We start from the raw sequence: 57,671 nt of genomic DNA, 5'->3' as shown, positions 1-57,671 counted from the left end.
TGTGACAATAAGTCTTGTTGATAGCGCTCGGCTTGAACCCTCGATGTGCAGCTATATACTTCCACTACCGATTTAAATTCAGCGCTATTGTTGGAGATGTTGTTAAGCTTGCCGATACTTGGTCGCAAGTCATATTCGTTGCCAATCAACACACTATCGCCAATACCATCCACAACAATTCGAGGTTCTAAAATAAACATTCGTACTGTGCGGCGCTTAGTGTTGGTATTACTTCTAAACAGCGCGCCTAAATATGGGATGTCTCCTAGCAATGGCACTTTACGTAACTGATGGCTCACTTCATCTCGGTACACACCACCGATAAGTAAGCTTTGCCCTTGTTTAACCGTCGCTAAGGTGCTGATTTCAGTTTTACGAACGGAAGGAAGATCATCGACGCCACCATCAGCGATCTTTGCACCGTCTTCAAGATGAAGGCTCAGGTTAATTTCAGGTCGTGCAGCAAATCTATCACCAACGATACGTGGGACAATTCTCAGTAACGTGCCATACGTGACCTCTTCCAGCGCTGCGGTTTCTTTACCAACCAGCTTGACGTAAAACGTGCTGCTGTTGTTCAGTACCGCTTCGACATTTTCCTGAGTTAACAATGTTGGTCTTGAAACCACTTGAGCACTGCCTTTGGATTCCAATAAACGAATTTGAGCCAGCAAGTAATTGAGGTTGGTTGAATCAAGCAAGGACTTAAAGTTCTGTCCACTGCCGAGCGTCACATCCCCCGAATTCACATCACCGGTTGTTTTGATATCGACAATGCGGTTGTTTCCGACAGACACTCCCGCTCGCCAATCCACGCCTAACTGACTTAAATCGTTGGCACTGATATCGACAATCGATAGCGCGACTTCAATTCTTGATTGCGGCTGGTCTAATTGCGCGACCAGTTTACGATAGAGCGGTAATCGTGCTTGAGTATCACGAACGATAATCGCATTAAGGCCCGGCTCTGCTTCAACTGTTGCGCCACCATGAACTGAGGCGGTTTTATTACTTTTTACAGGCTTATCTGAACTGGTAACTTCTTTGCTAGACGCACTCGTCACTTGAGTTTGAACACCAGACACGACCCGTTTTAACACCGATGCGATGCCAGGGACCGTAATTGTCTGATCTCGATATGCAATTTCTCTATCCGTTGCAGAAGCGTACTTCAAAGGAATTATCTCAACGAATAATTCGTCGGTTGAATTCGATTTCTGCAGCAAGCGCGTTTCCAATGCCTCCGCCGTTTGTACCACTAAGTCGACATAACGTGGAGGACCCGCAAGATAGACTAACCCTTTGCTCTCAGCCGCTCTCCAACCATAACGAGAATCCCAAACGCCGGTGGAAATTAACGTACTGCGTAGCTCTCTAGCCGTAAGTAATTCCAATTGAAGTAAACGTGAGCGAGTTTCTGTCGCCTTATAGACATGTAAGACGGCACCATCGAAATACCACATCAAGTTGTACACTTGCGATAAGTAATCGAGGAATTCCGCCGGATCTTCAGGGGTAAAACGCCCATTCACTCGATCGTTGACTTTGTCACTAACAGAAACCGAGACACGATAATTTGCACCGAAGTTATTCAACAACTCTTTTAATGAGTCGTTATCTGCATAGTAGCGGAACGGTTGTTCGGGCCAGTGTAAGTCTGTTGCTTGCGCATATCCCAAAGGAACAACACTCACTGCGCATAACAATGCCTTTGTTGCAGCACGTCTAATGTTGGGAAAGATTTTTAGCATCATGGTAACCACACTGTATGGTTGATTGTGTGGTTCACACGTTCTTGTTCCAATAATGCAATGTAACGCTCACAGAGATTGACGTGCTTAGAAAGCAAAGCAGAGAACCGTTCCACCGAACAGTCCTCAACCCGTACTTTACTTTGCAAAATCAATTGCTGATCATCATTGGTTGTCAGTACGCCGCCATCCTCACGAATGGTTTTTAATGAGAGCTGCATGCAACGTTGTAACGCTTGTTCTTGTTGATAATCTAGATGCTCTTTAAACTGGAAGGGTAACGTCGCTTCCCATAAAATCCATGACGCATGTTGCTTGATGGTCAGTGATAACTGGTCAACCTCGATGTTGTAAGAACCATTTTCTGAGGCAATAAAATCCCCTACCTTTAGCGCTTCCGCTAAAGATTTCATCATCTTATCTAACATTTAACGCCCTATTTAGATCTGGCTGAGGTGATTGCAAGCCTGGCCGCACTGACCACTTTGAGTATCAAAATAGTAGTGATCGATATCACCAACAGTTTGCATGTTCTTGAACCATTGCCATACTTTCGCAACCGCATTTTGGTCGTTGTAAACCACATCGCATGCATCCCAAACTTCGTTCAGCTCGGGGGCCTCAAGTCGCACTTCCGAACACCAATTTTTCCACTCAGAAATAAATTGTTCGGTTGTAGAGGTGTACTCCGCGAACCCTTTCAGCTCGTCTAAAGACGGTTGCCACTTCTCAATTAACGAACGATGACATTCAATCACTTGCAACTGTTGTTCGCTTAACGTCCCAAGTTGCTTTTTAAGTTGATGCTGCTGGCTCTTAATGAGATCGAGTTGCTGTTGAACAAAGACGGCACTGGTGTCTTCCCCTGATAGCTTCGACCAATATTCCTTCTGAATATCGAGTTGATTGATAAGTTGTTCAACTTTAATCGAAGCATGAAGAGCACTTTGATCGACTTGTCGGTTAATCCACTCGTTGAGTGATAAATGGAAACAAAGCATCAACGTTTTTGGGACAGCCAAATTAAAGCGAAAGCCCAGACGAGAGTTGATGTAGTCCAGCCTTTGTTCGAACGTTGTGATTGTGCTGCTATCACTGAGCTGCGATCCAATTTCCAAAAATAAACGCATGGCAAACCGGTCTATCGAAGCACCAAGTTTTTGATACGTTTTTACTAACTGGCTAGCGCACAGGCTATCGACGACATTTCTATCCAACAAGCGTTGAAGTAAAGATAACTGCTCATAATTTATGACGCCTTCACTCAACAATTGTCGGTGATTGACGTGCACAACATTGAGATCCTGCGTAGGTTTCGAGGCGCTTTCATAACGAGCTCCTCTTTGTAAAACAGTCACTTTCCGCTGTGTCACTATGCTGTCTGGAAAAAGCGAACGGCGTCGCCAATGCTGCTTTTTCATTTATGTTCGTCTCCGCACCCCTTTCGAACAATCCAGAAAGAAAGAGATGTAATAATTTTTAATCGTTCGTTGTTACACGATACATAATAGAATTTACACTGGTGAGTGACTTTCAAAATTAGTCAGAAAATTTTAGTCCCAAGTCATTTCATTTCGCGATAGCCACTTGATCGTCTCCCGAACGTACGCGGCTTGGGGTCGTTCCAAAACGACGACGGTAACTCTGCGTAAAGTAAGACTGGCTGGAAAACCCTGCCTCCATCGCCACATCTACAATGCTCATCTTGCTCGTCAACAGCAGTTTATGAGCATGCAGTAGTCGACGCTCACTGATCCAAGCTCTTGGAGAAATGCCATAGTGCTCATTAAAAAGCTCTTTAAAAGTGGTTAAGCTGGCACCAAACTCCTGCGCGTAGTCTGTCAACTTCCATTCTTTTAAGTAATGCTGTTCCATAAATCGACGTAACCGTTCCGACGTACGGTTTGTTTGTTGTGACAGCAACGCATACAGTGATTCTCCTCCTTTGCTGTGTAGCAAGAGAATGAGTAGTTCTTCGTATTTTAGGCACATAATGGCATCAGGGTACGCTTGTTGCTCAAGCGTCTGCATGCTGGAAAGCACTTGTTCAACGAGTATGTTCAAACCAAAAGTAAACAAACCAGAACAAACTTTGTCTACCTTAGGCAGCATCATCAAGAGATCACTGTGTTTTTGCAGCAACTGACTAACGAGTTCATTGTCGTAGGCAATAATCGACGCTTTGTATGCCCCATCTAGCGGAGAGTACTCTAACAAGTAATCTCCTTGGGATAGAAATACCCCATTTTCTGCAGCAACATCGATTGTGCAATCACCTGTTTGAACTCGAAGCTGACCATTGTGAACGACAACAATGTGAGACTGGTCTGAGTGAAATACTTCGTCAGATTTTTCATAGCAGGAAAAACTACGAATTTTTCGTGAACTCGAGTCGACCCTTTCTGAGTTTAGTTGGCCTGACACATCCATTTTCTACCCTTCATTATTTTGAGTTTCTCAGTGCAAATGTTGAGAAACTTTCAAAGCACTACTTTGATTGTTGTTATTTCTAAGTACTGCTGTATGAATTAAAGAAGCAAAGAAAAGAGCATAGAAGTTCTATCACTTACCATACCCCCCGAATAATTAGCGAATAACCCAAGCATTACCTTTACCTAAAGGTAAAAGTTTGACTTAGTAAATTTCTGCTGTCCGTCTTTATTATTTTTATCAGATAGCGTTTATCATTAGCCAAAACTTAAATATCATTTCGTTATTTAAGTTTGGTTGTTTTGTTATACATTAGAATACAATTAAATAGATTTCGGCATCGTTTCGAGAACAAAATTAAATTTCCAAAATCATAAAAATGTATGTTTTATAGCCTAAAACGCCAAGCCAACGTGTTCAAGGAGCGAGATATAATCATAAAAAATACTGTTTTTGCAACAAGTATGAGTCTAAAAAACAACTGACCCGATGACTTCAAAGTCATGTAATTAATGTTTATAAAAGACAACAAATCTTTCACAAAAGGAAAGATATAGTCTTTATTTTTATAAATTAGAAAATTCTAATAAAAATGTAGTACTTAAAATTTTATCTGTTTATTTTTGGAACAAGAATCAAGTTTTCTTGTTTATTTCCCTCTAAAAATAAATAGTTCTTTTCTTTTTCCGCAACGAGCTCACCGTTTGAATAAAGCTTTCCAATAATCTTCATTTTTCCTTCACCAGCTTGAATTGGTGCAATTAAAAACGAATACTGCACAGGCAACTGAACGCCTTGGTAGCTCTGAGATGCCGATTTAAAACATTGATTATCAATAATTTTACATATTTCCACTTCAAGAGAAGTAATCGAAGGTGGAAAGTAGCCGTCGACAGAAACCCAACCATAGACTGATGCCTGACTCTGTGTATCAAAGCCATCCACCCCATTAACGGACACAGTCTGACTGCACCCACTCAGTATGAATAACCCAATAAAACCAGCCCATATAGAATTGTTCATTATGACCCCATAAACTTATTTTATATAATCTAGCTCATTTGAAATTCACACAATTCTTTATGTAAAAATATAAAAGATCAACTTATATTTATACTACAAGCGGACAATAAATCGCATTTTTCAACAACACGTAGTTAACATGGACTGTAATTTCAAAAGCAGTTTCTGCTCACTTTCATTCCTTCCTTAATTGAAGTTTATTAGAGAAAAATGATATTCATATATCTCATTGCCATTGAGATATGCATCTGAACACATTTACTTTTGCCTTTCTATTTCTCTCAACACATTTAAAAGCCAAAATATAATAACAACCGACTAATATTGATAAACATGAAGAGATACATCTAATATTTTCCTTGATAAAATTTCAAAAGGGACTATTCCTATGTCAGCACGCCAAACTATCGATGAGATTTTGCTAAAGTTTGCTCATCAAATAGGCTTGCCTGCACTGCATCTAACGGAAAATGAAGTAAGCTTAGCCTTTGATGATAATCTAAGGGTGCATATCATCTTTCATCCTGAATCGACAACTCTGCAGCTCGAAGCTGAGATTGTTGGCCTTCAAATTGTAAATTCCGATCTTTATCGTTCTTTTTTGGCCTTTAATTATCACTGGCCTGAGCACCAGTTATTTTTTAGTTTAGATAACCACCGACACGTCCTATGTTTAAACCGACTCATTAACATTAGGCGACTGGATTACGAATATTTTGAAACAGCTTTAGCAGAATTGCTGACGCACAGCGAGTCGTGGGAAGCGTTATTGTCTTCTCATGTAACTATTGATGAGGCACCACCGATGCCACAAACTTTAGACTTGAGAGTTTAGGTGTCTTTATGTCCAATGACATCCAATCCACATACACCAATTCATCGGTTCATGACGTTCAACAAGCGCAGCAAAGTGATGCAGTGCCGCAAGGAACGTTTCATGGCCGTAAAGTCACCCTACTCTCCTCATCAGAAAGCAGTCTGATGCGAACAAGCTCTAAAAGAGAGCTTGGTGAATGTTTAAATCAATTTGCCAGTCTCGAATCTTGCAATCGCGTTTTGGACTTTGATCCGCAACTCAACATTGACAAGCAAAACGCCGCCGTAGAAAAGCTTATGGAACGAAAAGTGGCGATAATTCAACGTTCCTGATATCACAATATAAGCAGGTTAAACATCTAAGTTAACCTTCAGCCGACAAGCTCACGCTAATAAAAAACCCCGAAGATTCGGGGTTTTGATTCATACTGCTTTTTCTTTATTAATTACTTAGTTTCACTAGAAGAAGCCTAACGGGTCGATGCTGTAGCTAATCAGCAAGTTCTTCGTGTTCTGGTAGTGATCCAGCATCATCTTGTGCGTTTCGCGCCCGATACCCGATTTTTTGTAACCACCGAACGCTGCGTGTGCAGGGTAAGCGTGGTAACAGTTAATCCAGATCCGGCCAGCTTCAATATTACGGCCCATACGATATGCAACGTTCGCATCACGTGTCCAAACACCTGCGCCTAAGCCATATTCAGTGTCGTTTGCGATTTCCAACGCTTCAGCCTCATCTTTGAATTTGGTGATAGCGATCACTGGGCCAAAGATTTCTTCTTGGAAGATTCGCATCTTGTTGTGGCCTTCCAACATGGTTGGCTGAATGTAGTACCCCTGGTTGATAGACTCTGGCTGTTCTGACACTCCACCACCAAAGACCACTTTTGCGCCTTCTTCACGGCCGATTTCCAGGTAACTTAAAATCTTATCAAACTGTTCTTGAGAAGCCTGAGCACCAACTTGAGTATCGGTATCGAGCGGATTACCTTGTTTAATCAGCTGTGCACGTTCCGTCAGTTTCTCTACAAACTTGTCATAAATCGCTTCATGAACCAGTACGCGAGATGGACAAGTACAAACTTCACCTTGGTTGAAGAAACCAAGTAACGTACCTTCGATACACTTATCAAGATACTCATCTTCGTAATCGAAGATATCTGAGAAGTAGATGTTTGGAGATTTACCACCTAACTCAACTGTCGATGGGATCAAGTTGTCTGCTGCACATTTCAGAATGTGGTTGCCAACTTGCGTAGACCCGGTAAACGCGAGTTTCGCAATGCGGTTGCTGGTTGCTAATGCTTGACCCGCTTCAGAACCATATCCGTTTACAACGTTGATGACACCAGGAGGAAGAAGGTCACCGATTTTTTCCATCAGAACCAGAATGGATGTTGGGGTTTGCTCTGCTGGCTTCAATACCACACAGCAACCCGCCGCTAGTGCCGGTGCTAGTTTCCAAGCCGCCATCAACATTGGGAAGTTCCACGGAATAATTTGACCAACCACACCAATCGGTTCTGGGAAGTGGTAGCTTGCGGTGTGCTCATCCAGTTCTGCCGCACTGCCTTCTTGTGCGCGAATACAGCCAGCGAAGTAACGGAAGTGATCCACTACTAAAGGTAAATCTGCCGCCAAGGTTTCGCGAACTGGTTTGCCGTTTTCCCAAGTTTCTGCAACAGCAAGCTCTTCTAGATGCTGCTCAATACGGTCAGCAATTTTCAGCAAGATGTTCGAACGTTCTGTCACGCTGGTTTTGGCCCATTTTGCTCTGATGTTGTGCGCGGCATCCAGTGCTAAATTAATATCTTCCTCGCCAGAGCGAGCAACTTTACAATACGCTTGTCCGTTGATTGGTGAGATATTGTCAAAGTACTCACCACCCGTTGGTTTTACCCATTCCCCACCGATAAAGTTATCGTAATGCGATTTAAAGTTAACAATGGCATTTTCACTACCTGGCTGTGCATAGATCATAACTCTTCCTTTTGTTTCTCGTTCAATGTGTTATTGCAGTGTCGTATCGCACTGTTCACAAAGAGCATTACGCAAGTCACACGCCAACTACGCCATACTTGTTGTTAATTAAATGTAAAACTATGATTACCAAGCGATAACAAACCAAGTGAGCGATGTTTGAGCGGATGTATGGTGTGAACACCAATGTTCAAGTGTTCCAAAATGGCACACCCTCACTGTGACAAAATGGTACAGTCATGGAACTTCAACATATTAGCGATAACAATTGGCTTTCAACTTCATGGGTCAGAAGTGAACAAGCGGGTTTAAAACAGCGTCGACGCCCTGAAGATATTCGAGTAACGCCAGCGACGCTCCAAGATAGGCGTCACCAACTCAATTTTTTGCTAGAGGCAGTCACTCAATTTGCGCTCCCTTTGTTTAATCAGCTATTTGCTCATAGCGACAGTCGCTTAATTTTGACGGATTCAGATGGTGTCATCATCGGCAGTTGGGGACAGCCTAGATTTCGTGAAAAGTTAACGGAAATCTCGCTAAGCTCTGGTGCATGCTGGCAAGAAAAGGTCAAAGGCACCAACGCGATTGGTACAGCCTTGGTTGAAGCAAAGCCCGTTTCTGTTATTGGTGATCAGCACTTTATCCAACACCATCGTTTTATTAGCTGTTCGGCTAATCCTATTTTCGATCATCTTGGTAACCTCATTGGCGTATTAGATATTACGAGCGAGCAAAAGAGACATGACTTCTCAACGCAAGTACTAGTACAAAACATGGTCCAGCAAGTGGAGAATCAACTACTTAACTTGATTCCACAAGGGCATATTCGTGTGGATTTAGCGTGCGAAAAAGGTTTACTGAATAGTGGTTGGCAAGGAATTATCATTGCAAATGAAGACGGACAAGTTTTGGCTCACAATCAAGTAGCCTCTCAACTTTTTGCGCAAAAAAGTATCATTGGGCAATCCTTAGACGACATTCTATCCACTCGGGGAAATGAGCACCCTTTCGTTTTCAAAACAAAACCGCTTACCGATAAAGATAGCAAGGTCAAGTCTCGTGCTGTAGCGGCGTCCAATGATCTTCATTATGGCGACTCCGCTGTTGAGCACTGTTGGCAGCAAGCTAATCGCGTCATCGATAAAGACATCAGTTTGTTGATTCTCGGAGAGACTGGTGTTGGCAAAAACGAGTTTGTAAAAGCACTCCATAAAAACAGCCAGAGAAAAACGGGACCGTTAGTTTCCGTCAACTGCGGAGCGCTACCAAAAGATCTGGTTGAATCTGAATTATTTGGCTACGTAGCCGGTGCCTTTACTGGCGCAAACAGCAAAGGCTATCAGGGAAAAATTCGCCAAGCACACAAAGGGATTTTGTTTCTAGATGAAATCGCGGATTTACCCTTGGAAGCTCAAAGCCGATTGCTCCATGTATTGCAAGATAAAACCGTGCTTCCCGTGGGTTCCAACCAAAGCATTCAAGTCGATACGCAAATCATTGCAGCCACGCATAAAGATCTGGAACATTTGGTCAGCGAAGGATTGTTCCGCCAAGATTTGTATTATCGCCTTAATGGCTTGATCATTGAGCTACCTCGCTTTGAGGAGCGTGAAGATAAACGACAACTGATTGAGAACATTCATCGGCGTCACGCCGAATCTGAACAACAGCTTTGCCCTCACCTACTTTCTCTGATGCTGTCTTACTCATGGCCAGGAAATTTGCGTGAACTCGATAGTTTAATCAAAGTATCCGCCTTAATGGCGCAAGGTGAAGAAATATTGGAACTCACACACGTCCCAGCCCACCTAAGTAAGAAACTCAGCCAAGCTCAAGAAGGGGCAGCATCCGCTGAACCAACTTCAGAACTGCGTGCAGCCGTCGAAGATAAGTTGCTCAAAACATATCAAGCCAATCAGGGGAACATTAGCAAAACGTCTCGTATGCTTGGTGTGAGCCGAAATACCATTTACAGAAAGTTGAAAAGCCTTGGCATATTAAGTTAATTCTACGACCTCAGATACAAAAAGAGCACCGTTGCGGTGCTCTTTCTCTTTGAAACCTAGCTTACAGGCCGCCTTGTTGTTGCGCCTGTTTTACTAATGCCTGACGTTGAGTTTCCTTCTCAGAGATCACTTGATTGTCCTTGTGCATTTCCTGTTCCAATTCTGCTGGAATGAAAACAAAGTACTTGTTAAGAGTCATCTTAGAACCTCAATTTGCTGTGTTAATTACCTTCTTGGTCGACGTAAACAAAACCAGAAAAACATGTTTTACTGGATCCTTGTTGCTAGTTTCAAAAAATAAAGGATGTTCATATAATAAACATCCTCCATGTGGGCGATAATTATAGGCGTAGTTTAAAGGCTTACCTAGCACTCTTTTTCACCTTTTGTGCAATCTGAGTTTCGATCGAAAAACGGATTTAGTTGCCCGTAATTACTAAGGTATTGTTAAAAAGAGAAAAAAGCTTTTACTGTAACTGACGACAGGGATGAGCTTACGAGTGTAGGTTCACTTGCAATTGTGTATCGTAGAGTTCGAATACGATAATAATAACGCTACATGCCCTTAATCTGCGTAGTTAAAAACTTTGAAGTGATAGACAACCGAAGTCATATCTATGCAACTCAGTTTAACGATTTGTCTACCAGTTCAATATTTCACCTTTTTTGAGAAATCTTTAGCCACTTTTTTGTGTGAAACGCCCCAAAAGAGCAGACAATTAAAAGTGTGGCATATGACCACAATTGTCTATTCCCACTTAGCTTCGGGAGGCGTTTATGAAAAGTAACAAACTTGGCCATGTGATGTCTTTCAGCAGGATGTTTTCCTTCATTGCATTCTTGACGGCCACATTCGCATGGATTCTCAGCATGTACGCCCTATTTACTGTTTCTTTAGTGGCTCTTGTGGTCAGTGCAATTCTCTACCTAAAAGACAGGTTTTATCAAAACAAGAAAACGACCACTGAAAAGAGCGCCTAGGCGCTCTTTTCTATTGGATGTCATTTCCGTGTGACTTGATATAGTTATCAACCCGTTCGAGTTCGTGAAAATAACCATACATACCAATACGATTAATTTCTGGTTCTATACAGTATTTTTCTTCTTTTACCATAGCTTCTACAAACACTCCGCTTGATGCAATTGTGAAAGGTGGACACGCTGAGTAACCATTACTTTCTGCAATATATTTCAATCGCCCAAATTCAAAAATTTGACCTGGAATAGCAACGATAAGGGACAAGACAATTGTTATAGTTATCACTTTAATCGGCACTTTGACTAACTGAGTCATTCGATCAAATAAAATATAGACCAATAATGTAGGGCATAAGAGTAAGCTTGCGATACTTAAAACATATGACGCATCAATGTAGAGCACTTGAAAACCACTACTGAGCTGAAGCGGTAGAGATTCGAAAACGAAATGATGATAAAGGCGATAGATAGAGTAAGTAATCAGTAATATGAACATAAGCAACACGAAAGCTGTGTGAAATGGATGCTTCTGTTGTGTCATTTCTATTACCTTATAGTTGAGGAGACGGCAGAGAGCGGCTTAGCTTCACTCTTCGAAGAGAAATATTAAACTGCTAGCAAATGCATGCTCTCCCATTTCTGAGAAGTGCGTGACGAATCAACGTTTAATGTAACTTTTAAATCTACCAATATCTTACAGACACAAAAAAGGATGCCACTTGGGCACCCTTTTGCTTTGATCAGCTTACTGACCGCGGATTAAACGTCGTAAGTTGTAGACGCTGTGTCGCCGCCTGTACCAGTCCAGTTAGTGTGGAAGAATTCACCACGTGGACGGTCAATACGCTCATAAGTGTGAGCACCGAAGTAGTCACGTTGAGCTTGAAGCAGGTTCGCTGGTAGACGAGCTGTTGTGTAACCGTCTAGGAAAGATAGCGCAGAAATCGTACATGGCATTGGGATACCAGATTCTAGAGATTTCGCTGCTACTTTACGCCATGCTGCTAGGCTGCCTTGTAGGATGTTTTTGAAGTACTCATCAGAACCTAGGAATGCGATGTCTGGGTTCGCTTCGTACGCATCACGGATGTTGCCTAGGAACGCAGAGCGGATGATACAACCACCACGCCACATTAGGGCTACGTTACCGTAGTTTAGGTCCCAACCGTTCTCGTTCGATGCTTCGCGCATTAGCATGAAGCCTTGAGCGTAAGAGATGATCTTAGAAGCTAGTAGCGCTTGACGTAGTGCATCAACCCACTCTTGCTTGTCGCCTTCAACAGGAGTGATTGTCTTACCGAATAGAGATTCAGCTTCAACACGTTGGTCTTTCAGTGCAGATAGACAACGAGAGAATACAGACTCAGAGATAAGTGTTAGTGGAATACCTAGGTCTAGTGCGTTAATACCAGTCCATTTACCAGTACCTTTTTGGCCTGCTGTGTCTAGGATCTTCTCAACGAGAGGCTCACCGTCTTCATCTTTGTAGCCAAGGATGTCAGCCGTGATTTCAACAAGGTAGCTGTCTAGTTCAGTCTTGTTCCAATCAGCGAATACTGCTTGCATCTCGTCAGCAGACATACCAAGACCGTCTTTCATGAACTGGTAAGCTTCTGTGATAAGCTGCATGTCACCGTATTCGATACCGTTGTGTACCATCTTAACGAAGTGACCAGCACCGTCGTTACCAACCCAGTCACAACATGGCTCACCAGCGTCAGTTTTCGCAGCGATACCTTGGAAGATAGGCTTAACCGCTTCCCATGCTTCAGCAGCACCGCCAGGCATGATAGATGGACCGAAGCGCGCACCTTCTTCACCACCAGATACACCAGTACCGATGAAGTGGATACCTTTTTCACGTAGTGCAGCAACACGACGGTTTGTATCTGGGTAGTTAGTGTTACCACCGTCAATAATGATGTCGCCTTTGTCTAGCAGAGGTACTAGCGCTTCGATGAACTTGTCTACAACGTCACCAGCGCGAACCATCAACATTACTTTACGCGGCGTTTCTAGCTTCTCTACTAGTTCTTCTAGAGAGTATGCACCGATGATGTTCGTGCCTTTTGCTGGACCTTCCAGGAACTCGTCTACTTTAGCAGCAGTACGGTTGTGAGCAACCACTTTAAAGCCGTGATCGTTCATGTTTAGGATAAGGTTTTGACCCATTACTGCTAGGCCAATTACACCGATATCACCTTTCATTGTTTCTCTCCAATTTTATTTCATCGACGAGCAGCGTCTTAAGCAATTTTTGCTGCCGCGTCTAAATCTAAATACCATTCCGTTAGGCCCGATTTCGCTTGAATCTTAGCCGCTGGGTATGGCAGTGCGTGTGCTGGTGAACTGTTAATTTCTTCAACAATGTCCGCTTTTCCTGCACCAAGCACTAAGTAACTAATGCGTTTCGCTGCTTCTAATACGCGTGCGGTTTTCGACACACGAAGTTGGCCCGATTCAGGATGCGACGCCACAAGAGATAGGTTCGCATCATCATAATTCGTTTGGCCAGGGAACAGAGAAGCTGTATGACCATCTGCACCAACGCCTAATAAGATCCAGTCAAACACAGGTGTGCCGTTTTCATTCGGGATTACCTCTGCCATCTCTTTTGCAAAGCGCTCGGCTTCTGCTTTAGGCTCATCTTCGCCACGGATGCGGTGAATGTTTTCTGCAGGAATATTTACTTGGCTAAACAACAACGTGTTCGCTTCACCGTAGTTGCTTTCTGCATCGTCAGGGGCAACACAACGTTCGTCACCCCACCAAAAGTGGAGGTTTTCCCATTGAATGGAGGTTGCGTAAGCCTCTGAAGCCAGTAGTTTAAACAGCATTTTAGGAGTGCTGCCGCCAGAAAGAGAGATGTGAACAGGTCTGCCCATTTCGCTAAACGCTTTCATATCGTTAGCTAGGCTTTCAACTACCTGTTCTGCTGTTTGGTAGATCTTATGGTTGATCATAGTTCACAGTAATCCGTATCTGTTAAGTTTTTACATGGGAAACGCCAAGCGCGGCCATCACGCTGTAACAAGTCATCTGACTCTTTAGGTCCCCAAGTGCCGCATGCGTACCCGAAGAGGGATTGTGGATCTTGCTTAAAATCTAAGATTGGCTGTACGTATTGCCAGCACGCTTCCACCGCATCACTACGTGCAAATAGCGTAGCATCACCATTCAAAGCATCAAGTAGAAGACGCTCGTATGCCGTTAGCATTTGCGTTTCTTGCAGGTCAGCGTAATGGAAGTTCATTTTCACTTCCTTCGCTTCAAAGCCTGCGCCTGGCTCTTTCAAGCCAAAGCTCATTTGAATGCCTTCGTCTGGTTGAATACGAATGATCAGCTTGTTTTCTGGTGCGTTTTGACCAAACACAGGATGCGGTGTTTGTTTAAAGTGGATAACCACCTCAGTAACGCGTGTTGGAAGACGCTTACCAGTACGCACGTAAAATGGCACGCCATTCCAACGCCAGTTGTTGATGTACGCTTTCAAACCGATGTAAGTCTCTGTACGAGAATCGTCTGCAACTCCCGGCTCTTCACGGTAGCCGCGTAGGCTTTGCCCACGAACTTCAGACGCCGTGTATTGGCCTAATACTAGGTCATTGCGCAGAGCGTTTTCGTCTAATGGCTTTAGGCATTGAAGCACTTTTACCACTTCATCACGCATCGAGTCTGCATTGATTTGCGCTGGTGGTTCCATACCTACCATTGCTAATACTTGTAGCAAGTGGTTTTGGAACATGTCGCGCACAGCGCCAGAGTTGTCGTAGTAACCACCACGCTCCTCTACGCCAAGGAATTCTGCGCCTGTGATTTCAACGTAATCAATGAAGTTACGGTTCCAAAGCGGCTCAAACATCGCATTAGAGAAACGAAGCACAAGTAGGTTTTGTACCGTTTCTTTACCTAAGTAATGGTCAATTCGGTAGATTTGATGCTCTTGGAAGTGCTCGTGAATTTCTTTGTCCAGAATACGCGCCGATTCAAGATCATAGCCGAATGGTTTCTCAATGATCAGGCGTTTCCAGCCATCCTCTTCACTGTTAAGACCATGTGCTGCAAGACTTGCAGGGATCACACTGTATAAACTTGGTGGGGTTGCTAAGTAAAAAAGCGTATTGCGTTGCTCGAATTGATATTCGTCCGCAAGTTGGTCTAAGCGAGAAGATAGCTTACCGTAATCTTGTGTGTCAGAAGTATTAATTGCTTGGTAGTGCAGATGGTTAATAAATGCATCAAGCGTTTCTGGCTCAGTCTTTTCCATTTCCTGAAGCGATTTTTTCAGCTTCGCGCGGTAAGACTCATCACTGTATTCAGTGCGACTTACCCCCAGAATGGCAAAATTCTCTGGAAGCTGCTTGTTCGCGTAGAGGTGGTATAAAGCAGGAATGAGCTTACGGTACGTAAGGTCACCTGAAGCACCAAAAATAACGATGCTGCTGTTTTCTGGTATTACCATCATCTTTCCCTTAAAAACGAGGTACTTATTGTGTGCCCGGATACGGCTAGAGAATGAGCCAACCCTATCAATGGCACCTCAAAATAGAAAATTGGTCTTACCTATTACGTTGATAGGTAAAGTCTATGGGCCCAAAGAACCTCAAGAAGTTGCATTTCCGATTCTTGGAAACACGACGTATTGAGGTCATTTAAGTCACTTATGTCTCAAAAGTACACACTGTACTCGCTGGAGGAGAGTCCGACACGGGGCAATATTGTCTACGACTATTTGATTTACATCAACACTTGCCAGTGCAAACGTTTAAATAAGTTGCACAAAACGTCATAAGCGATTGTATTTTATTGATAAAAAAAGTTTCATTTGAACGCTCCAAAATTTAAGCAAAAACTCTAATATGGGCAATAATTACTCATCCTTGCAATCCATTACAGTTTTATCGTGATCTGTGTTACTTACTTTTTATTTCATCATGCTATTGATAATGATACTCAATTAAAGATAATGAAATCACTATTAATGTGAAAGTAGAACGCCATGAAATCAAGCGCCATTAACCCACATCCCATAAACCGAATACAATCGGTGCTTGACTACATTCACACCAACTTAGACAGCACTCTGAGCGTAGATGAAATATCGAAAGCAAGTTGTTGGTCTCGCTGGCAACTGCAACGCGTATTTCAACAACACACTGGCGTATCCGTCGCTCACTACATCAGAGAGCTTAAACTTAGCCTTGCGGCTGAGCGCTTAATCCATACTTCTGACCGCTCGTTAGATATAGCGATAGAAATGGGATTTACATCTGAACACGCATTTAGCCGTGCGTTCAGGAATATGTTTTCAAAAAGCCCCCGCGAATATCGAAAAACGCAACAACTCTCCGGGTTGAGGCAACCTTTGACGCTGCGTAAGACACCAGAAGAAGAGAAAAAACATCAGCGCTTTATTGAAGTTCGAATAGAAACAAAACCGGCTTTTGAACTTGCTGGTTATCATGAACCTATTCACGGATTGTTTTCCGCTACGCCCGATTTCCAATCCAAAGTACCGTCACTTTGGTCACGTCTTTATTCATCTGAAAACCTTAACAATTCGGAAAGTAGTTACTTTGGCGTGATTGATGTGACTCAAGCGTATTCAAACAACCAACAACTTGAGTATTGGGCAGGTTATGAGTGCAGTCCAACAGCAAACGCACCAAGATCAACGAACTCTTCCAACTCGGGGTTAGACCTCTTGGCTGTTCCTGAGCAAACCTACGCCGTCATTACACACATAGGCAAAGCATCAGAGCTCGCCTCAACGCTAGAATGGTTTATTTTACATTGGCTACCCTACTCTAATTATCATGCTATCGATGGTTATGAGTTAGAGCTTTATCCAGAAGGTTATGATGTTGATAGCGAACAAGCACAAATGCAGTATTGGATTCCTGTCGAGCCAAACGACGCGCTATCTTTAAAACCTAAGAACAGAAGAATAAGTTCCAAAGATTAGTGTTTTGCACCAAATTGTTAACTTTTCCTATTTCTTTGAATATAGAATACAAATAACAATCATTATCAATAAATAGAAAAAGTAGTGGAATTTATAAATATGGAAAGTCCGATTCGATTTCATCGTTCAGCGGTTGCTATCGTCGTATCCGCATTGCTCGCTGGCCACGCCAATGCGACTGAGAGCATATCCCAACACGAAACGATTACGGTGCTAGGAGAAACATACCGAAACACCGCAACTAAAACCGTTTTAGAACCGGAGGAAACACCGCAAGCGATCACGGTAATCACTAAAGATGACATGGACCTACGCGGCGTAAACTCGGTGAGCGAAGCATTGCGTTATGCGCCTGGCGTAAATACAGAATTGCGTGGTGGTGCCGTTTCCCGACTTGACCTATTCAATATTCGTGGTTTTATTAACTACACCAACTTTTATGATGGTCTTCCTTTGCTGTACAACGGTTGGAACCTTCAACCGCAGGTCGATTCCGTTGCTCTTGAGCAAATCGAGGTTTTTAAAGGGCCAACGTCTGTTCTTTACGGCAATATTCCACCAGGAGGTATGGTCAACATTATCGCCAAGGCGCCTCAGTCAACACCCTCGCACTCTGTCTCGATTAGTACAGGGACTAACAGCCTAAAGGAACTGACGTTCGACACCACAGGACAAATTGGTGATTCTAATGTTGATTACCGTATCGTCGGCCTGGCAAAACAGCGAGATGGTCAAGCCGATACGTCTGAAGATGAACGTTATGTACTCGCCCCATCTTTCAATTGGCAAGCGACAGAAAGCACATTAGTGAACGTGAATGTTTACTATCAAAATGATCCATCAGCAGGTATCTACACGACTGTGCCTGCGTCTGGCTCAGTGATTAAAAACCCACTTGGCTCGATGTCACCAAGCACTTATTTGGGGGATGAGGACTGGAACACTTACGAACGCGAAGTTCTGATGATGGGTTACAAAGTCCAACACGACTTTAACAACAATTGGCAATTTCTACAGAATGCCCGCTACATGACCGCCGATGCCTATCAGGAAAACACATATAACGGTGCACTTCAAGCAGATAACCGTACCGTTGGTCGAAATGCCTATTTAACCGATGAAAAGTCCAAATCCTTTGTGATTGACAACCAACTATCTGGCTACGTTAAAACAGGAAATTTTGAACATAACTTATTGTTCGGGCTTGATTATCAGTATCTAGACTCAGATGTAAAATACAAAGACACGCTTGGGTATTCGCTAACTCAGGACATTTTTAATCCTGACCACAACAGCATTGATCGTAATGCACTGAATTTCCAATACAAACAAAACTTGGATATCAAAACGAAGCAGATTGGCGTTTATTTCCAAGATCAAGTTCGTTACGACCAACTTGTAATGATTGCAGGTCTTCGTTGGGATAAATACGATTCAAATACAGACGCCGTTAGCGATTATCTAGGAGCAGTATCCAACAGCAAGGAAGAGTTAGACGATACCAACGTATCTTTCCGAGTCGGTGGTTTGTATGAGCTAGACTTTGGTCTCTCGCCATACCTTACTTACTCGGAAAGTTTTGAGCCAATTGCGGGTGCCGACTCTTCTGGTAAAGCATTTGAGCCATCAACCGGTCATCAATGGGAGTTAGGCTTTAAATACGCCCCATTATCTGGTGATATCTCAGGTAACTTAGCACTCTTCCATATTACGAAGAAAAACGCGATCTTGACCGATCCGAATAATCCTTATGCACCGAACTATCAAGCGGGAGAAGTGGTATCACAAGGTATTGAACTTGAGGCAAAATGGCAAGTTACAGCACAAGCTGATTTCACTCTAGGCTATACATATACCGATATGGAGATTACCGAGGACAGTTATTACAACCAAGAAGGTAAAACGCCGGTTTGGGTACCTGAGCAAACGGCTTCTCTATGGGCAAATTACTTCTTTGAAGGAAATCTTTCAGGCCTTCGTACCAGTGCTGGCGTTCGCTATGTCGGGGAAGCACAAATTGATGCACAGAATAGTCAAAAAGTACCGGACTACACCTTGTTTGATTTAGCAGCAAGTTACGATTTCTCAACGGTATCTGAATCAATGAAAGGGGCTAGCGTCACGCTTTCTGCAAGCAATCTATTCGATAAAGAATACTATTCTTGTTACGACAAAAATAACTGTTGGTTTGGCGCTGAGCGCTCTATCGAAGCGAAGTTAGAATACAACTTCTAACCTCTTAGAGCGGAACAGCAGTAATTTGTAAAGCGATGGTTTCTACAATAAGCCATCGCTTTTTATTTTGCATAGAGCATCAATATAAACGCTACCGTGTCACTTTTTTATAGCACCTTTCTGGCCTACCAACAGAGCCATAGTTTAAATCAGCCTCTAGTTCACCAGTGCTGATAAGATACTCCAAATAGCGCCTTGCCGTTGTTCGGCTCACTCCGATTTTTTCACCTGCCTCATCAGCGGTCAGCGCAATGCCATTTAGGAACAACTCTCTGATCTTGTCTAGGGTTACACCATCAATCCCTTTTGGTAATCGGTTCGGCAAGTTGTCTTGATTGGCGTGAGACTGCAGCATTTTATCAACGAGGTTCTGATCCAAACTCTCCACGATGTCTAGTTGTTGGCGTTGGGACACATACTTTTTCAGTGCGGCATCTAAGCGTGGAAACATCACGGGTTTTAACAGGTAATCGACAACGCCACCCCTCATCGCCTGTTGTAATGTATCGACATCCCTTGCGGCTGTAATCAAAATGACATCACACGTTTGGTTACTTGCACGCAGTGTATTTAGTATCTCAAGCCCTGTGCCATCGGGAAGATAGACATCCATCAATAGTAAATCTGGCTTAAGAATGTCGAGTTGCATTTCTGCTTCCATTCTCGTGGTCGCAATTCCAACCACTTCCAAACCTGTCAGTTGGCTTAAGTATTTGTGGTGCAGCTCAGCAATAGCCAGATCATCTTCAATGATCATTACGCGAGTCGCCATACTCATAATTGTTCTTCCTTGGGTAAGTACACCGTTATTCTTGTCCCATAATTTGTATTGGGTATCATCTCAACATGGCCGTGATATCGAGTAGCAAGCTGATTGACAAGGTGTAACCCAACACCTCGATTTTGACGAGATTTCGTCGAAACGCCTTTTGTAAATAATGTTTGTGGATCCATTGTTTTTGGGAGGCCACAGCCATGATCTATCACCTCAAGTATCACTTCATTTCCGTAATCGCTAACGGACACATCAATGTTTCTGCGTTCTGACGCAACATTTGATTCATCGCGAATTGAAGTTAACGTGGCATCGAAAGCGTTATCAATCAAATTACCCAAAATTGTGACTAGGTCTTCCGAATTTAGCCACTCAGGCAGGGGCTCCAGACGACTGCCTTCCTCAACCACCAGTTGTAAGCCTAACTCGCGAGCACGTTCAGTTTTTCCAAGCAACATACCTGCAATTAGCGGGTCTTTAACGGTATCTCTTAAAAACTCAATCATTGCCTGATAGTGTGCGGTTTCTTGTCCAATTAACTTTTGCACCGCATCAAGTTCACCCATTTGTACGAGCCCACTAATGGTGTTGAGCTTATTGCGATGCTCATGGGTCTGCGAACGTAACAAATCTGCATACTCCTTGGTTTGTGATAGCTGCTCGGTTAGATCATTGATTTCATCCCTTAAACGGAAACTCGATACCGCCCCCACGATTTTTCCATCAACATAAATTGGAGAGCGATTTGCAATCAGGCGCTTATGATTAAGGAATATTTCAATATCATGATCTTCCTGCCCGCTTTCTAACACTGTATATAGATCGCTATCACGCAGCGTGTCAGTCAAAGGTTTATTGAGCGCTGATTCTCTATCAATACCGAGAATCTGGCAGGCACTACGATTTATCGAGCGAAGTATCCCTTGGGCATCAATGCTTAACACGCCCTCTTTGATGGTGCTCATCGTCACTTCTAATTCGCCGTACAACCGCCCTATCTCTTCAGGCTCAAAGCCTAAAATGGCGCGCTGAAACTTTCTCGACGCATAATTGGATACAATGGCATTAGCGACGACAACTACGATGACCATTAAAATCAAAAAGGCCAAAAATGGTTCGATGCGGTCTTGCAGTCGGTCGAGCAAATAGCCAACCGAAACCACACCAATGATGTTCCCTTGCTCGTCAAAAATCGCAGCTTTACCACGAACTGAATAACCTAACGAGCCCTGTGCCGTCGAAACATAAGACAATCCCCGTTCTAGCGCTCGACGATTGTCGCCACCTCTCATTGGCTTGCCCAACCGCTCATCAACAGGGTGGATTAAGCGTACTCCCTTATGGTCGCCAATAACGATGAAAGCAGCACCTATGGCTTCGGTTAATTCTCTAAAGCGAAGTTGGTATGGCTGGGGGTTTTGGGTTTCGATCATTTCACGAACAACCGCTGAGTTCGCTAAAAAACGGGCAACACCCAGTGCTTTTTCTCCCATTTCTTGCTCTTGATTGATTTTGAGATAAGTGAACCCCGCGGCGACAAGCAATAACAGCTCTATCAACCCCGATAGCGTCATGATAATGAGCATCCGCTTACGAAAGCTGATGGTTTTCCAACTCATTGATACATCCTTGTGATTCACTCTTGAGCGTAACGTTAACACTCAGTTAACAGCATGACGTTGTCGCGGTGATAAATCTGTGAGGAAGGCAAACAAACCGCAGAGTTTACGGTTAATTAATCGACGAGCTGAAACATAAAATTACAACCATTCACCAAATTTAGCATTCCTCTCTGATACTCAATTCCATACATAAATTGCCCTTAAAATCATGATCGCGATCACATCGATTTTAGCGGTTTTTGAGGCGTTTTTAGACTTTACAACGTATAATTTTTAATCAACGAAACCAATGAGAGTTTCGGTTTGAAAGCAGTGAAGCTGGAAGTCTATTAAAAGCTCAACATTGATGTCAGTGGTTTGGACAAAAATAAAACAAAACACAAATACTGACTATATGACAAACACTTAGACACCATCTGAAAACTGGAAAACTATAAACAGAGGTGCATTTATAGTTAGAAGGAACACCAAACATGGAACGCGATACCTTTGGAATATGCCTGAATAAGGCGATGCTGTCAGAGAATATGTATTCAACATTTACACACGTCAGGGCTTATGAAAAAAACGGAGGCGGTACTTCTGATCTCAAAGTCCTGTTATCGTTCCCTCAAATGAGTGGAAAAGATCTATTGAATACGATGCGAGGTTCTCGTCAGCTCGAGTGGAGAGCGGAGTTTCACTGTCCATATACGAAATAAATTTGTAACATCTCCCGCGCCCAGCACAAATATGACTGGGCGCATACTACTGCCCAATTTTCCCTCCTACTTAACACGCAGTTACGAATCCTTTATATTAGAGCTAATACTCTACGACAAAGCAGCCATTATGAAAAAAACAGGAAAGTTTTGGATACTGGGCTTACTTAGCAGCTCGATTTCCCTTGCCTGTCATGCGGCACCGATCACTTTTGATACCGCATGGCAGCTATTGCTAGAAAACAACTATTCTCTTAAAGCTCAACGCTCAAACGTCGAGAACTACCAATACCAAGAGAGTGCCACCAGCAATCTCAACTTACCTCAAGTTACCATTGGCGCGAATTACACGCGTTTAGATACCGATATCACGCTTTCGGGAAAACAGATTCTAGACAGCACAGGAGCACACATTAACGTACCTCCTGCTTTTCAGCCTATTTTTGGTGCCTTAGCTAATACCACTTCGACCATAACCGAGCGCGATATTTTCTCTTCGTCTATTCGTGCCATTTGGCCAATTTTTACTGGTGGTAGAATTTCTGCGGCTCAATCAGCAGCAGAAGGCAAAACGGATGAGGCGAAAAGTCAGCTTTTAATGGAACAACAAGCGCGTTTTGAAGATTTATCGAAGTACTACTTTTCTGTCGTACTGGCAAAGGAAGTACTCGCAACGCGGCAAGCGGTTGAAGCTGGGCTAAAAAAGCATCGAGATTTTGCCATTAAGCTTGAAGAGCAAGGACAAATCGCGCACGTTGAGCGCCTGCAAGCCGAGGCTTCTTTAGATAAAGCATCCGTAGAAACACGTAAAGCTGCCAGCGATTTGAGTATCGCTCAGGCTGCATTAGGTAAATTACTCGCACAAGATGACGCCGTAGAGCCCGCTGAATCTTTGTTTATCAACGACAGTCTTCCCCCTCTTAGCGCTTTTGTCGATCAAACGTTGCTTACCTATCCGGGGTTAGAACTTCTGAGCGCTAAACACAAACAAGCCTCTAGCTTAATCAAAGCAGAAAAAGGGAAATACTACCCTGAAGTTTATCTTTACGGCGACTACAGCTTGTATGAAGACGATTCTCTCGCAAGCCAAATGAAGCCTGACTGGTTAGTTGGTGTTGGTGTCAGCATTCCACTGATTGAATCATCAGGGCGAAGCGAAAAAGTCAAAGCCGCTCAAAGCGTCGTCTCGCAGGTCGACTCATTAAAGTCCCAAGCCAAACAAGACTTATCGCTGTTAGTCCAAAAGACATACTTGGAGGCTCAGCAAGCCATTGATGAAGTACAAGGGCTCGCATCTAGCATTGAACTCGCTAACGAAAACCTGCGCTTGCGTGAAAAAGCATTTACTCAGGGTCTGTCGTCTTCTCTGGATGTTGTGGATGCACAACTTTATGTCGCGAGTATAGAAACACAACGTTCAGCGGCGCGTTTCCGCTATTTAATATCTTTAACCAAGCTACTCGCATTGAGCAGTGAAATGAACAGCTTCGAACAATATCAAAATACCGCTTATATCCCTGCTTCAACATCCAAAGAGGTGAAATAAATCATGGCAGCTAAATCACTAAAACCCGTTTTACTCTCACTTTGTGCTTTGGGTGTTGCCTCTTGGGTTGGGTATCAATTTTACCAAGCCTATCAACCAGAACCGATCCGCTTACAGGGATTAATTGAAGCCCAGCAATACAGCATTTCCTCAAAAGTCCCAGGGCGTATTGATGAGGTCATGGTACGTAAAGGCGACGATGTAGAGAAAGGTCAGCTTATTTTTACCCTTCATAGTCCTGAAATTGAAGCGAAGTTAGAACAAGCAAAAGCAGGTGAAAAAGCGGCGGACGCCTTAGCTCAAGAAGCTGAGAAAGGCGCACGTGAGCAACAAATCCAAGCAGCAAAAGATCAGTGGATGAAAGCCAAAGCCGCTGCGAATTTAATGGAAAAAACCTACAATCGTGTGAATAACCTTTATAACGATGGCGTGGTTGCAGAACAAAAACGCGATGAAGCTTTAACTCAGTGGCAAGCAGCGAAATACACAGAAAGTGCCGCGTTTCAAATGTACGAAATGGCAAAAGAAGGCGCTAGAAGTGAAACCAAAGTGGCTGCGGCGGAAAAAGCGCGCATGGCATCAGGTGCCGTAGCCGAAGTAGAAGCGTACGCGAAAGATACTCAGATCTACAGCTGGTTTGACGGCGAAGTCTCTCAAGTTCTACTTCAAAGTGGTGAATTAGCACCTCAGGGCTTCCCGGTTGTTACTGTGATAGATACAGAAGATGCCTGGGCGACACTTAATGTGCGTGAAGATTACCTTCAACACTTTAAAAAAGGAGCAACCTTTGATGCCTATTTGCCTGCCTTAAACAAAAATGTTGAGTTCAAAGTAACGCATGTTGCCGTTATGGGTGACTTTGCAACGTGGAGAGCAACCGATGCTTCTCAAGGTTTTGATCTTCGTACCTTTGAAGTAGAAGCTCGTCCAGCTCAACCCGAACCTGAACTGCGTATGGGAATGAGTGTTGTCGTTGAACTTTAATCACAACCACTAGGTTAATGCTATGACGATTAAGATTTCACAGCGGCATATCTTACGACGAGACAAGTGGTTGCTTTCGTGCCTTACTTGGATACCGATTTTGCTCGCGATGATGATTTGGGGAGTGTTCTCTGCGGGCATTGCCCGGGATCTGCCAATCGGTGTGGTTGATCTACAACATTCCCAACTTTCTCGAAAGCTCATTCAATCTTTGGATGCGTCGTCGAGTCTGGCTGTCAACTATCACTACACCAGTGCAAGCGAAGCAAAAAATGCGATGATTGAAGGCGATATCTACGCTTACGCGGTCATCCCATCTAAGTTCGACCAAGATATTCTCCAACACCGCCAACCTCAACTTTCTGTCTTTTACAACAGTCAGTACATTTTGGTAGCGAAACTGATCAACTCTGCCGTTGCGCAAGCACAAGGCTATTTCGACGCTCAGGTTGAAGTAATGGGAAACTTGGCTAAGGGTAACACCACAACGTTAGCAGCGGCTGGACAAGCTGTACCCGTGTCGACACAAATAACCGCATTATTTAACCGTAACAATAACTACGCACAATTTTTGGTAACGGCTATCGTGCCAGCCATTTGGCAAATATGTATTGTAGTAAGCACTATTTTGATTCTTGCCGCGCACTTTCGCATTTATGGTGGAAAGAATGGCTTTGCATTTTTGGGCGAAAAGCCATACGCCAGGCTCACTACCTTATTAAGTCAGTACATTCCGGTCTTTATGGCGCAAGGTGCGTTGTTCTTGTACTGGTTTTATTCCGTGCTTGATTGGCCAATGGAAGGCAGTTTTGTGGTTATGCTATTAGCACAATTGGCGACGGTTATCGCCTGTATCATTATGGGAGCGTTGTTCTTCTTCTTGTCGATGGATCCTGCACGTGCGATGAGTTTTGCTGGCGCATTTACGGCTCCAAGCTTCGCGTTCATGGGAATTACATTCCCAGTTTCTGACATGAACACGCTCGCTTATGCATGGCGTTCATTATTGCCGATTACCCATTACATTGAAGTACAAGTGAGTCAAGCAAGCTATGGAGCATCGGCCGCGCAATCTTTAAGCTCGCTATGGCCTATGATTGGTTACGTTATGCCTCTGCTCATTACCGCAGCCTTGATGGGTAAACATCGAACAGCTTCATCAACACGCCAAGCGAAGGAGGCGGTATGACATTGTGGCAACTGATTAAAGCGGAACTTAAGGCCGTTCTAACCAATCCAGTCGTTACGTTGACCGTGTTTGGTGGTGTCGTATTTTACTCGTTTTTATACCCTTTGCCTTATGCACAACAAACGCCTCGTGAACAACCAATCGCGATTGTTAATCTAGATGGTAGTCAGACGAGTTTAAAGCTGGAACGTATGGTTGATGCCACCCCACAAGTCAACGTAGTCACTCGACTTCATACGATTGCCGATGCAAAGCAAGCATTTTTACAACGAGAGATCACCGGTTTTTTAGTCATACCAGAACACTTTTACAAAGACCTAATGCTAGGTAAAAGCCCGACTCTGGCCTACGCTGCGGACGCCTCGTATTTTCTCGTGTACGGAACCGTGGTAGAAGGATTGGCCCAAGCGGGAGGCACATTAGGGGCCCAAGTGAAAGTCAGTAAAATGGTGATAGATGGTGTGCCCATGAGTATGGCTAGCCATAATTACTCTGCTATTAAGCTTAATATGAAACCGACGTTCAACCCAACCATGGGTTACATCGAATACGTAGTTCCGGCAGTATTTGTTCTGATTTTACAACAAACGTTGATCATGGCGGTTGGATTGCAAACGGGAACACAGCGTCATGGTCGTGGCTATTGGTCACAAGTATCAACGGGATCGCTGCTGCTTGTGAGAACGTTAGTATTTGTGGCAATTTATTATTTACTCGGCGCCTATTATTTTGGTTTTAGCTTCGAACGCTTAAACGTAAACCATATCGCCAACGCGGGCGAATTGCTGGCTATGTTGTTACCGTTCTTTTTAGGTTGTTGCGGACTAGGCTTCTGGCTAGGTTACTTATTACCTCGGCGTGAACTTGTCACCTTAGTCGTCTTAGTGAGCTCTATGCCGCTCATTTTCTTGGCTGGTTTTATTTGGCCGATTGAAGCCATACCTACTCCCTTACTATGGATTGCTGATTTAAGCCCAAGCACTTGGGCGATCAAAGCTTTCTTAGCGCTAAACCAAATGGGGGCAACCTGGCAACAAGTCGCTCTACATTGGACGGCACTTTGGTCACTCACTGTGCTTTGGGGTAGCGTTGCGTACTGGATTGCTAAGCGAAGTAACAAGCCAGTTGTAACAGAGAGCTTGGGGTGACAGCTGACATTTTCTATTACTATAAAAAAAGCCGGGTAACTAAACCCGGCTGAAAATCTGCGTCCTTGCAGCGGACATATGGTAAAAACACTTTTTGCTCTGGGCTTACCCATTGAGCGAGATTAGATTAAGCCAAAAACTATGGACTCCATACTCTCATATAGAGGGTTATATCCTTCCAATAGACATTAGTCTTCGCTAGAAAGATAACGTTTTTCAGACACAAAAAAACAAGACTCACATTGAGTCTTGTTGTTGATAGGGATGAGCAGGATACATGTCGCCGCTAAGTCATATCACGGATTATTTTCTCTCGGTATTCTGTAACGACCTTCATGATTGAATTTTTTACATCACCAACTTGCTTAGAGGGTTGGCACCATAGGCCAAAACCAAACTTAAAACCTTCCAATAATTCAGAAGCTTCCACTGGCTCTATATGATTATTAGAAAACTCCGAATGGGCAAACGTTCTGGGGAGAATCGCCCATCCTAAACCTGCTTCAACCATTTTCACTACAAGGGCCAATTGGTCGACCTCTTCATGGTTCGAACTTACGATGACTTTTTCGCCCATTCCCTCTTCAATAAGAGACCGCAGTACAAATTGTTTACTATTCCTCAAGGCTGTCAATACTCGATCTGGTGCCATAGAAGCGAGTTCACCACCTTTCTGGACGAAAGGAACAAATTCAAAATGACCTAAAAACGTCGCATCCAGACTATGTATTGCTCGACTATCATGCACATTGACAATACCGAATTGATAATCACCATTCTGTAAACCCTCTTTAATTTCGTTGCGATTACGAACAAGAAAGTTAACTCGCATCATCGGAAAATCTGCTGCTAATTGAATACGAAGCAATACAAGAAAACGGTGTGGTATAGCGCTTGAATAGGCGATACTAACATTCTCTAACCCACCGTAAGCTAGACTTAATGCGACTTTATCGAAAGTACGTGCTTGTTCGATGGTTTGCTTAGCATAGTGGTAAAGAAGATGACCATCTTCTGTCGGTTCTACCGAGCGCCCCACTCGCTCAAACAGGTTGACCGCCAGTTGATCTTCAAGATTGGTAATCACCTGCCCTATTGTGGTTCGGTGCTTATTGAGTTTGACCGCCGCCTTACTAAACGAAAGCTGTTCATAAACGGTTACGAACGCGAGAAGTTGTTCAAAACTAAAATTCATAGGTTGTGCTTACTTTTTAGAGTTATCTAATTAAATTACCACAAGATCGTAGAATTGCTACTTGGTAACGGAAACAATCTGCGTTTGAATTCCTTCTCGACGACACAAAAAAACCTACTAGCTTCAGTAGGTTTTCTCTAACTTAGTTGTACTCAACGACACGAGCTAAATAGTTGAATTCTCCTGAGTCACCATGGTAATCGCGGTAGACATCGACACTGAAATATTTAGGTTGATCAGCGTAAATGTGGTCAACGACTTTTTGCTCAAGTGACTCCAACGTTTCACCGGCCTGAGAGTACACGAACTGCTTGTTCACTTTTTCCAATTTACGTTGTTTCGCTTCTTTGTGTGACACATAGTTGTTGATCTCTTCCCACTTTCCCACGAACTCGACCGCCACGTAACTCGAGTTCTCGTCAATCATGATAAAGGCTGCACCTTCTTCTTTGATTGCAGACAGTTGCTGCATATCACTATCCACTTTTTGCTGGTCAAGATGGGCTCCACTTTGGGCGAATGCAGTCGCGGAAGCGGTAAGCATCATGAGTGTAAGAACGGCTTTTTTCATTGTATCGTTTTCCTGTATTAAGGGAGTTCAGTTACCCAAAGTTGCCCTTGGGTGGCTTTTTTGAATCCATATTCGTAAATCGTCAGCAAGTAGCGGTGATCGAACATATCTTTCGTTACTTTGGCGTATCTGAAATCTTGATCAATGTAGGTAAACTGCATCTCGATATCGTTGATTTCACTGATGTATTTCATTCGATAGAGATCACCACGAGTTTGCGCTAGCGTAAGGCTTGAGACACTTTTCGATACCAAGTCCAAACCTTTGTCTTTTAGTGGACGATACGGCGCTTTTAACGCACCATTGCGAATCACATCCAACTGAGGCGCTTTTTCTAACCCCAAAGCATCTGAGATTTGTTGATAGTTGAAGTTAGACGGATTAAAGAACACCTGCGCTGCGAGACCGCCATCTACGTGTAACTCCTCAAGTGTTTCTCCATCATGTTCAACATCGATAAATTGTGGAGGGAAAACACCAGGGATCGATGCGCTCGCAGCAAGCACCTTGTAAATAAGTTCAGATTTGTCTGCTAAATCACTGTTCGCAATCGCACCAATATTCCAAATCACCAGTTCGCCTGAATCAAAATGGGTACTGCCAATAAAGAGGCGTTTACCATTGCGGTGTTGCTGCGCCATCGCCTCGATCATGGGCTCAGGGTAAGCGTCTGCGATGAATTCATAGAGGTTCTCACCATCGGTAAACGCGTCCTTAAACAGGGTATTTAAGAAGTTCTTCTTACCCAAAATATTCTTATCATTGATGTTGAGCATGACTTCTTTCATCTTTGGCATCGCATCACCGCCAATGAAAACAAAAGGAGCGATTAGGGCACCCGCACTGACTCCAGTAATGATGGCATAATCTTTTAGCTCCCCCTTTTCCTGTAGCCCCATCAAAACGCCGGCCCCGTATGCGCCGTTTACGCCACCACCCGATAAGGCCAAAATATTGAGCTGTTCACCCTCTACTTTGATCGGTGTGGTTTGATTGTGCGCTGAGTAGAGAAAATCCGGCGCTTCATTGGCCCACATTCGAAGTGGCTCATTTGGTGTCGAACTCGCGATCTCGACATCTTTATAGTTGCTTTGAGAAACACGAACATCCAGCGTATGGGGTGAACTACAAGCTACTATCAGCAGCGAAAGTACAACCGTCACACCAGAGGAAATTAAACGATTCATAATCAGTCTCATTTAATGTTCTCTGGCGTATGACCAGAGACTCAGTTTGAAGTTAATTGGGTCAAAATGAAGTCCGTTTCGTTGTGTGGAGTTACTATAGCTAGGCACGGCTAAACCCCATAATCGCGATTGTAGGATGCTATCCATCAAAGCAATTATGCCAAGTTTCTATATGCTAACTTTACGCTTCTCCGTTAATTAGGTACTGCGCTAAGCAATTTTCACGACGTTGAACTCATGCGTCGGTTCGACAAATTCGTATTGGGCATTGATCGTCTGTAGCTCCCATGTGCCATAGCCTTTGGTGATCTCCAATACACCGTAAACGGCGTTATGTGTATGACGAAAGGCTGCGACAGGAGACATCTTCTTCACCAAACAAGAAGTAAAAATCGCAGAAATCAAATCACCGACACCGACTGGCTGCATAGCAAATTCAACACTAGGGCGTTGGGCCAAATAGCTTGCTTTCGGCGTGGCTAAAATCATACTGAAGGCGTCATCTGTTAGTGCATGCAGATGTTTCACCAATACCATTTTCGGTCCCAGCTCTAGGGCTTTTTTACATGCAGTGACCGCATCATAAAGAGAGTCAATTTTCACACCTGTTAACTCGCTCAGTTCAAACTGGTTAGGAACAATCACATCAGCGATGGGCAACAAGCTATGGCTTATCGCTTCTTTGACACCGTCTGCCACAATGCAACCTTTGTCTGGATCACCCATAACTGGGTCACACACATACAGTGCACTATGGTTACGCGATTTGACTAAACTTACCGCTTCGGCCACCGCTCGACATTGCTCTGCGCTGCCTTGATAACCGGACAGTATCGCGCCACATTCGCCTAACTTCTCAATGTTATCTAAGCCTCTCATTAGAGAATGAATTTCATCTGCCCCAAACTTCTGTCCAGTCCAACCTTGCTGGTACTGAGTGTGATTTGAAAACTGAACCGTGTGAATTGGCCAGACTTCGAGGCCCATTCTCTGCATCGGGAAGACGGCAGAACTGTTTCCTGCGTGGCCATAAACCACATGAGATTGAATAGAAATAATGCTTTTCATAAGTCACTCTTAATTGAGAAGTTTGTTAGCTTGGCGACTAAATAAACACAATATCGCGCACTGTGCTTATTTGGTCGGAATAGCCTCGACAACGCCGAGACTTATTCTTAATCAGGCTGGATTAATTAGCCTTGGAATTCAGCAAAGTACTCATCCAACACTTTGCGTGTTGCACGACCGATAAGCTCGTATTCGTGGTGAGTAAGGTTTGCTAGTGAAACTCGAACTGATGCGTGTACTACATCGAAGCCTTGGCCTGGAAGTAGGATAACGCCGGTTTCATGTGCAAGGCGGAACAGGAAGTCTTTGCCTTTCTCGCTCGCTTTGAACCATTCAACGAAGGCTGGTCCGTACAATTTGCCGCCCAGAGTGTCGAGCTCAAGCAGTGTGTAGTAGTCCACACGATCTTTGTTTTCTTCAATTTCTACACCCATGTTTTTGTACAGAGTTTTGTAACGCTCGCGGATGATGCGTTTACATGCTTCTTTGTAGTTTTGTTCCGAGTCCATCAAGCAGTTCAAAGAGAACAGCGCCATTTGAACTTGTTGAGGAAGAGACAAACCTGCTGTGTGGTTAAGCGCTACGCTGCGGCTATCTGCTACGATACGGTCAATAAACTTAATCTCACGAGGTTCCGGAGTCAGCGTTTTGTAACGATCGTCCAACTCAAGTTGACGCGCTTCAGGAAGGCTGCGCATTGCATCGTCAAACACGTTGTTGTGTTGAATTGCAATCGAGCCTAAACGCCAGCCTGTTGCACCGAAGTACTTAGAGAACGAGTACACACAAAGCGTGTTGTATGGCAGTTTCGCAAACAGTGAGACAAAGTCGTCCGCAAATGTGCCGTATACATCGTCAGTCACGATGAACAGGTCGCTACGTTCGTTGTTTACGAAGTTTGATAGGTTATCTAGAGTTTCGTCAGAGAACTTCACAGACGCTGGGTTTGCTGGGTTCACGACACAAAGCAGTTTGATGCCTGTATCTGCAAGCTTTTCGATTTCAGACATCGGCAGTTGCCATGTTGTCTCATCCAGACGTAGCTCAACGATCTCCAGTTCGTATTCACTCAGTTCTGGGATCTCTAGGTACGGCGTAAAGATTGGAGTGATTAGCGCTACCTTGTCACCTTTCTTCAACAAACCGTTGTTGAACATAGTTTGGAAGGTGTACGTCATAGACGCCGTACCGCCTTCAGTTGCAAACAGATCGAAGTCTGTCGTCATTGGCATTGGGCCGTACATCTCTTCTGCAATGTATTGCTTCACAACGGTTTCGATGTTCGTCAGCATACGTGGTGGCACTGGGTAGTTACATGCAAGGTATGCGTTAACCAGCTCATTCAAGAAAGCTTGTTTCTCTAGACCCAAACGGTCTTTTGCGTAGCTCAACGACTTTTCCAAGAACTGCACGCCTTGGTCTTTCTTATTGTCGTTTGCAAACGTGTCGAAACGCTCAACAATGCCCACACCATCAGGAATGCCACCGAAGCCACCATCTAGGTATGAGTAAGTGCGCTCGGCTTCCAATATTGCGAACTCACCCAAACGAATGAACGCTTTACGCGGTAGTGTCGCAAGAAAATTAGGATTACCACGACCTGCATCTAATAAAGCGCGGTCAGGAACAGTTTGTGCCACTTCAATTAGTTTATCTTTTAATTCAAATGGGCTTAAATCTGCTAATTTTGAAAAATCAATTGTTGTGTTTTGCGTAGTCATAATATTTACCTGAATCTATTATTTAGTAAAATTTGGATAATACTTCCCCTACCGCCTATTTAATTAGGCGATAAGAGTGTTCGAATTTATTTAAATTACATGCCTGCGTTTAAAGTAATAATGCCGACAATAATTGGACCCCATAGGGTGAGCAGTACATTGGCGACTGCATAAGTCACGGTGAATGAGAATACTGGCGTTGCATTACCTGTTTTTTCCATTAAAGCCGCAAATGCTGGGTTTGCACTTCGTCCACCTGTAACACAGCCAAGTGCTTCAACTGGATTCTTAATCTTCAATACAAAATATGAGAAGAAGAACGAAATAATCTGAGGGATAATCGTTACACCCATGCCAAGGAACAACAGAGACATACCGTGTTCTTTGATGGTGTCGACCGCTTGAGGCCCAGCCTCAAGGCCAACAATGCCCACAAATGCTGCCAAACCGAAATCTCGAATAAAGTTCGCGGCACCCATAGGAAACTGAGCAACATGCGGATTGCGGCTACGCAACCAACCGACAATCAAACCTGAGATCAAACAACCTGCACCAGAACCGATAGTGACGGGAATACCAGCAATCTTAAAACTGATTAGACCAATTAATAGGCCAACCACCATGCCCATACCAAGCACGACTAAGTCAGTCACGTTTGCTGAGCCCATTCGCTGACCAATGTTTTTCTCAACGCGATTGATGTCTTTTGCGGTACCTGTAAGCTGGATGACGTCGTTTTTCTTCACCACAAGATCCGGCGTCATTTCGATAGAGCTGCCTTCACGAATGTAATCCGTCACATAAATACCGCGCATAGAGCCTTGGTTCGAAGCCTCTTTAATTTCTTGCAGCGACTTACCAATCAGTTTGCGGTTGTCTGCGATCAGTTGACGGTTTTCTTCAATAACTTCATAGCCTTCTGGAAGTGCAATCTCATTGTCAGCCAAACCATCTTGCAGCTGATGCACTGCATTACGGCGACCTGTTACGACAATGACATCCCCTTCTTTCAGGGCTGTGAATTTGTCCACGTCTAGCACTTTGCCATCGCGTTGAATCAATTCAATACAAGCAGCCAGAGCGTGTTGGTTTAACTGAGCTAAGGTTTTGCCTGCTAGCCCACCATCTTTGCTCACTTTAAATGCTCGTGTAACCAGCGCTGTGACAGCGTTGAACTCACCCGGCGCTAAATCACGCTTACCATTTGAATTTTTCTCTTCTAGAGCAATCGCTTCTGCTCGGATATCCCACTTCATCAGTGTTGGGAATACCCATGTCACCATCAGAATTGGACCAAGCGAACCAAAGATGTACGTAACTGCGTAGCCTACTGCGACATTGGTCTGCATTAGGTGCTTAGCTTCTTCTGTCACACCCCCAAGACGTGCGATCGCATCACCCGCTGTACCGATGATTGCCGATTGAGTCAAACCACCAGCTGCAAGGCCTGCTGCCGTACCTCTGTCTAGATCGAACATCCAAGCTGCTGCTAGTACACAAAGCAGGCCAGACACCGTCATCACTACAGCGGAAAGTAGAATGTTGATGGTTCTAAAGTTCAATGCTTTGAAGAACTGCGCACCACCTTGATACCCTACAGCGTAAATAAAGAGCGCAAAGAAAATGCTTTTTACGCCGGGATCAATATGAACACCAAATTGCCCAATAATTACACCCATTAATAATGTTCCGGCAACACCGCCAAGAACAAATCGACCAATGGTAATTTTACCTACCATATAACCGAGAGAGAGCGTAATAAAGAGAGCAACAAATGGTGCCATGTCAAAAAGGTTAGAAATAATTTCCATGACAATTTTACTCTTACTAATAAATATAAAACTCAAATAATCTAACGAATAATCTGTCACTCATATTTGTTGGATTATTTAATTTAAAAGCATCTCGTTTGCTTCGAAGCGAATATTAGAAACAAAACCTCACAACTCGTAATCCCATTTGAAGGATGAAACCATCACTTCGCATATTCAAAAGCAAACATTGAACAATAATTGTCGAAAATTTAATAACTTAGTGGTATTAAATGAGCATCAAATAAATTGGAAAATAAATTTATTTTTATGTTCACTGTCCAAAAAGCTACTTTGTTGCGCTATTCCCTCTATATAGCGCATGACACCTTTCTCTTGATGGATTAGATCCTACAAAAGCGATTATCACTGATGCCATCACTTGCCTTATCTTTACATTCATCAAGTTAATAGAGAAAAACACCATGAACTCAATGCCACATGAACTTGTGTGGGGCGAAGTTTACTTCCCTCCCTTGTTGCTGGTTATTGCATTGGCTTACATGCTCACCATTTTGGTTGGAACCGTTGCAACAAAACTGGGACTCCACAAATACGTTGCATTTCCTGCGCTCGCTGAGCTAAGCCTAATTGTGATTTTTACTGGCGTTATTGGTCGATTCATTACCATATTTTGAGGCAAATTCCGTGATAAAACGTTATCTCATCACACTGCTACTACTGTGTTCCGCTGGCACCGTGATTTTCAGCTACTACCAATCATACACTGACAACCCATGGACTAGAGATGGCCAAGTTAGCGCGCACATCGTTTCTATAACCCCCCGCGTGACAGGACAAATCATCCAAGTCTACGTTGAAGACAATTCGCAAGTGAAACAAGGCGATTTGCTGTTTGAGATTGACCCAAGCATCTATAAAGCGGCGTACCACAAAGCGCTAGCAGCTCAAAAGCAAGCCATTGCATTACTAGCAAAGGCCAAAAATGAAGAGCAGCGAGCACTTAAGTTAGAAAAGCGCACACCTGGCGCTGTACCTGTACTGACATTGAATAACCTAGACAATGCGGTGGAGACAGCCGTTGCCAACGTAGAGCTCGCGAAAGCCAATGTTGAAGAAGCCAAGCTAAACCTTGATTACACAAAAGTTTATGCGCCAACGAATGGTTATATCACTAATTTGAACTTACGCGTCGGCTCTCAAGTCGTCGCTAACTCCCCAGTCGTGGCTTTGATTGATGAAGACAGCTTTTGGATCGAAGGATATTTCAAAGAAACGGATTTAGTTGGCGTTGATCCACAAGATAAAGCCTACGTGACCTTAATGATGCACAATGAAGCTGTGCTGGAAGGAAAAATCAAAAGCATTGGCTACGGCATTGCGAAGCAAGATGGTAGTACTGGTAACGATCTTTTGCCCAATGTGAACCCTAACTTTCAGTGGATACGCTTAGCTCAACGCATTCCAATTAAAGTTAAATTAGATCACTTACCGAAAGATTTTCAACTACGTGTTGGTATGACGGCCTCTATCAAAATCATCAAACAATAATGCGGTGGAATGTATGTTTAATGCCTCAACCAAAGAAGCAATCAAAGCTGCGCTGTCTATCGTTATCGCGATCTGCCTTGCCTTATGGTTTCAATGGGAGAAACCGTATTGGGCAGCGATCGCAGTCGCGGTAATGGCATTAAATGAAAGCTTCGCTCACTCAATAAACAAAGGTCATAATCGCTTATTAGGAACCCTCCTTGGCATCGGTTATGCCTTTTTCCTCATCACGACGTTTTCTCAAGATCGCTTTTTGTTTCTCACCTTCTTCACCTTGTTTTTAGGTGCGTGCATTTTTATGTCGAGCGACGAAAAGTATGGTTATGTGTTCTCTATCGGCTTTGCTGTGTGCTCCATCATCGCATGTATGGGAGGATTTGATAGTCAAGCAACGTTCCACTTCGCTGTTCTTCGCATGCAAGAGACGATTCTTGGTGTAATCACGTTTTCTGTTGTGTACCGATTAGTTTGGCCAGTCAGTACAGAACAAAACTTCATTCAACGTTTTGAGGCCAGCAGAGAGGCGATGCTTAACGCTATGAAATCGCCCAATGATATAGATATTGACGCTCTTGAGACCAACAGCGCCAACATAGAAAAGTTATTCCAACTGGTCGGCTTACCACTTACTGGCAGCTACCACTTGAAAGAACATCGTCAGCTATGGCGTGCACGTTTAAATGAGATGGCACAAATCCAAGACCGATTGCTAGAACAAGCAGATAAATCGCAAAGTCGTGAGATCGATTGGCCAACGCTAACGCAGCAACTTCAAAGCTTTGATATTAGAAATCCGAGTACGTCGCTCATTGGTCACGTTGCTTATGTCATGCAAAGAGAGAAAAACACGGTTTGGCATCACGAGCATCGAACGTTTATCCAGCATTTGAATGAAGACGGCAGAAAGGTACTGCAAGGTGTCTCCATGTTCGTCACTTCTTTGTTGATCTGGATTTATCTGCCCGTACCTGGAGGTTTCATTTTTCCGATGCTAGCAGGCGTGTTCTCTTCAATCGTTCCTACTATGCCACCAAGCATTATTAAAGATGCATTTTTTGGTGTGATAGGCACTGGCACGGTGATTCTATTGCAATACATTTTCATAATGCCAATGATGACCGAGCTTTGGCAGCTTGGGCTATTCTACTTCATCAACATCATCGTAATTTGGAAGGTATTTTCCACACCAAAACTGATGGTACACAGAATTCTAGGTATTAACTTATTGGTTGTCTTGACATCAGGAGCGCTCAATTTAACCCCAGCGTATCGAATTGAAACGCCCTTGCTGATGCTGGTAAACATTATGATCATTTTGATGATTACCAAGTTGTTTACTGATCTGTTTCGTGTTCGCGTTACGGTCTAAGCGTCACCTCCGTTCTTGAAACTAAAGCCCTGCATTGCTTCTGCTATGCGGGGCTGTTTGTTTGTGAGCTAGCCATTATTCCTCCGTAATCCATAAAGCGAGGATAGTATCCATCAAAAGCGATTAACGGTATTTCTCTTCACCTCATAAAATCCTCTCATTGATTCACGAAATGCAATCGAAAACTCTGCATTCACAACGTCAATCACAGCAAACACATCTATCTAACTGAACAAGAAGTTCAGTGACACATTAACTGTCTGAGTCTCGAAGGTTTGAGACTATTCAGAGTGGAAACTGTCATGAGTTTTTTTGAATTACGCGCCGGCAAGACGTCTTCTCTTACTGTGCTCGCGAGCGCACTAATGCTTACTACCCCCACTTTTGGCTTCGCCGCTGAAGAGACGACGACCTACAACGAAGTAATCGAGCAAGGCCGAGCGCTGTTCGACAAATACGGTATCAGTCATGATTTACCAAAACTGGCCATCAGCTCTCTAGTTCAAGGCGAACATTTGGTCGAGCATGCCCACCGAAGTGTTAAAATCGGTGATAGCGTTCGCGATTCGTCCGTCTACTTGGTTAAGAACACCGATAACAAAGGCAACATTGATCTGCGTATCAAGTACAACCCTGAACAACTCGATGAAAATGAAAAAGTACTTGATGAGATCGAAGCTTTCACACGAACAGAATACCGCCTTCGAAACTACGCGGAGAGTTTTGATCCGTCATCAGTAAGAGCCAAAGAGGATCAGAATGGTAATGTGATCATCAGTTTTAATTACTCAAAATACGGTCTTCCTCAAGATATCGCCTACTTTCGCTTTTTAAGCGTTGATATTGAGTTGGTTAATGGTGAACCGAAACGTATGGTCATTACCAACGATAAACCGTTCACACATCACAACTACCAAGTGGATTCTTACGATCAAGAGATCCTCTTCCAGAAGTTAGCGTCAGGCAAAATTGCGATTGCCAGTAAAAACACCAAGATAGTTGGTTCAAAGAAAAATAAACCCCTCGAAATGATGAGCAGCGTAAAACCGGTAGCGATTTATGAAGATAAGCTTGGCGTGCAAGTACTAGACGAAAAACGCTTGAATGAGGTCTCTGATCCACGCATGCAAGAAGCCAGTGTTAAGCTAGACCGAGTTTTTCCTTTAATGGGTGATATGGTTCGTCGTCAAGGTATCGATTTGCCTCTGCCGTTTGGTGTGTCGCTAGCGTATCGAAATCAAGATATGAATATTCCATTTAATGATTTCACGATTGAAGGCATCGGCCTTAATGAACTGTTTGATCCAGAAGACAGTGTCGGCATCGTGAGTGCTGAGAGCATGACGCTTCGTGGCGATGTAAACATCCTGCCATTTTGGAATGTATTTGGTTACATCGGAAAAGTTAATGTCGATGCCAATGTTGATGCCGCCTACACGGGTGAAGGTGGCCAGTACATAAAAGATAAGCTGAACGATAAACTGCCAGGATTAGGTGATAAGTTTTGCGATGGTTTATCTGCACTTTGTAGTCGCGGACGCCTAGACGTGCCGCTGCATTTGGAATATGACCTTCGTGGTATAGGTACAACCCTTTCGGTTGGCTATAAAGAATTCTTTGCTTCTGTCACTGGTACCTATTCGCAAACTCGCTTAAAGGGCTTAGATGATTGGGGCGATGGTATTGTTACTGTACAGCCGATGTTGGGTTATCAACTTGTCGATTATCGCACGCAGTTTTTTGTCGGAGCAGAATATCAAGGACTGGACGCTCGAATGGACGGGCATGTAAAAAGTGGTGATATCGAATTCGATTACGACATTGGTGTAGATCTTAATCAATGGGCGTTTTTGACTGGTTTCAATAAGCAAATCGGCAAAAACTACAACCTGACCTTTCTCTATAACAAAGGGGAAACTCGAGAGTCAGTAACCTTAAATCTTGGTTACCGTTTCTAGCTCTCATAAAGAGCCCACCCCTAGACGATGGTAGGACTGCATCCTACAAAGGCGATTACTGAAACTGTCGCCGATGTCCTACCATTTGAGCCATCAATACAACAAGCCATCCAACCATTCACGGATTAATGCCAAAGCGTCAGGACGTCGCTTGTTAGATGCCGTTTAACATTTTCGGTGTACGCACCAAATGACTTTTGGACATAACAATGACTTTACTCAATCGCTCAACTTTAGCCATTACCATCACTCTTGCCTTAGCAGCTTGCAGTGATGACTCTGGTAAACCTAGCGTTCCTAACGGCCCGAAGCCACTACAACCCTTACCACCAGAGCAAATCGCTTTGGAAATTGGCGATGCAACCATTCAAGCGACCAAAGAGTCCCTTGTCATCACGCCTCTTGATGCGGATGAAAAACTGGCAGCGGTAGAGGCGTTCAAAGGTATCCAGTTTGCGCAAGCAGACCGCTTTCAGCACAGCATTGCGGTCCCACTTGAAGGCGATGTTGATGCGACTCAGTTCGGTGATGCGTGTCCGCAATTAAAAACCACGACACAAACGCAATCAGAAAATTGTTTGAACCTAAACATTTGGCGACCTGCCGGGACAGAAGCGTACGCAGATTTGCCAGTTTATGTCTTTATTCACGGTGGAGACTTTGAATACGGCGCGGGCTCAGAACCGCTGATTCATGGTGATATGGTGGTTGCACAAGGTGCTGACGATGGTAACCCGTTTATTGCAGTTACTTTTAACTATCGTTTGGGCTTGCTAGGCAGTGTTTGGATCGATGGTTTGGACAACCCTGAGGGCGGTAACTTTGGTCTAGGCGATCAAAAACACGCGCTTGAATGGGTTCAACAAAACATAGAGGCATTCGGCGGCAATCCGCAAAACGTGACACTCATGGGTCAAGGTGCGGGTGCCATGTCGGTGGGAATTTTACAGCAATCAAAAGGCGATGCTGCAATCGCAGGTGAGCACTTTCAACGTGCCATCATGCAAAGCAACCCTTACGGCTTTGAATATAAAAGTTACGATGTTGCCAAGAGCCAAAGACCAGAGCAAAGCGTTGAAGATCTTGCGTTACTACCACTTGAAGAGATCATGAAGGTACAAAGCGAGATGCTTGATCCTATTCAACGTCTTAAGAACTGGATACTGACCGCCGTGAATATTCCGGTTATAAGCCCAACACGCGACAACAGCCCATTAGCTACATTGATGCCATTTGCGCCTTACATCGAGCATCGCCCACCAGCGTTTCTAGTGAAAGAAGTACCAGGCTATCACTTTACTGAGCAAGCCATTGAGAGTGAATGGATCGTACCAACGGTAATTGGCTCTAACAGCGCAGAAATCAATACTCTGGGCATGCTGCCGAGCCTGACATTTTTGATCCCAACTATCATTGAAATCTTGAGCCAAGAAGCACCAGAAATCATTGAAAGTGGTGACGAAACCTTAATCGTCGAATACATGGTGGAGTGGCTAGAATCGGAAACGAACTTAAACCGTTTACGCACCGAATATCGTTCATTACTCAGCGATTCAGCTTCAATTGAACTCGATCTTTCTGACTTATTGGAACTGCTGCCTTGCACCGCTTATGAGGCGATGACTAAGTTGTTCTTCGGTTTGGGGAACTCCGATTCAACCACGGAGTTACTTGCTCTGGCTGACTTCTTCCCTAACGATGAAAGCGAACTGAATGGCGCGTCCAAAAACATGCAGCAATTCAAAACCGCGTTACATGACTTGCTCTTCACGGGTCCAAACCGTCATAAAGTTTCAACTGAAGAAGCAACAGGAGCAACGCCAAGCTTTTACTACTTTGACTACACACCTAGATTCAACGTATGGACTTACAACACAAAAGGTGAAAATGGCGATCTCGACGTTGGTGATTTACTCAAAAGCATCAGTTGTATTGTGGGCGCTTGTAATGCATCGGAATTACCATTTGTGTTTAATAAAGCATTAAAGCTTGATGGTTCAAGTGTTCGTCCAGGTAGCAAAGACAAAGCAATGATGAACGAGCTCTCTCGTATGTGGTTTAGCGAACGTTTATTTGAGGACTTCCAATACAACAGCGCGACTGATCGAGTATTGCTGATCGATAACGATGGCGGTATTCAGTCCACACAAGACTGGGACAATGCTCATCACTCAGGCATCGATCCAAAACTGCGCCAAGGTCGGCTCAACGGTCTCGAGGAACTTGGGCTGATTCTGAGTCACATGTAACTTCATCCTCAGCCACTAAAAACTCGTTACCGAATACCTAAAAGCCAGTTCGCTGGCTTTTTTCATCCTCATTCCTTGAACATCATTAGGAAGGTTTACTCATGTTTCCTAACGCCCTTCGCGCTCTGCTGATCTTTATCTTCAGCGTGCTATTGGTTGGCTGTGCCCAGCCCTACCCTCAAGTTGAACCGGATTTTGAAGCCAATTGGCAAACTACTCAGCATCAAGCCGAAGTTTACTTAATTCCTACCGCTCCAGAAGCCTTTGCTCGTCGCGTTGAACTGGTAAGAAACGCTCAGAAAAGCATCGATATGACTTACTTTTCTTGGGAGAGTGACACACTTGGTTTGATGCTACTCAATGAACTCAAGCAAGCAGCAGATCGAGGCGTGCAAGTTCGACTCACTCTCGATGATTTATTGGTGTTTAACGAGAAATGGCTTGCTGATCTCAGCGCTCACGACAACATTCAAATCCGTTTATTCAATCCGTTTGATTCACGTAAGTCAGGTTGGATTGGTCGCGCCGTCAACTTCTCTACTCACCAACAACGTTTGGACAATCGTCTGCACGAGAAGTACTTCAACGTCGACCATCAATGGATGATTCTAGGTGGACGTAACATTGGCGACGACTATTTTGGTTACAGCCGCAAAGCCAACTTCTTTGATATGGATGTCTTGTTCAAAGGCAGCATTATTCGAGCGTTCGACAAAAACTACCAACAGCTTTGGGACAGCGAGCATGTTACGCCAATAGAAAACATCGTTAACGTTACCCCAAACTATTCCGCGTTTACTAAAGCGCTTAATAAAGGTGAGAAAGACAAAAGCATCATTCTGGCTGAAGTTGAAAAACAGGTAAAACAACTGATCAGTCCCGACTTCATTGCTACGCAAGTCACCCCCGTTTTCGACTCATTAGACAAGTTAGAAAACAACAAACCCTACTTTAGAAAACGTGTAGAACACCAAGTTTGGCAACAAATAACCACTGCATCCAAAGCAGTAATATCAACGCCTTACGTGGTACCGAGTGATGGTGAATTTGCCTTTATTGATACCTTGATGGAGCAAAAAGCGGACATCACGTTAATGACGAACTCGTCTGCTTCTAATGATTCTGGTTTTATTCCGGCTTATTACGAGGAGCATCGTCAAACCTTGTTGGATAAGGGCGTTCATATACTTGAGTACAAAAACCAAGCGAACAATGATGACCATTACTTCCTTGCGGATACTTATTATCACAACAAGACGGTGATACTCGATGATCGGCTGACTTATATCGGCTCATCAAACTTCGACCCAAGATCGGATTTCCTCAATGTGGAATTTGGTGTGTTGGTCCAAAGCGAAGCCTTTGCAGAACATGTCATGCACTACTTAACCCGACAACAAGATGAACTGTTTTGGCGAGTATCTCGAGATGGACAAGGCCAAACTCAGTGGCAATCAATGAATGAAACCCATACTAAGAATCCAAACTATGGTGGATGGCATAAGGCGCCTAACTGGATATTCAAGAAACTGAATGGTGAGTTTGAACTCTAAACAATCAAGACTTAAAAGGCTCTCTATCTGCAAGGATGAGAGCCTTTTTAATGTCCGCTAAAACTGCGTGCCTAGCGAAAAGTGAACGCGGAATTGGTCTCCTTGTGGGGCATCTAAACCATAAGCAAAGTCCACTTTGACAGGCACGTATTTTGAATTCCATATCAAACTCAACCCTGTACCGCTTTTCCAATCCACCCTATCGTTGAAGGCATCACCAACATCATAAAATGCCCCAAGCCACAATTGGCGGTAGACCTGATATTGATATTCCAACCCAGCAGTAAACATGTAACGAGCACCGGTTAAATCGCCATTTTCATCTCTCGGAGAGATAGACTCATAACCATAACCCCGAAGATTGCCGTCACCTCCCGCAAAGAAACGTAATGATGATGGGATATCGCTCAAAGTGTCAGCGACATTAATACCGACATTGGAACGAAAGTGAAACTTGTGTTTTTCACTAATATCCCACGACAGCACACTGTTGCCTTCAATGCGCAGCAAACGAGAATCGGAGAAAAAATTGGGGTCCGAGTATTCCAATGAGTAGACGTGACGGTGATTTACTTCTAATTGATCGTTCTTGCGATCAAGCAGTGAAAATGTCACCCCAGGTAATAACAACTGTGATTCGTTATTCTCCGACGCTTGTTGATAACTTTCTTGCAAATAACGAACGTGCATGGTGCTTTGCCAATCACTGTCTAACTGCCAGTGTTTTTCAAACGATAAATCATTAGAAAAACTCGATGTGTCTCGATAGTCGACATGCTTAGATTCAAACTGAATCCCGTAGTAATCCGTTAGAACATTTTGGGTGGGAATTTTGTAACCAAGTAATAGGGATTGTTCCGGTTTGGAAGCGTACGCTTGTGCCTCAAAACTGTGTCCACGTGCGTTATACCAAGGCTTGGTCCAGTTTAGCGAAGCGCGCAACCCCAAGTCTGTCGAATAACCTCCACCGACTTGCACAATATTGCGTGAATTCGGCTCTGCGAGTACTTCTATCGGCACCTTATAGCCATCGAATACCTCCTCGAAATCCGCTTTCACAATCACACTGCGAAACCAATCAGTACTGGAGAGATCGGCCTGATATTGACTCAATTTCAAAGTGTCAAAATCGTCGCCCCACTCAAATGTTCTCATCGCTTCTATTCGAGCCGTTTCGATACCCGACGTAAGGACAGAGAGCTCTCCAAATTGGTAACGAGAACCACTAGAGAAATGCAGATTCACATGGGCTTGATTCAAACTTGGAATGACTTCCAAAGACGATTCGATAAAACGTCCATCTAAGTAACCTTTTTGCTGAGCCAATGAAATCAAGTTTCGTTTTAGCGTGTCGTACTCAGAATGAAGCAACGGCTGCCCTTGTTTAAGTTGAGCTTGATTAATTAGTTCGATGAAATCCTGATCGTTACAGGCCTCCCCCGACACGGCAAGGTTAGATTTTGCCACCAACATCACCTCCCCAGCGTCGACCTCAAGCGTGATGAGATCATTCTCGGATCTCTGAACTCTGAGCTCGGAATGATAGTAGCCATAAGGGTTTAATGCGTTATTAACCACCTGCGTTAGTCGATTTGAGGTAATGTTTGAAACAGAGAGTTTCGTTAGTGGTGTAAGGTGATTTTCAAGATTTTTCTCTAATCTTGGCGTTAGTCCTTTGATTTTAAATTGCGCTCCGAGTACATGATGTAAAGGGATAGAAGCTAAAACTGATATACCTATTATTTGTTTAATGAGAGGAGACACACCGCTACCTAGTTTAGCAATACACTCGACAAGGTTAATGATGGAATGACATATCAGTTAATCGCGTATGTAGGATTGCTCCCTACGAAATCCTCTCGAGAATTAACGTTTCACAAGTAGATTCTTTGAACAATAAGTGGGCTCAAGCTAGGAGGTGGCAAATCATGCGGTCTGAAATAGGTATACTGTTTGCCAAAAATACAAAACCCAACGCTAAATGGATCTCATCAAGCGTTGGGTTACATTGATAATGTGTTTTTTAATCTAAAAAGCGTCTGTTAGTAAAACTAGATCGAAGAACAGTTTCCTTTTTCTGCCATGTCGACTTTTAGTACTTCTGCTTTACCTTTGCTTTCGTCTACGAGTTCTACGCCCGCACCACCAACAAATACACCCATTTTAATGTATTGATTAACGAAATAATTACGGCCCTCTTCCGTTAAGATAGTTAAGTGATTTTCAGAAAACTCAGACTCTGTACTTACTTGATGTTCTTTATTGCCTTCGACCTCATGGTAGAAGAATACACCAGGAGCGGTTTCACCAATACATTCCCCATCGACGTAAACATACTTTTTAAGCGCTGCTCCGACAAAAGCATCTTCTCGGTAAATGTAAATCCCTGCGTTCCCCTTTTGAGGTGCTTCAAATGATTTCATTTGATTTGATACTGTCGAATCAACAGTAGGAACAGAAGCACAACCTGACAAACCCAAAAGGAATGCGGAACACAGAATTACTTTATTTTTCATGTTATTAACCTAGCTACGATAAAATCGCGCCAACCATACTATAAATAAATACGTTCACTTATTGGTATTTTTGAAATTTGTGATTCAGCCTATGCAATAGCACTCATTTAGCGTATAGGTTGAGCAAACCTTAGCCATATAATAATCACGAGAATAAAATGCCCTGTATCTAACGATCACTAAATGCCACTTTACTCGCTAGACTGATAAGTAGAATACCTGAAACACCTTCAAGAGTTCTTGAATAACGCTGAGAGTGTGGACGACTAAATACCCAATTACCCACAGAGGCGTACAAAACGTTACATGTCGTCGCAAGTACGCTGAACAGCAAGCCAAGTACTAATAATTGCATTGATGTTGAGCTTGCAGACGTATCAATAAATTGAGGCAGAAACGAGAGAAAGAATAGCGCTACTTTTGGATTCAAGACGCTGACGATAACCCCCTGAACAAACACATTTTTATTATTATCAACATTTTTGTTTTCAACGATTTTACTTTCTCCACGCCACATAGACAGTAATGACTGAACACCTAAATAAACTAGGTAAGCGGCCCCTAACCATTTAACAACGCTAAAAGCCAAAGATGAACTCAGAATTATTGCTGACAAACCTAAACATGCCGCTAGTGTATGAAAAAAGTAACCAATACCAAGCCCCAGAGCCGCTTTCAGCCCAGCAGATAATTTACCTTTCATTGTATTGGAAACAATATAAATTACATCAGGTCCAGGAATCATGTTGATAGCGAGACAAGCGACAACAAATAATAATAGTGAGTTTGAATCCATTCTTTTCTCCAAATTAACGTCTTGCGGGATAACATTTCATCGAACTACAAGTAATGCAACGTCCAGGTTTCAATTGGTTATATTTAGTATTAACAACACGTTACTAATACTACAGCACTGCGCGAAGAGCACAATCATGAACAGTGATACGAATTAAATTATGGGCCTTTGTTAGCCCTTTGAATGATAATATTTAGCATCGTTTGGTTGTAAGCTTTTTCTAGCCAGCAGCTCTTATGGAAGTTAACAAATCGGCTACTTAGTATACTTAATAGACCGTCAAATCAGATAGATTATCTATTCTTATTTCTTCAAGCCTTTTGTGCTTCATTTTCCTGCCTCACTAAGCAGCAACTTAATACTTGCCGCACCAAAAAATAACGCGAACACGCCTTCAAAAACTGCTTTGGATCTGAGATAGGTTTGCCTGACCTTTTTATACGCGAAAAGAAAAGCATAGCCAAAGAAAACCAAAGCACTAACCAGCCCTACAACAAAAATGACCGACAACAATTCCAACGGACTGGCCGTAGGAGGAACCCCTATCGAATAAAGCGCACCGAAAAACAGAATAGCCTTTGGGTTAGTTAAGTGAATTAACACTCCGGTTAAGTAGTTACCCTTCTTTGTCGTTACGTATGTTTTGGGTAACTTTAGCTGCTCGATGTTGCAGGCAGAATGTACGGACTTTAAAGCCAAATATAAAAGATAAAATGCCCCACAATATCTAAGAATTTCAAAAAGCCAAACATTGCTATAGAGTATGGTTGCGAGACCAAAAGCGGCTGAGGTTGACCAAAATAAAGACCCCGTTAAAACACCTGCAGCCAAATACCCACCAAAGCGTCGACCGTGGTTCATTGACGTGCCTGCTATCGCAAGAGTCGCAGGTCCGGGGCTAGCGATGGCAGCGATAGCTGATACGACAATCAGTGAATAATTTATCTCTTCCATTTTTACTCTAAGCCTCCAAATGGAGTTTTATCAACACTTATCGCGGAATACTCTATTGAACGTACATCAGAAGCGTAATACTGATTAAAACACCAAGTGTCACGAATCGAGTTGAGATTCTTTGGTATTTTACTGCTCCAAAATAACATCAAATCCGCCATAAATGAGACGCTTTCCATCAAAGGGCATTGGGTTATTATCTGGACTCATTCGAGGATCACCCATAATCCGCAGCCACCCTGAGTCTCGAACTTCTTTTGAAGGCCAGACTACCCACGAAAACACAACGGTTTCGTTGCTTTCAGCGTTAACTGCCATGGGAAATGATGTGATCTCACCATCTGGTACTTCACTCCCCCACGTCTCAACAACCTTTAAGGCCCCAAACTCCCTGAACATTTCTGCTGCTATTTTTGCGTGTGCGATATACTTTTCTTTATTCGCTGTCGGTACTGCAGCGACAAAACCATCAATGTATGACATAAGTAAACTCCTTTCATTGGAGTTATAACCATAGCTCAATAAAAAGAATGCACATGATGCCAAACCATAGGAGCAGGTACGTAATACAGCTTGAGAGCTACATTCCTAGCTTGGACTTTATATACATATTTGAAAGGTATGTGTTTGGATCAAGCTTAGTTAGCATATTTATAATCTCCAAAACACTCGAATACTCAATACGTTCCTCTTCAGCATGCCCGATCCCACCTATTGTAAAATGAGTAAAGCGGTAATCACGATAAACGTTTTGCAGCTGGCTAGAAATATCTTTGAGTAATCTTTTACTGAGGGCGAATGCAGGGTATTCACTACTTTCTGAAAGCTCTGCTGTAGAGCCAATAGATACAATATTGCATTTATCGTTAAGTGAACCTAAAGCGTTAAGCTCATTGACTAAATTAAGATACCCAATCGGGCCAACATTCATAAACTCAATCAGTTCGTTTGTTGTCAATTCTGAAGACTCTCCCCACATCGACGCCAAATAAACTATGATGTCAAACTCTACACCTTTGAAGCACGTGTAATCTGGTTTTTTATCGGGATCAACGTCAATACAAACAGAAGCGACTCCCTCCTCAACTAGCTTTGATCTAGAAATCGCATAAATTTCTGTACCCTGTAAGTTCGTAGCCAAGAACCTTCCTAGCCCCTTACTACCTCCAACGATTAAAATCTGCATAACCCTATTCCTTGGTTAAGGCTGTCTTTCATATTATCCGCCAAACTGTTCATTAGGCATCACTTTAACGTTTCTATTGCCCTACTTAGTTCTATCTTCAATTTCATCGAATGGTTCAACTGAAATACGCTCTGCAATTTCACTCATCTTCTTCATTTTTTCTGGGTTACTAGTTCCCCAAAACCGCTCCCAGTCTTCACGTGTTCGCCACTTGGCAATAGTTAAAACCTTTTCCGGTACATCGTAAGAACGAAGCATAAAACTACCAAGCGCCCCATCTACTGACTCATGAATTGAATCTGTCGTCGAACGCCATATATTTTGAAACTCATCCATTTTTTCACTTGGCACACGCCATTCATACACAACTCTAAACATAACACTTCCATTAAAATTTCTAGATTTAATACGGCAAAGCATTAAGAACACTAAGCCAGGTTAATAGATGAATAAAGCAACATAGTAGAGCGTAGAGCAATCTAAAAAACAAAGCGTAAACGCTCTAAATCACTCCGATTCGATTAGTCATGCACACATTCAAAGATTTCGTATTGCCGTTTAACATTGGCTGTTACTTTTCCCCAATGTGAGGCTTGAACTCTTTCCTGATGTTGTTTAAAAGAGGCTTTGTCGACGAACTCCTCATAGACATCAAAACGAAACGGATTAGTCGAGCTTTGAGTCACAAGAAAAGTAAGGCAGCCCGACTCTTCTAACGTGAGCCTTTTGTGAATTATTAACTCATGTTTTACTAATTCTAAATCCTTTTCCGGAACTAAAATAAAGCCTTTCAATGTTACTTTCGACATATCATCCTCTCACCCCTGTAACCTTTCGTTCAGAAGTAGCCAACACGCCCTCAATCTCAACCTTCATATCGCAAATGTGAATCTCACCATGAATTAAATGCCACGTGTTAGGAATCTATTTCTAATGCCCTATCGACTTACGAGCATAAGGTTATCTCTACCCTTTCTTTGCCTTTACCGATGTTCTTGCGTTTTAATTGAATTTGGCCGACTTCTGATGTGCGCTTTAAGTGAGTGCCACCGCAAGGCACTTGCGCAAACCCATCCACTCTCCAATACCTTCTTTCACTCTCTTGATCGGAAAAGTCACTAATAATAACTGAATCAGAGTTAATCAAATCTTGCACATCAGTTTCAATTTCTTTCAATAGCGGGCCAATACTTTCAGACCACTCGAAATCTATGCGACTCTTATTTTCAGAAATATGCGCGCCTATCTTAACAATGCCTTCCCGACGCTGATAAAACATCTCGAGCACCACTTCAGCCGCAAAGTGTAGCTTCATTAAGGCATATCTACGCTTCCAATCAATATTCGTAGTTACAATGTCACCAAGAGTAAAATTTGGAGAGGATTCCAATGTGTAAATAAGTCGAACACCTAACTTTTGAGCAATCAAAACCGGAATACCATTAATCGTTCCTTTATCACTCTCTTGGCCTCCAGACTCTGCAAAGAAGATAGTCTGGTCCAATTCAACCTTATTTCCGTCTACATTGGTCACTCTTGAGTTAAGTTCTGTTTGGTAGGGATTAACCCAAAATAATTTCTCGCTCATGCTGCTATCCTTGCAGTAAGTCCTATCCGTGATAGTACATTCACTGACCACCAAGTCAATTCAAGAAACCTCGCCGTCAAGTGTAAGGCTGTGTATTGAGTACGAGCAGGCTAGATCTATTAGATGCTTTTAAGGCTGGGTACTAAACGCTGTCCAGGGGTTTAGCTAACAACCCGTAAATTGCTGAATCTGAGACTACTCCATTCACTTCCCAACGCTGCCTAAGGAAACCTTCCTTTATAAAACCTAACCGTTCCAAGACTTTACCTGAAGAAGCATTGTCTGGATCTATCTCAGCCTCGATTCGACGTAGATTCAGTGTTTTGAATGCGTGTTCGATTAATGCAGTTCCCGCCTCTAATACAATGCCTTTACCCCAGAAATGACGACTCACGCCAAAGCCAATTTCTGCGCGCCTAGACTCTTTCACGTGATTAAACAGCATTATCTTACCCAGAAGTTGGCCATTGCTCTTTAGGAAGATGCCTAGTGTCACTTCTGTATTCCTATTCATGGCCTGTGTACTCTTGGCTATAAATGTCCGCGCTTCTTCAATTGAAACCCAAGGGCCAGAGTTCCAATATTTCATGACCTCATGGTCTGAGAAGATGTCAAACAATTCGCTTGCATCATCTTCAACTAGCTCTCTTAGAATTAATCGTTCCGTTTCAATCTTTGTTACTAACATTTTGGGGTCAGCCTTTTGGTTCGTTATTGGTGACGAAAATCCAATAAAAGTGTGAGACACGTAATACAAATGATTTCGTATGAGACTTTTAAACAAGCTCAACGCACGGTAAAAGCGCCACGTGTAACGACTCTATATTGAAGCAAATTTTAGACATTCAAGTGCGTCAACAAGTAACCGTTGAACGCATCAAAGCTTGGGGTGAGTTGATCATAAGTCCTAAACTCAGGCTCAAAATAGTCCATATACTTTATTATCGCTTAGTGACGATTTCCTTCAGTACTCTGGCTGGGTTGCCACCAACAACGACATTGTCTCTAAAACTCTTTGTAACGACTGCGCCAGAGGCTACCACCACGTTGTTCCCAAGTGTTACGCCAGGGTTGATTACGGCATGGCCACCTATCCAACAATTGTCACCAATGTTTATGGGCTTTGCTAGCTCTAAACCACTGTTCCTCTCGATAGGATCTAAGGGATGAGTCGCAGTATAAATGCCAACTTGAGGCCCAAGTAAACAGTTATCACCAAACTTAACTTCCGCAACATCCAAAATCACACAACCAAAATTAGCGTAAAAATTATCTCCAACGTGAATGTTGGATCCGTAGTCGCAATTGAAAGAAGATTCAACATGAATATCGTCACCTGTTGTGCCAAACAAGCGCTTAGTTATTTGAACTCGCTTTTGTTTATGCTCAACAGACGTGGCATTCAATTTTTCAGTTAGTAACCTAGCGCTCAACCTTAACTTTAATAACTCTTCATCACTTGGGTCATAAAGCTCACCTGCTAACATTTTCTCTTTTTCTGACATAAAACTTGGACTCCAATACCAATTTTCTTACAACGCTACATTCAGTATGTGAGTAACGCTACCACCTAAGCGAGGCTGTCCCACCACGAAAACAAAGCCCGACTTGAACCCTAGTCCTCAGCGCTATCAATTTAGTGCACTACCACCACCGTTCTCACTAACTTATCACCGAGACGTTGCCTCTTTTTACCAAGAATGAAAATTGAGTCAATAAAACCGAAGAATGGAGTAATAACATTTCGAAAGAGCGACTGAAAAATATTGCACTTTTTACCCGTTCTTGCACTTATAACTGCAATGCCCAAAAGTTTTTTACCCACACTTTGACCATTTGGTAAACAATCAGAAAAAAGGTAATACGATACAGTCGCAGTTACTGCTGTAGCGCGCACAAGCTCTTTTTCAATACCGATTTCTAAGCCGACCTATAAAACGAGAGTAAAAATGCTAAAACTGACAAAAAGATCAATCATTTGTCCAACACACCTAACTCCCGGACTAGCCAAAACGTAATTTTCTAGAGTAAATTTTCCTGCATTTTTCATTTTAAAATTTGGACTAACAATTGTTTATTTGTGAACTAACGCTATTGAGACAGTAACATCCCCACTAAACCTAATCCATACTTCCGTAAAGCAAGGTCGAACCTGATTTTTCTATCTTTTCAATATATTACCACGCTTGTTCTAAAGGCTAGATTGGTAATATTTCAACATCTCTTCTTGATTAAGCGCTTTACTTTCTAACTTTTGTTGATCTTTAAAGATTTGAGCTAATGAAGGGAGAATTGAGCGATTTACTTTATAGTCATCAGACCAAAGTTTCCCTCTCATCACCGCTTTCGCACAATGAAAGTACATACTCTCTATGACTATTTTGATAACAACCTTAGGATCTTTACTTCCATCGGGGCAAGCAGATATCAAGTTGGCGTCGGTGTGAATACTTGCGATTCCTTTAATACGGAGCACTTCATCAATACCGTTTACCATCAATAACAACCCTACCTTGGGGTTACTAATGATATTTTTTAGACTATCGATACGATTGTTCCCCGAGCTATCAGGGAGCAGCAATGTTGATTCATCTAAAACTTTTACGAAGCCAGGCTCCCCTCCTTTAGGAGAAAGATCGATATACCCTTGTGAATCAGCGGTACTTAGAACTGCAAAATGGCAGTTATTAATTAATGTAATCGCATGAACATCCAGCACAGGCAGAGCTTTATTTTTAGCTCTCGCACTTGGCTCTGCGTAAATTTCTTTTAACTGCTCTATTGTTTTAATTTCACTCATTCAATGTTATTCCTTCACTATCGTATAATGCTTTGCTTGTAAGCAAGCAGTAACTCTGACTTCTTGTATAGGCACTCGACATAACTCATCGTAAAAATACTACGAGTACAAATTATCTCTTTAATGCCTTGTTATCTAAAGATTTAAAGTTTTTCACTAAACTCCCCACACTGCTTACACTTATAACCATGCTTGTAAAAAAACAGTGGAAAACCCAGTAAAATAAAAACTAAGAAAGCTGGGCGTTTACCTTTTGTAAATGCAAATAGATCTTTACTACCACATTTAGGGCAAACGTCTTTTTCTTCATCAACGTCAACTTCATTTCCCAATGATTCTGAGAAATCGCTACTAAGTATTTGTTTCGCATCTTCTGCATCACTTTCGGCCACCATCAGACGGACGCCGCCTATTGCATTTGAATAAAGCCACTGAGTATTTACCGTGTGCTCGTCAGCGATGTAACTTTCTATTCCGACACTATCTAGGCTTGCTCTCGCAATATGAGCTTCATGAGGAAAAGAAAACCTTGCTACTACAATCACATATTACTCCTTGTGGGAAAACGCGCACGTAAGGCATAAGAAACGCTAATTGAAAATGCCACGTGTAGTATTTCTTTTTTAACAATTTATTAGCCCACTACAGACTAATACATATACCCTAACCAATCTATATGACCAACAGCCCAAGTTTTACCGCTGATAGGTTTAACATATAAATCATCTAGTTGCTCTACAGCGACACCGTAATTTTTATGTTCGTGAACTCGCAACCAAGAACTTAGAGAGTTAAGGCGCATATAACCATTAGCCACATAAAAACGCTCCAAATCGGAGACTAAAATGATGAAGTCGACATCTTTAGTGGACGCATACTCGCTGAGTTGAGACAACATTTTTGTGCCAATACCTTGTCTTTGAACTGTGCTCTCGACACAAAAGTCACTCACACCTAATACTTTATAAATTTCATCACCAACGCGAACAACTCTGTAGTCTAATCCCATGTAACCAACTAACTGATCACCTTCGTAATTCAGAACTCTCATATGCGGGAGTTGCTTATAGTAAGAGCGAGTAACTTAATGTTCAGGAAACGACTGGTTTCTAAGAGCTTCAATTGCATTATGCTGTGCTTTAGATAACTCGATTTCTGGGTAAATATCCATATTTGACCTTTGAGTATTAATGACCTTTTGGAGTTGAGCAACGCAATACCGAACCTTCCGCATACCGATTTAATCACTGAGCTCAACGCACAGTTAAAATGCCACGCGTTGCGAATCGCTATTGAACAGTTTGTTAGAATAAATTTATTTACAGCACTTTTTCCGCTGTTTAGTTGAACCGCAAAAGCACAGATCATTTTTTGAAGTTACTTCTCGCACTAGTTTTTCAAGCTTTGAATACGCTAGAGCACGTCTAAAGTCGAACTCGTTAGCTACTTGCGCCGTTATTGCTCCAGCACCTGAAAGATGCAAAGCCTCAAATTCTGCCTCAATGTCTAAAACTTGTTGAACAAGCTCATGTTCTTTTATTGCCATATGCTTTATCGGCATACGACCATTTTTGATGAGAACGGAGATTTCAGGGTCTGGTATGAACTTTACTTTTTTCGCATTTAACGCCGATGGCGATACACAGACTAATTTTCCGTCGGGCTTCTGAACAACTACGTGTGCAGTTAGTCTTAGAACAAGATTACCCCAGACTGAAGTTACCCAGCCAAACACCATCGTGCCAGCATTGTTTTCTAAATGCTTTTGAACATTGTTATAGCAATAATTCAATTGAGAGAACGACTCCGGTTGAATTGGCACATCTAAAACGCTTGATAAACCTAACTTAGTGAGAGCACTTGAAGGAATTATTTTTGGTTCGAACGACTTATATTTAGATATCATCTCTGAAGCTTCCAATTTATTCTAACGCCTTGCTAAGGTGTGAGTAACGCAATACAAAAGCTACCGCACAGCGCCTTAATCACATAAGCCACCGCAAAGTAAAAATGCCACGCGTTACGAATCACTCTTAAGCAATTTGTTAGTACATGCGCTACTTCTATTTATGCGCTCCAAGATATTGAAAACTGGCATGATATGAAAGGCTTTGAACACTGAAGTGAGACGGGCAGCTACAAAACTTTACCGCCATTGAGAAACGTGAGTTGGCTAGAAGAAAAACGCACTGAACAGCCCTACTTTCACTGGCTTCAAATTAGAAAAGGATTCTTTCCTCGTACTTCAACAGCCACACCAAAAATAATCAAGGTTCTCTCAAAAGCCACCACGAAAATGAAGAAGCGCCAAAGAAATAGGCTAAGAGTTAGAAACCGTAAACGGAGAAATCAAAGCGAACACTCCGCATATAGTGCCACCGGAAAGAACATGAAAGGTACAAACTGTAAGGTGTAAAGACGAGCGCCGAAACAGATAAACACCAAAACTGATGACCTTTGATTTCAACCCCGTACAAACGCCCTATTAAGGGGTGAGTAACGCAATACCAAAGCCGCCGCATACCACCTTAATCACTTAAACTAACGCATTGTGAAAATGCCACGCGTTGCGAATCCCTCTTAAACAGTTTGTTATGTGACGGCGACAAAGCCGAACTTACTCCCTATAAAACTTTGAAAACCAATTACTGAATGACTCTTGATACTCTTGCTGAGCCTCTTTAACAATTTCATCAGCATCTTCGGTTTGCTCGATACCACGAACTTTTAACCAAGTGCAATATTCTCCACTATGTTCACTAGGCTCATAGTCATCGGGATCTCGATAGTAGCACACGCTATCCCATTCAATCATGGGCTCACAATCAAACGTTAATATTTGAAGTAATTCATTAAAATTACGAGCTACTACGTGGTAACCACCTTCACTACCAAAAGCAACTATTGGCGCATTTTCTAAGTTTCTATTACCGTCTTTTAGCCAAAAACCATAGGAAGATCCACTTGCATCTGCACTTGCAAATTCATAAATAGAGTTGAGAAACTCTTTACTCTCCGAGTACGTTTTTAAACCCAGTTTCTCTTGATCGATTGAAAACTCAAACCCTTCTGAAAAGTACGCATCTGATGCGACTTCATCATCAAAACTAATCAGTGGCAACAAATTCTCAGGCAACATTAATCCCTCAAAGTGCTCTATTAATTCGTTTTTGATACTCATTAGATACTCCTTACTACTTGAATTACATAACGCCCTGTTAAGGGGTGAGCAACGCAATACAAGAGCCGCCGCATACCGCCTTAAACACTAAAACCAACGCATAGTGAAAATGCCAAGCGTTGCGAATCCCTCTTGAACAGTTTGTTAGGCTATTGACCCTCTGAGATTCTCACGTACGTCCCATTGAAAGTGACATGTAGCCCACCACAACCGTTGTCTTTGCTAACTACGAGGGTATCTTGATCTAATAAAACTTGGAGAGTAAAGCCGTCAACGTCATAGTCTATTTGATAACCTTTTAACGTTACAACTCCGTCGATTTCTCCAAAATTTACAAGGCCAGAAGAAGAGTCACCTACCCAAACTGATGTACCAGATAGTTCGTATGTGTTCGAACCCACCTTAGTTAAGTCAATAAAGGCAGTGTCAGTATCCAATTGATCATTGTTATACCGCTCATAATGCCCCTGAAAACCAGGAAAGACTGCTGCATATGCAAGCGATGAAATAAGCAACATACTTAGAGCTACGCAAACTGTTTTCAAGCTCAAATTCTCCTCAATAGCCTAACGCCTTGTTAAGGTGTGAGGCGCGCAATACCAAAGCTTCCGCATACCACCTTAAACACAAAAACTAACGCATAGTAAAAAAATGCCACGCGTGCCGAATCACTCTTAAACAATTTATTAGGCATAATTCCACGGGGCTTTTACGTCGAAGTTAGACCCAGGGTCTTCACCGTTGAAAGCGCCCACATATAGTACTTTATCGTTTCTAATTATCCACTCCATACCATGCTCAGGTTCCCACTCACAGTTAAGTTCCATGTGAATTACTGGCTCACCGACTTCTGAGTAAGGAACCAACAACACGCTTGGATATATTAGTTTGAGAACTTCGTGTGGACTAGAGAATGATTTGAGTGGTTCACCTATTGCTTCTAGGTAACTATTACAATAGCTGATAGATGCTCTACAAAGTTCATCGACTATCTCGGCTTGTAACCCATCCAAGTAATTCGCACACATTTCTGCAAAATGAAGGTCATCAGTTTCAGCGGATAAAGCGATGTACTGACCGAACATTCGAAAATACACTTCACCTTCGATTTCACATTCACTTATTTCAACATTCTTTATAAGTTTCATTGTGTTTTCTTCCTTTGCTGGTGTACCCCACAAAAAGTAGACAGTACATAACTACATACTTTCGTACTCAACTGGGCTGACGTGCCCCAACGCTGAGTGTCTTCTTCTGCGATTGTAAAATACCTCGATGTATTCGAAGATGCCCATTCGGGCTTCTTC

55 protein-coding genes and 1 pseudogene (1 of these 56 running past the window's edge) are annotated in these 57,671 nt (G+C 43.0%); 17 read left to right on the top strand and 39 right to left on the bottom strand.

All coding sequences use genetic code 11. From position 1 onward, the window contains the following. From sctC to R7R78_RS15855, 5 genes are all read right to left on the bottom strand, one after another. Nucleotides 1-1,754 carry the 5' portion of a type III secretion system outer membrane ring subunit SctC gene (gene sctC, locus R7R78_RS15875; RefSeq protein WP_212756262.1) on the bottom strand. Its footprint begins 121 nt before the window's first position, so only the first 1,754 of its 1,875 coding nucleotides appear in the window; the start codon lies at nt 1,752-1,754; the stop codon falls past the left edge of the window. Then, on the bottom strand, nt 1,751-2,179 hold the full coding sequence (locus R7R78_RS15870) for a YscB family type III secretion system chaperone (protein WP_005377195.1): 429 nt from the start codon (nt 2,177-2,179) through the stop codon (nt 1,751-1,753). Before R7R78_RS15870 ends, sctC begins: the two co-directional genes overlap by 4 nt. Nucleotides 2,180-2,191: 12 nt before the next feature. Then, complete coding sequence (locus tag R7R78_RS15865; RefSeq protein WP_025768113.1) at nt 2,192-3,172, bottom strand: T3SS regulon anti-activator ExsD domain-containing protein; 981 nt, start codon at nt 3,170-3,172, stop codon at nt 2,192-2,194. Nucleotides 3,173-3,320: 148 nt separating this feature from the next. Then, on the bottom strand, nt 3,321-4,181 hold the full coding sequence (locus R7R78_RS15860) for an AraC family transcriptional regulator (RefSeq protein ID WP_005377191.1): 861 nt from the start codon (nt 4,179-4,181) through the stop codon (nt 3,321-3,323). Nucleotides 4,182-4,790: 609 nt separating this feature from the next. Further along, on the bottom strand, nt 4,791-5,204 hold the full coding sequence (locus R7R78_RS15855; protein ID WP_017821348.1) for a YscW family type III secretion system pilotin: 414 nt from the start codon (nt 5,202-5,204) through the stop codon (nt 4,791-4,793). 388 nt (nt 5,205-5,592) lie between these two features. Here R7R78_RS15855 and exsC point away from each other — a divergent pair, with 388 nt between their 5' ends. Together exsC and exsE2 are read left to right on the top strand one after the other, a co-directional pair. After that, nucleotides 5,593-6,039 (top strand): type III secretion system regulatory chaperone ExsC, encoded by a 447-nt coding sequence (exsC, locus tag R7R78_RS15850; protein WP_005377174.1) that lies wholly within the window; start codon nt 5,593-5,595, stop codon nt 6,037-6,039. Nucleotides 6,040-6,047: 8 nt separating this feature from the next. Further along, entirely contained in the window at nt 6,048-6,353 is a 306-nt protein-coding gene (exsE2, locus tag R7R78_RS15845) for a T3SS regulon translocated regulator ExsE2 (RefSeq protein WP_017821350.1), read from the top strand. Between the two features lie 126 nt (nt 6,354-6,479). Here the strand turns inward: exsE2 and R7R78_RS15840 are convergent, their stop codons facing one another. Continuing rightward, nucleotides 6,480-8,000, bottom strand: coding sequence for an aldehyde dehydrogenase family protein (locus tag R7R78_RS15840; protein WP_005377169.1), 1,521 nt, complete (start codon nt 7,998-8,000; stop codon nt 6,480-6,482). A 239-nt stretch (nt 8,001-8,239) separates the two neighbouring features. Here R7R78_RS15840 and R7R78_RS15835 point away from each other — a divergent pair, with 239 nt between their 5' ends. Further along, the gene (locus R7R78_RS15835; RefSeq protein ID WP_213895609.1) at nt 8,240-10,006 is read left to right on the top strand and encodes a sigma-54-dependent Fis family transcriptional regulator; all 1,767 of its coding nucleotides are present in this window, start codon (nt 8,240-8,242) and stop codon (nt 10,004-10,006) included. A gap of 61 nt (nt 10,007-10,067) precedes the next feature. Here the strand turns inward: R7R78_RS15835 and R7R78_RS15830 are convergent, their stop codons facing one another. Continuing rightward, nucleotides 10,068-10,205, bottom strand: coding sequence for a hypothetical protein (locus R7R78_RS15830; RefSeq protein WP_005377165.1), 138 nt, complete (start codon nt 10,203-10,205; stop codon nt 10,068-10,070). Nucleotides 10,206-10,783: 578 nt separating this feature from the next. Between R7R78_RS15830 and R7R78_RS15825 the strand changes: the two genes are divergently transcribed. Beyond that, entirely contained in the window at nt 10,784-10,987 is a 204-nt protein-coding gene (locus tag R7R78_RS15825; RefSeq protein ID WP_005377162.1) for a hypothetical protein, read from the top strand. A 10-nt stretch (nt 10,988-10,997) separates the two neighbouring features. Here R7R78_RS15825 and R7R78_RS15820 read toward each other — a convergent pair whose 3' ends face one another. The 4 genes from R7R78_RS15820 to zwf all read right to left on the bottom strand — a co-directional run bounded on the left by R7R78_RS15820 (nt 10,998) and on the right by zwf (nt 15,446). Continuing rightward, nucleotides 10,998-11,525 carry a hypothetical protein gene (locus tag R7R78_RS15820; RefSeq protein WP_225474005.1) on the bottom strand — a complete coding sequence of 176 codons (528 nt, stop codon included), beginning with the start codon at nt 11,523-11,525 and terminating at the stop codon, nt 10,998-11,000. A 218-nt stretch (nt 11,526-11,743) separates the two neighbouring features. Beyond that, complete coding sequence (gnd, locus tag R7R78_RS15815) at nt 11,744-13,192, bottom strand: decarboxylating NADP(+)-dependent phosphogluconate dehydrogenase (protein WP_005377160.1); 1,449 nt, start codon at nt 13,190-13,192, stop codon at nt 11,744-11,746. Nucleotides 13,193-13,230: 38 nt separating this feature from the next. Continuing rightward, the gene (gene pgl, locus R7R78_RS15810) at nt 13,231-13,947 is read right to left on the bottom strand and encodes a 6-phosphogluconolactonase (protein ID WP_005387158.1); all 717 of its coding nucleotides are present in this window, start codon (nt 13,945-13,947) and stop codon (nt 13,231-13,233) included. Then, nucleotides 13,944-15,446: a glucose-6-phosphate dehydrogenase gene (gene zwf / locus R7R78_RS15805; RefSeq protein WP_017634563.1), complete on the bottom strand. Its 1,503-nt coding sequence runs from the start codon at nt 15,444-15,446 to the stop codon at nt 13,944-13,946. Before zwf ends, pgl begins: the two co-directional genes overlap by 4 nt. Before the next feature lie 537 nt (nt 15,447-15,983). Here zwf and R7R78_RS15800 point away from each other — a divergent pair. After that, on the top strand, nt 15,984-16,949 hold the full coding sequence (locus R7R78_RS15800; protein ID WP_033906176.1) for a helix-turn-helix domain-containing protein: 966 nt from the start codon (nt 15,984-15,986) through the stop codon (nt 16,947-16,949). Nucleotides 16,950-17,048: 99 nt separating this feature from the next. Continuing rightward, nucleotides 17,049-19,184: a TonB-dependent siderophore receptor gene (locus R7R78_RS15795; RefSeq protein WP_225474003.1), complete on the top strand. Its 2,136-nt coding sequence runs from the start codon at nt 17,049-17,051 to the stop codon at nt 19,182-19,184. A 91-nt stretch (nt 19,185-19,275) separates the two neighbouring features. On the opposite strand, the gene R7R78_RS15790 is transcribed toward R7R78_RS15795, so the two are convergent. Together R7R78_RS15790 and R7R78_RS15785 are read right to left on the bottom strand one after the other, a co-directional pair. Further along, a complete protein-coding gene (locus tag R7R78_RS15790) occupies nt 19,276-19,962 on the bottom strand; it encodes a response regulator (RefSeq protein WP_203345987.1) in 687 nt (228 codons plus the stop codon). Then, nucleotides 19,959-21,578, bottom strand: coding sequence for a sensor histidine kinase (locus tag R7R78_RS15785; RefSeq protein ID WP_225474001.1), 1,620 nt, complete (start codon nt 21,576-21,578; stop codon nt 19,959-19,961). Before R7R78_RS15785 ends, R7R78_RS15790 begins: the two co-directional genes overlap by 4 nt. Nucleotides 21,579-22,054: 476 nt before the next feature. On the opposite strand from R7R78_RS15785, the gene R7R78_RS15780 reads away from it, so the two are divergent. The 5 genes from R7R78_RS15780 to R7R78_RS15760 all read left to right on the top strand — a co-directional run bounded on the left by R7R78_RS15780 (nt 22,055) and on the right by R7R78_RS15760 (nt 27,149). Further along, nucleotides 22,055-22,282, top strand: a complete 228-nt coding sequence (locus R7R78_RS15780) for a hypothetical protein (RefSeq protein WP_005377125.1) — start codon at nt 22,055-22,057, stop codon at nt 22,280-22,282. Between the two features lie 130 nt (nt 22,283-22,412). Next, nucleotides 22,413-23,828, top strand: a complete 1,416-nt coding sequence (locus R7R78_RS15775; protein ID WP_053306992.1) for a TolC family protein — start codon at nt 22,413-22,415, stop codon at nt 23,826-23,828. A gap of 3 nt (nt 23,829-23,831) precedes the next feature. Continuing rightward, on the top strand, nt 23,832-24,812 hold the full coding sequence (locus R7R78_RS15770; protein WP_005377122.1) for an HlyD family secretion protein: 981 nt from the start codon (nt 23,832-23,834) through the stop codon (nt 24,810-24,812). 22 nt (nt 24,813-24,834) lie between these two features. Further along, nucleotides 24,835-26,001: an ABC transporter permease gene (locus tag R7R78_RS15765; protein ID WP_225452410.1), complete on the top strand. Its 1,167-nt coding sequence runs from the start codon at nt 24,835-24,837 to the stop codon at nt 25,999-26,001. Beyond that, the gene (locus tag R7R78_RS15760; RefSeq protein WP_213911270.1) at nt 25,998-27,149 is read left to right on the top strand and encodes an ABC transporter permease; all 1,152 of its coding nucleotides are present in this window, start codon (nt 25,998-26,000) and stop codon (nt 27,147-27,149) included. The genes R7R78_RS15765 and R7R78_RS15760 overlap by 4 nt, the downstream gene beginning before the upstream one ends. Before the next feature lie 286 nt (nt 27,150-27,435). Here the strand turns inward: R7R78_RS15760 and R7R78_RS15755 are convergent, their stop codons facing one another. The 6 genes from R7R78_RS15755 to aspT form a co-directional block, all read right to left on the bottom strand. Continuing rightward, complete coding sequence (locus R7R78_RS15755) at nt 27,436-28,344, bottom strand: LysR family transcriptional regulator (protein WP_017634569.1); 909 nt, start codon at nt 28,342-28,344, stop codon at nt 27,436-27,438. 142 nt (nt 28,345-28,486) lie between these two features. After that, nucleotides 28,487-28,915, bottom strand: coding sequence for a hypothetical protein (locus R7R78_RS15750; protein WP_213899517.1), 429 nt, complete (start codon nt 28,913-28,915; stop codon nt 28,487-28,489). 17 nt (nt 28,916-28,932) lie between these two features. Further along, nucleotides 28,933-30,102 (bottom strand): patatin-like phospholipase family protein, encoded by a 1,170-nt coding sequence (locus R7R78_RS15745; protein WP_213899518.1) that lies wholly within the window; start codon nt 30,100-30,102, stop codon nt 28,933-28,935. Between the two features lie 210 nt (nt 30,103-30,312). Continuing rightward, nucleotides 30,313-31,170, bottom strand: coding sequence for a pyridoxal kinase PdxY (gene pdxY / locus R7R78_RS15740; protein ID WP_005377109.1), 858 nt, complete (start codon nt 31,168-31,170; stop codon nt 30,313-30,315). A 125-nt stretch (nt 31,171-31,295) separates the two neighbouring features. Next, a complete protein-coding gene (locus tag R7R78_RS15735) occupies nt 31,296-32,891 on the bottom strand; it encodes a bifunctional aspartate transaminase/aspartate 4-decarboxylase (RefSeq protein WP_225474000.1) in 1,596 nt (531 codons plus the stop codon). Nucleotides 32,892-32,986: 95 nt separating this feature from the next. Beyond that, nucleotides 32,987-34,702 (bottom strand): aspartate-alanine antiporter, encoded by a 1,716-nt coding sequence (gene aspT, locus R7R78_RS15730; RefSeq protein ID WP_225473998.1) that lies wholly within the window; start codon nt 34,700-34,702, stop codon nt 32,987-32,989. Between the two features lie 425 nt (nt 34,703-35,127). Between aspT and R7R78_RS15725 the strand changes: the two genes are divergently transcribed. The 6 genes from R7R78_RS15725 to R7R78_RS15700 all read left to right on the top strand — a co-directional run bounded on the left by R7R78_RS15725 (nt 35,128) and on the right by R7R78_RS15700 (nt 43,343). After that, a complete protein-coding gene (locus tag R7R78_RS15725) occupies nt 35,128-35,340 on the top strand; it encodes a DUF1656 domain-containing protein (RefSeq protein WP_005377106.1) in 213 nt (70 codons plus the stop codon). A 10-nt stretch (nt 35,341-35,350) separates the two neighbouring features. After that, nucleotides 35,351-36,214 (top strand): HlyD family secretion protein, encoded by an 864-nt coding sequence (locus R7R78_RS15720; RefSeq protein ID WP_047009848.1) that lies wholly within the window; start codon nt 35,351-35,353, stop codon nt 36,212-36,214. A gap of 13 nt (nt 36,215-36,227) precedes the next feature. Beyond that, nucleotides 36,228-37,583, top strand: a complete 1,356-nt coding sequence (locus tag R7R78_RS15715; RefSeq protein WP_225473996.1) for an FUSC family protein — start codon at nt 36,228-36,230, stop codon at nt 37,581-37,583. Nucleotides 37,584-37,885: 302 nt separating this feature from the next. Continuing rightward, nucleotides 37,886-39,541 (top strand): hypothetical protein, encoded by a 1,656-nt coding sequence (locus R7R78_RS15710; protein WP_064354002.1) that lies wholly within the window; start codon nt 37,886-37,888, stop codon nt 39,539-39,541. A gap of 209 nt (nt 39,542-39,750) precedes the next feature. Beyond that, nucleotides 39,751-41,790, top strand: coding sequence for a carboxylesterase family protein (locus tag R7R78_RS15705; RefSeq protein ID WP_225473995.1), 2,040 nt, complete (start codon nt 39,751-39,753; stop codon nt 41,788-41,790). 101 nt (nt 41,791-41,891) lie between these two features. Then, nucleotides 41,892-43,343, top strand: a complete 1,452-nt coding sequence (locus tag R7R78_RS15700; RefSeq protein WP_225473993.1) for a phospholipase D family protein — start codon at nt 41,892-41,894, stop codon at nt 43,341-43,343. A 57-nt stretch (nt 43,344-43,400) separates the two neighbouring features. Here the strand turns inward: R7R78_RS15700 and R7R78_RS15695 are convergent, their stop codons facing one another. The 20 genes and pseudogenes from R7R78_RS15695 to R7R78_RS15600 form a co-directional block, all read right to left on the bottom strand. Continuing rightward, complete coding sequence (locus tag R7R78_RS15695; protein WP_225473992.1) at nt 43,401-45,107, bottom strand: autotransporter assembly complex protein TamA; 1,707 nt, start codon at nt 45,105-45,107, stop codon at nt 43,401-43,403. 287 nt (nt 45,108-45,394) lie between these two features. Beyond that, complete coding sequence (locus R7R78_RS15690; protein WP_005377099.1) at nt 45,395-45,859, bottom strand: DUF2846 domain-containing protein; 465 nt, start codon at nt 45,857-45,859, stop codon at nt 45,395-45,397. 169 nt (nt 45,860-46,028) lie between these two features. After that, the gene (locus R7R78_RS15685; protein WP_033907480.1) at nt 46,029-46,655 is read right to left on the bottom strand and encodes a LysE family translocator; all 627 of its coding nucleotides are present in this window, start codon (nt 46,653-46,655) and stop codon (nt 46,029-46,031) included. Nucleotides 46,656-46,982: 327 nt separating this feature from the next. After that, a complete protein-coding gene (locus R7R78_RS15680; RefSeq protein ID WP_151514847.1) occupies nt 46,983-47,609 on the bottom strand; it encodes a LysE family translocator in 627 nt (208 codons plus the stop codon). 129 nt (nt 47,610-47,738) lie between these two features. Then, complete coding sequence (locus tag R7R78_RS15675) at nt 47,739-48,092, bottom strand: DUF1428 domain-containing protein (protein ID WP_005387184.1); 354 nt, start codon at nt 48,090-48,092, stop codon at nt 47,739-47,741. Between the two features lie 97 nt (nt 48,093-48,189). After that, nucleotides 48,190-48,795, bottom strand: coding sequence for a hypothetical protein (locus R7R78_RS15670; RefSeq protein WP_151514848.1), 606 nt, complete (start codon nt 48,793-48,795; stop codon nt 48,190-48,192). 81 nt (nt 48,796-48,876) lie between these two features. Beyond that, nucleotides 48,877-49,173, bottom strand: a complete 297-nt coding sequence (locus tag R7R78_RS15665) for an antibiotic biosynthesis monooxygenase family protein (RefSeq protein ID WP_031781322.1) — start codon at nt 49,171-49,173, stop codon at nt 48,877-48,879. Nucleotides 49,174-49,316: 143 nt separating this feature from the next. Further along, complete coding sequence (locus R7R78_RS15660) at nt 49,317-49,604, bottom strand: putative quinol monooxygenase (protein ID WP_158173947.1); 288 nt, start codon at nt 49,602-49,604, stop codon at nt 49,317-49,319. A 137-nt stretch (nt 49,605-49,741) separates the two neighbouring features. Continuing rightward, on the bottom strand, nt 49,742-50,383 hold the full coding sequence (locus R7R78_RS15655; protein ID WP_005377082.1) for an alanine--tRNA ligase-related protein: 642 nt from the start codon (nt 50,381-50,383) through the stop codon (nt 49,742-49,744). A 142-nt stretch (nt 50,384-50,525) separates the two neighbouring features. After that, nucleotides 50,526-51,071 (bottom strand): GNAT family N-acetyltransferase, encoded by a 546-nt coding sequence (locus R7R78_RS15650; protein ID WP_053350310.1) that lies wholly within the window; start codon nt 51,069-51,071, stop codon nt 50,526-50,528. 253 nt (nt 51,072-51,324) lie between these two features. Further along, nucleotides 51,325-51,888, bottom strand: coding sequence for a sugar O-acetyltransferase (locus R7R78_RS15645; protein ID WP_047102727.1), 564 nt, complete (start codon nt 51,886-51,888; stop codon nt 51,325-51,327). A gap of 131 nt (nt 51,889-52,019) precedes the next feature. Continuing rightward, the gene (locus R7R78_RS15640; protein ID WP_373924897.1) at nt 52,020-52,280 is read right to left on the bottom strand and encodes an RDD family protein; all 261 of its coding nucleotides are present in this window, start codon (nt 52,278-52,280) and stop codon (nt 52,020-52,022) included. A 294-nt stretch (nt 52,281-52,574) separates the two neighbouring features. Beyond that, nucleotides 52,575-53,183 carry a pyridoxamine 5'-phosphate oxidase family protein gene (locus tag R7R78_RS15635; RefSeq protein WP_005389306.1) on the bottom strand — a complete coding sequence of 203 codons (609 nt, stop codon included), beginning with the start codon at nt 53,181-53,183 and terminating at the stop codon, nt 52,575-52,577. A gap of 143 nt (nt 53,184-53,326) precedes the next feature. After that, nucleotides 53,327-53,728, bottom strand: a complete 402-nt coding sequence (locus tag R7R78_RS15630) for a DUF2007 domain-containing protein (RefSeq protein ID WP_005377076.1) — start codon at nt 53,726-53,728, stop codon at nt 53,327-53,329. A gap of 104 nt (nt 53,729-53,832) precedes the next feature. Beyond that, nucleotides 53,833-54,354: pseudogene (locus tag R7R78_RS15625) on the bottom strand (GNAT family N-acetyltransferase). Nucleotides 54,355-54,498: 144 nt separating this feature from the next. After that, a complete protein-coding gene (locus R7R78_RS15620; RefSeq protein WP_213867171.1) occupies nt 54,499-55,104 on the bottom strand; it encodes a hypothetical protein in 606 nt (201 codons plus the stop codon). 696 nt (nt 55,105-55,800) lie between these two features. Continuing rightward, nucleotides 55,801-56,364 (bottom strand): hypothetical protein, encoded by a 564-nt coding sequence (locus R7R78_RS15615; protein ID WP_225473990.1) that lies wholly within the window; start codon nt 56,362-56,364, stop codon nt 55,801-55,803. Nucleotides 56,365-56,513: 149 nt separating this feature from the next. Further along, on the bottom strand, nt 56,514-56,909 hold the full coding sequence (locus tag R7R78_RS15610) for a hypothetical protein (protein WP_225473987.1): 396 nt from the start codon (nt 56,907-56,909) through the stop codon (nt 56,514-56,516). A 141-nt stretch (nt 56,910-57,050) separates the two neighbouring features. After that, nucleotides 57,051-57,512 (bottom strand): DUF6985 domain-containing protein, encoded by a 462-nt coding sequence (locus R7R78_RS15605; RefSeq protein WP_225473984.1) that lies wholly within the window; start codon nt 57,510-57,512, stop codon nt 57,051-57,053. 51 nt (nt 57,513-57,563) lie between these two features. Beyond that, a partial coding sequence (locus R7R78_RS15600) for an IS3 family transposase (RefSeq protein ID WP_225474030.1) occupies nt 57,564-57,671 on the bottom strand: 108 nt, incomplete at its 5' end.

Source organism: Vibrio sp. 2134-1 (genome assembly GCF_033339495.1).
This window is presented reverse-complemented; position numbering and strand designations above follow the sequence as displayed.

Excerpts from the sequence above, each read along its gene's own strand:
- R7R78_RS15840 (WP_005377169.1), bottom strand. The coding sequence starts at position 8,000 with ATGATCTATGCACAGCCAGGTAGTGAAAATGCCATTGTTAACTTTAAA.
- R7R78_RS15835 (WP_213895609.1), top strand. The coding sequence starts at position 8,240 with ATGGAACTTCAACATATTAGCGATAACAATTGGCTTTCAACTTCATGG.
- R7R78_RS15645 (WP_047102727.1), bottom strand. The coding sequence starts at position 51,888 with ATGTCAGAAAAAGAGAAAATGTTAGCAGGTGAGCTTTATGACCCAAGT.
- R7R78_RS15825 (WP_005377162.1), top strand. The coding sequence starts at position 10,784 with ATGAAAAGTAACAAACTTGGCCATGTGATGTCTTTCAGCAGGATGTTT.
- R7R78_RS15615 (WP_225473990.1), bottom strand. The coding sequence starts at position 56,364 with ATGAGTATCAAAAACGAATTAATAGAGCACTTTGAGGGATTAATGTTG.
- R7R78_RS15820 (WP_225474005.1), bottom strand. The coding sequence starts at position 11,525 with ATGACACAACAGAAGCATCCATTTCACACAGCTTTCGTGTTGCTTATG.
- R7R78_RS15735 (WP_225474000.1), bottom strand. The coding sequence starts at position 32,891 with ATGACTACGCAAAACACAACAATTGATTTTTCAAAATTAGCAGATTTA.
- R7R78_RS15830 (WP_005377165.1), bottom strand. The coding sequence starts at position 10,205 with ATGACTCTTAACAAGTACTTTGTTTTCATTCCAGCAGAATTGGAACAG.
- R7R78_RS15690 (WP_005377099.1), bottom strand. The coding sequence starts at position 45,859 with ATGAAAAATAAAGTAATTCTGTGTTCCGCATTCCTTTTGGGTTTGTCA.
- R7R78_RS15655 (WP_005377082.1), bottom strand. The coding sequence starts at position 50,383 with ATGAGCGAGAAATTATTTTGGGTTAATCCCTACCAAACAGAACTTAAC.
- R7R78_RS15750 (WP_213899517.1), bottom strand. The coding sequence starts at position 28,915 with ATGAAAAAAGCCGTTCTTACACTCATGATGCTTACCGCTTCCGCGACT.
- R7R78_RS15700 (WP_225473993.1), top strand. The coding sequence starts at position 41,892 with ATGTTTCCTAACGCCCTTCGCGCTCTGCTGATCTTTATCTTCAGCGTG.
- R7R78_RS15860 (WP_005377191.1), bottom strand. The coding sequence starts at position 4,181 with ATGGATGTGTCAGGCCAACTAAACTCAGAAAGGGTCGACTCGAGTTCA.
- R7R78_RS15635 (WP_005389306.1), bottom strand. The coding sequence starts at position 53,183 with ATGAGTGAAATTAAAACAATAGAGCAGTTAAAAGAAATTTACGCAGAG.
- R7R78_RS15790 (WP_203345987.1), bottom strand. The coding sequence starts at position 19,962 with ATGAGTATGGCGACTCGCGTAATGATCATTGAAGATGATCTGGCTATT.
- exsC (WP_005377174.1), top strand. The coding sequence starts at position 5,593 with ATGTCAGCACGCCAAACTATCGATGAGATTTTGCTAAAGTTTGCTCAT.
- R7R78_RS15670 (WP_151514848.1), bottom strand. The coding sequence starts at position 48,795 with ATGCAGATTTTAATCGTTGGAGGTAGTAAGGGGCTAGGAAGGTTCTTG.
- R7R78_RS15780 (WP_005377125.1), top strand. The coding sequence starts at position 22,055 with ATGGAACGCGATACCTTTGGAATATGCCTGAATAAGGCGATGCTGTCA.
- R7R78_RS15870 (WP_005377195.1), bottom strand. The coding sequence starts at position 2,179 with ATGTTAGATAAGATGATGAAATCTTTAGCGGAAGCGCTAAAGGTAGGG.
- R7R78_RS15755 (WP_017634569.1), bottom strand. The coding sequence starts at position 28,344 with ATGAATTTTAGTTTTGAACAACTTCTCGCGTTCGTAACCGTTTATGAA.
- R7R78_RS15785 (WP_225474001.1), bottom strand. The coding sequence starts at position 21,578 with ATGAGTTGGAAAACCATCAGCTTTCGTAAGCGGATGCTCATTATCATG.
- R7R78_RS15775 (WP_053306992.1), top strand. The coding sequence starts at position 22,413 with ATGAAAAAAACAGGAAAGTTTTGGATACTGGGCTTACTTAGCAGCTCG.
- R7R78_RS15715 (WP_225473996.1), top strand. The coding sequence starts at position 36,228 with ATGTTTAATGCCTCAACCAAAGAAGCAATCAAAGCTGCGCTGTCTATC.
- exsE2 (WP_017821350.1), top strand. The coding sequence starts at position 6,048 with ATGTCCAATGACATCCAATCCACATACACCAATTCATCGGTTCATGAC.
- R7R78_RS15800 (WP_033906176.1), top strand. The coding sequence starts at position 15,984 with ATGAAATCAAGCGCCATTAACCCACATCCCATAAACCGAATACAATCG.
- gnd (WP_005377160.1), bottom strand. The coding sequence starts at position 13,192 with ATGAAAGGTGATATCGGTGTAATTGGCCTAGCAGTAATGGGTCAAAAC.
- R7R78_RS15725 (WP_005377106.1), top strand. The coding sequence starts at position 35,128 with ATGAACTCAATGCCACATGAACTTGTGTGGGGCGAAGTTTACTTCCCT.
- R7R78_RS15770 (WP_005377122.1), top strand. The coding sequence starts at position 23,832 with ATGGCAGCTAAATCACTAAAACCCGTTTTACTCTCACTTTGTGCTTTG.
- R7R78_RS15765 (WP_225452410.1), top strand. The coding sequence starts at position 24,835 with ATGACGATTAAGATTTCACAGCGGCATATCTTACGACGAGACAAGTGG.
- R7R78_RS15745 (WP_213899518.1), bottom strand. The coding sequence starts at position 30,102 with ATGAATCGTTTAATTTCCTCTGGTGTGACGGTTGTACTTTCGCTGCTG.
- R7R78_RS15685 (WP_033907480.1), bottom strand. The coding sequence starts at position 46,655 with ATGGATTCAAACTCACTATTATTATTTGTTGTCGCTTGTCTCGCTATC.
- R7R78_RS15865 (WP_025768113.1), bottom strand. The coding sequence starts at position 3,172 with ATGAAAAAGCAGCATTGGCGACGCCGTTCGCTTTTTCCAGACAGCATA.
- R7R78_RS15660 (WP_158173947.1), bottom strand. The coding sequence starts at position 49,604 with ATGTCGAAAGTAACATTGAAAGGCTTTATTTTAGTTCCGGAAAAGGAT.
- pdxY (WP_005377109.1), bottom strand. The coding sequence starts at position 31,170 with ATGAAAAGCATTATTTCTATTCAATCTCATGTGGTTTATGGCCACGCA.
- R7R78_RS15650 (WP_053350310.1), bottom strand. The coding sequence starts at position 51,071 with ATGTTAGTAACAAAGATTGAAACGGAACGATTAATTCTAAGAGAGCTA.
- R7R78_RS15760 (WP_213911270.1), top strand. The coding sequence starts at position 25,998 with ATGACATTGTGGCAACTGATTAAAGCGGAACTTAAGGCCGTTCTAACC.
- R7R78_RS15795 (WP_225474003.1), top strand. The coding sequence starts at position 17,049 with ATGGAAAGTCCGATTCGATTTCATCGTTCAGCGGTTGCTATCGTCGTA.
- R7R78_RS15710 (WP_064354002.1), top strand. The coding sequence starts at position 37,886 with ATGAGTTTTTTTGAATTACGCGCCGGCAAGACGTCTTCTCTTACTGTG.
- R7R78_RS15675 (WP_005387184.1), bottom strand. The coding sequence starts at position 48,092 with ATGTCATACATTGATGGTTTTGTCGCTGCAGTACCGACAGCGAATAAA.
- R7R78_RS15680 (WP_151514847.1), bottom strand. The coding sequence starts at position 47,609 with ATGGAAGAGATAAATTATTCACTGATTGTCGTATCAGCTATCGCTGCC.
- R7R78_RS15855 (WP_017821348.1), bottom strand. The coding sequence starts at position 5,204 with ATGAACAATTCTATATGGGCTGGTTTTATTGGGTTATTCATACTGAGT.
- aspT (WP_225473998.1), bottom strand. The coding sequence starts at position 34,702 with ATGGAAATTATTTCTAACCTTTTTGACATGGCACCATTTGTTGCTCTC.
- R7R78_RS15605 (WP_225473984.1), bottom strand. The coding sequence starts at position 57,512 with ATGAAACTTATAAAGAATGTTGAAATAAGTGAATGTGAAATCGAAGGT.
- R7R78_RS15705 (WP_225473995.1), top strand. The coding sequence starts at position 39,751 with ATGACTTTACTCAATCGCTCAACTTTAGCCATTACCATCACTCTTGCC.
- zwf (WP_017634563.1), bottom strand. The coding sequence starts at position 15,446 with ATGGTAATACCAGAAAACAGCAGCATCGTTATTTTTGGTGCTTCAGGT.
- R7R78_RS15665 (WP_031781322.1), bottom strand. The coding sequence starts at position 49,173 with ATGTTTAGAGTTGTGTATGAATGGCGTGTGCCAAGTGAAAAAATGGAT.
- pgl (WP_005387158.1), bottom strand. The coding sequence starts at position 13,947 with ATGATCAACCATAAGATCTACCAAACAGCAGAACAGGTAGTTGAAAGC.